Origin of the sequence: Microlunatus kandeliicorticis (assembly GCF_014137855.1) — a bacterium.
Lineage (GTDB): Bacteria > Actinomycetota > Actinomycetes > Propionibacteriales > Propionibacteriaceae > Microlunatus > Microlunatus kandeliicorticis.
Window position 1 is genome coordinate 1,032,374 of the sequence record NZ_JACGWT010000001.1, and the last position, 48,047, is coordinate 1,080,420.

The 48,047-nt window shown below is 74.1% G+C and carries 45 protein-coding genes (1 of these 45 cut by a window edge); 22 read left to right on the top strand and 23 right to left on the bottom strand.

What is annotated here, in order from left to right; genetic code table 11:
- Positions 1 to 304 carry the 3' portion of an NAD(P)H-quinone dehydrogenase gene (locus FHX74_RS04555; protein ID WP_182558834.1) on the top strand. 1,109 nt of this gene lie to the left of the window's left edge, so only the last 304 of its 1,413 coding nucleotides appear in the window; its start codon lies beyond the left edge, outside the window; the stop codon is at positions 302 to 304.
- A complete protein-coding gene (locus FHX74_RS04560) occupies positions 301 to 1,248 on the top strand; it encodes a Sir2 family NAD-dependent protein deacetylase (RefSeq protein ID WP_328823613.1) in 948 nt (315 codons plus the stop codon). The genes FHX74_RS04555 and FHX74_RS04560 overlap by 4 nt, the downstream gene beginning before the upstream one ends.
- A 258-nt stretch (positions 1,249 to 1,506) precedes the next feature.
- Here the strand turns inward: FHX74_RS04560 and FHX74_RS04565 are convergent, their stop codons facing one another.
- From FHX74_RS04565 to FHX74_RS04585, 5 genes are all read right to left on the bottom strand, one after another.
- A complete protein-coding gene (locus FHX74_RS04565; protein ID WP_182558835.1) occupies positions 1,507 to 2,352 on the bottom strand; it encodes a hypothetical protein in 846 nt (281 codons plus the stop codon).
- 173 nt (positions 2,353 to 2,525) lie between these two features.
- Positions 2,526 to 4,388 carry an ATP-binding protein gene (locus FHX74_RS04570; RefSeq protein ID WP_328823614.1) on the bottom strand — a complete coding sequence of 621 codons (1,863 nt, stop codon included), beginning with the start codon at positions 4,386 to 4,388 and terminating at the stop codon, positions 2,526 to 2,528.
- 80 nt (positions 4,389 to 4,468) lie between these two features.
- Entirely contained in the window at positions 4,469 to 5,368 is a 900-nt protein-coding gene (locus FHX74_RS04575) for a 5-oxoprolinase subunit C family protein (protein WP_182558836.1), read from the bottom strand.
- A complete protein-coding gene (locus tag FHX74_RS04580; protein WP_328823615.1) occupies positions 5,365 to 6,084 on the bottom strand; it encodes a 5-oxoprolinase subunit B family protein in 720 nt (239 codons plus the stop codon). The genes FHX74_RS04575 and FHX74_RS04580 overlap by 4 nt, the downstream gene beginning before the upstream one ends.
- Position 6,085: 1 nt before the next feature.
- Positions 6,086 to 6,817 (bottom strand): LamB/YcsF family protein, encoded by a 732-nt coding sequence (locus FHX74_RS04585; protein ID WP_182558837.1) that lies wholly within the window; start codon positions 6,815 to 6,817, stop codon positions 6,086 to 6,088.
- 100 nt (positions 6,818 to 6,917) lie between these two features.
- Here FHX74_RS04585 and FHX74_RS04590 point away from each other — a divergent pair, with 100 nt between their 5' ends.
- Positions 6,918 to 7,472, top strand: coding sequence for a DinB family protein (locus FHX74_RS04590; RefSeq protein ID WP_182558838.1), 555 nt, complete (start codon positions 6,918 to 6,920; stop codon positions 7,470 to 7,472).
- Positions 7,469 to 8,788 carry a TetR/AcrR family transcriptional regulator gene (locus tag FHX74_RS04595; RefSeq protein WP_182558839.1) on the top strand — a complete coding sequence of 440 codons (1,320 nt, stop codon included), beginning with the start codon at positions 7,469 to 7,471 and terminating at the stop codon, positions 8,786 to 8,788. Before FHX74_RS04590 ends, FHX74_RS04595 begins: the two co-directional genes overlap by 4 nt.
- Positions 8,789 to 8,954: 166 nt before the next feature.
- Here FHX74_RS04595 and FHX74_RS04600 read toward each other — a convergent pair whose 3' ends face one another.
- The gene (locus FHX74_RS04600) at positions 8,955 to 9,443 is read right to left on the bottom strand and encodes a MerR family transcriptional regulator (protein WP_182558840.1); all 489 of its coding nucleotides are present in this window, start codon (positions 9,441 to 9,443) and stop codon (positions 8,955 to 8,957) included.
- An 84-nt stretch (positions 9,444 to 9,527) separates the two neighbouring features.
- Between FHX74_RS04600 and FHX74_RS04605 the strand changes: the two genes are divergently transcribed.
- The 6 genes from FHX74_RS04605 to FHX74_RS20985 are packed head-to-tail and all read left to right on the top strand — an operon-like array spanning position 9,528 to position 15,155.
- Entirely contained in the window at positions 9,528 to 10,781 is a 1,254-nt protein-coding gene (locus FHX74_RS04605; RefSeq protein WP_182558841.1) for an acyl-CoA dehydrogenase family protein, read from the top strand.
- Positions 10,778 to 12,367 (top strand): acyl-CoA carboxylase subunit beta, encoded by a 1,590-nt coding sequence (locus FHX74_RS04610; RefSeq protein ID WP_182558842.1) that lies wholly within the window; start codon positions 10,778 to 10,780, stop codon positions 12,365 to 12,367. The genes FHX74_RS04605 and FHX74_RS04610 overlap by 4 nt, the downstream gene beginning before the upstream one ends.
- Positions 12,368 to 12,384: 17 nt before the next feature.
- Positions 12,385 to 12,780: a hypothetical protein gene (locus FHX74_RS04615; RefSeq protein WP_182558843.1), complete on the top strand. Its 396-nt coding sequence runs from the start codon at positions 12,385 to 12,387 to the stop codon at positions 12,778 to 12,780.
- Positions 12,781 to 12,815: 35 nt separating this feature from the next.
- Positions 12,816 to 13,580 (top strand): SDR family oxidoreductase, encoded by a 765-nt coding sequence (locus FHX74_RS04620; RefSeq protein ID WP_328823616.1) that lies wholly within the window; start codon positions 12,816 to 12,818, stop codon positions 13,578 to 13,580.
- Between the two features lie 37 nt (positions 13,581 to 13,617).
- Positions 13,618 to 14,226, top strand: coding sequence for a cyclodeaminase/cyclohydrolase family protein (locus tag FHX74_RS04625; protein WP_182558844.1), 609 nt, complete (start codon positions 13,618 to 13,620; stop codon positions 14,224 to 14,226).
- Positions 14,223 to 15,155, top strand: a complete 933-nt coding sequence (locus FHX74_RS20985) for a bifunctional methylenetetrahydrofolate dehydrogenase/methenyltetrahydrofolate cyclohydrolase (protein WP_182558845.1) — start codon at positions 14,223 to 14,225, stop codon at positions 15,153 to 15,155. Before FHX74_RS04625 ends, FHX74_RS20985 begins: the two co-directional genes overlap by 4 nt.
- Before the next feature lie 55 nt (positions 15,156 to 15,210).
- Here the strand turns inward: FHX74_RS20985 and FHX74_RS04635 are convergent, their stop codons facing one another.
- The 4 genes from FHX74_RS04635 to FHX74_RS04650 are packed head-to-tail and all read right to left on the bottom strand — an operon-like array spanning position 15,211 to position 19,236.
- Positions 15,211 to 16,017 carry a sugar phosphate isomerase/epimerase family protein gene (locus tag FHX74_RS04635; protein WP_182558846.1) on the bottom strand — a complete coding sequence of 269 codons (807 nt, stop codon included), beginning with the start codon at positions 16,015 to 16,017 and terminating at the stop codon, positions 15,211 to 15,213.
- 42 nt (positions 16,018 to 16,059) lie between these two features.
- Entirely contained in the window at positions 16,060 to 16,815 is a 756-nt protein-coding gene (locus tag FHX74_RS04640) for a decaprenylphospho-beta-D-erythro-pentofuranosid-2-ulose 2-reductase (RefSeq protein ID WP_182558847.1), read from the bottom strand.
- Positions 16,816 to 16,831: 16 nt separating this feature from the next.
- Positions 16,832 to 18,298 carry an FAD-binding oxidoreductase gene (locus tag FHX74_RS04645; RefSeq protein WP_328823617.1) on the bottom strand — a complete coding sequence of 489 codons (1,467 nt, stop codon included), beginning with the start codon at positions 18,296 to 18,298 and terminating at the stop codon, positions 16,832 to 16,834.
- Between the two features lie 2 nt (positions 18,299 to 18,300).
- Positions 18,301 to 19,236, bottom strand: coding sequence for a decaprenyl-phosphate phosphoribosyltransferase (locus tag FHX74_RS04650; RefSeq protein WP_182558848.1), 936 nt, complete (start codon positions 19,234 to 19,236; stop codon positions 18,301 to 18,303).
- Positions 19,237 to 19,481: 245 nt separating this feature from the next.
- On the opposite strand from FHX74_RS04650, the gene FHX74_RS04655 reads away from it, so the two are divergent.
- Positions 19,482 to 19,934: a hypothetical protein gene (locus FHX74_RS04655; RefSeq protein ID WP_182558849.1), complete on the top strand. Its 453-nt coding sequence runs from the start codon at positions 19,482 to 19,484 to the stop codon at positions 19,932 to 19,934.
- Positions 19,935 to 19,941: 7 nt separating this feature from the next.
- Positions 19,942 to 21,201, top strand: a complete 1,260-nt coding sequence (locus tag FHX74_RS04660; protein ID WP_182558850.1) for an Nramp family divalent metal transporter — start codon at positions 19,942 to 19,944, stop codon at positions 21,199 to 21,201.
- Between the two features lie 33 nt (positions 21,202 to 21,234).
- Here FHX74_RS04660 and FHX74_RS04665 read toward each other — a convergent pair whose 3' ends face one another.
- Genes FHX74_RS04665 through FHX74_RS04675 form a run of 3 tightly spaced genes read right to left on the bottom strand, consistent with a single transcriptional unit; the run spans position 21,235 to position 25,079 of the window.
- Entirely contained in the window at positions 21,235 to 21,864 is a 630-nt protein-coding gene (locus FHX74_RS04665) for a Maf family protein (protein WP_328823618.1), read from the bottom strand.
- Positions 21,861 to 23,591, bottom strand: coding sequence for a DUF885 domain-containing protein (locus FHX74_RS04670; protein ID WP_182558851.1), 1,731 nt, complete (start codon positions 23,589 to 23,591; stop codon positions 21,861 to 21,863). The genes FHX74_RS04665 and FHX74_RS04670 overlap by 4 nt, the downstream gene beginning before the upstream one ends.
- 54 nt (positions 23,592 to 23,645) lie before the next feature.
- Positions 23,646 to 25,079 carry a carboxyl transferase domain-containing protein gene (locus FHX74_RS04675; RefSeq protein WP_182558852.1) on the bottom strand — a complete coding sequence of 478 codons (1,434 nt, stop codon included), beginning with the start codon at positions 25,077 to 25,079 and terminating at the stop codon, positions 23,646 to 23,648.
- Between the two features lie 41 nt (positions 25,080 to 25,120).
- Between FHX74_RS04675 and FHX74_RS04680 the strand changes: the two genes are divergently transcribed.
- Positions 25,121 to 25,954: a biotin--[acetyl-CoA-carboxylase] ligase gene (locus tag FHX74_RS04680; protein ID WP_182558853.1), complete on the top strand. Its 834-nt coding sequence runs from the start codon at positions 25,121 to 25,123 to the stop codon at positions 25,952 to 25,954.
- Between the two features lie 58 nt (positions 25,955 to 26,012).
- Here FHX74_RS04680 and FHX74_RS04685 read toward each other — a convergent pair whose 3' ends face one another.
- The 4 genes from FHX74_RS04685 to FHX74_RS04700 all read right to left on the bottom strand — a co-directional run bounded on the left by FHX74_RS04685 (position 26,013) and on the right by FHX74_RS04700 (position 30,525).
- Positions 26,013 to 26,561 (bottom strand): copper resistance CopC family protein, encoded by a 549-nt coding sequence (locus FHX74_RS04685; protein WP_182558854.1) that lies wholly within the window; start codon positions 26,559 to 26,561, stop codon positions 26,013 to 26,015.
- Positions 26,558 to 27,484, bottom strand: a complete 927-nt coding sequence (locus tag FHX74_RS04690) for a YcnI family copper-binding membrane protein (protein WP_182558855.1) — start codon at positions 27,482 to 27,484, stop codon at positions 26,558 to 26,560. The genes FHX74_RS04685 and FHX74_RS04690 overlap by 4 nt, the downstream gene beginning before the upstream one ends.
- Positions 27,485 to 27,547: 63 nt before the next feature.
- Positions 27,548 to 28,336 carry a hypothetical protein gene (locus FHX74_RS04695; RefSeq protein WP_182558856.1) on the bottom strand — a complete coding sequence of 263 codons (789 nt, stop codon included), beginning with the start codon at positions 28,334 to 28,336 and terminating at the stop codon, positions 27,548 to 27,550.
- Entirely contained in the window at positions 28,333 to 30,525 is a 2,193-nt protein-coding gene (locus FHX74_RS04700) for a cytochrome c oxidase assembly protein (protein WP_182558857.1), read from the bottom strand. Before FHX74_RS04700 ends, FHX74_RS04695 begins: the two co-directional genes overlap by 4 nt.
- Positions 30,526 to 30,732: 207 nt before the next feature.
- Here FHX74_RS04700 and FHX74_RS04705 point away from each other — a divergent pair, with 207 nt between their 5' ends.
- Together FHX74_RS04705 and FHX74_RS20990 are read left to right on the top strand one after the other, a co-directional pair.
- Positions 30,733 to 31,401: a PH domain-containing protein gene (locus tag FHX74_RS04705; RefSeq protein ID WP_182558858.1), complete on the top strand. Its 669-nt coding sequence runs from the start codon at positions 30,733 to 30,735 to the stop codon at positions 31,399 to 31,401.
- Between the two features lie 29 nt (positions 31,402 to 31,430).
- The gene (locus tag FHX74_RS20990) at positions 31,431 to 32,573 is read left to right on the top strand and encodes a GtrA family protein (RefSeq protein ID WP_328823619.1); all 1,143 of its coding nucleotides are present in this window, start codon (positions 31,431 to 31,433) and stop codon (positions 32,571 to 32,573) included.
- Here the strand turns inward: FHX74_RS20990 and FHX74_RS04715 are convergent.
- The 6 genes from FHX74_RS04715 to FHX74_RS04740 all read right to left on the bottom strand — a co-directional run bounded on the left by FHX74_RS04715 (position 32,554) and on the right by FHX74_RS04740 (position 39,342).
- Positions 32,554 to 33,327 (bottom strand): gamma-glutamyl-gamma-aminobutyrate hydrolase family protein, encoded by a 774-nt coding sequence (locus FHX74_RS04715; protein ID WP_328823620.1) that lies wholly within the window; start codon positions 33,325 to 33,327, stop codon positions 32,554 to 32,556. The genes FHX74_RS20990 and FHX74_RS04715 overlap by 20 nt on opposite strands.
- 23 nt (positions 33,328 to 33,350) lie before the next feature.
- Positions 33,351 to 34,118, bottom strand: coding sequence for a 3-oxoacyl-ACP reductase (locus FHX74_RS04720; protein WP_182558859.1), 768 nt, complete (start codon positions 34,116 to 34,118; stop codon positions 33,351 to 33,353).
- Between the two features lie 101 nt (positions 34,119 to 34,219).
- Positions 34,220 to 35,578, bottom strand: coding sequence for an aldehyde dehydrogenase family protein (locus FHX74_RS04725; protein WP_182558860.1), 1,359 nt, complete (start codon positions 35,576 to 35,578; stop codon positions 34,220 to 34,222).
- Positions 35,579 to 35,580: 2 nt separating this feature from the next.
- Entirely contained in the window at positions 35,581 to 36,972 is a 1,392-nt protein-coding gene (locus FHX74_RS04730; protein WP_182558861.1) for a glutamine synthetase family protein, read from the bottom strand.
- 74 nt (positions 36,973 to 37,046) lie between these two features.
- Positions 37,047 to 37,787, bottom strand: coding sequence for a FadR/GntR family transcriptional regulator (locus tag FHX74_RS04735; RefSeq protein WP_182558862.1), 741 nt, complete (start codon positions 37,785 to 37,787; stop codon positions 37,047 to 37,049).
- Between the two features lie 10 nt (positions 37,788 to 37,797).
- Positions 37,798 to 39,342, bottom strand: coding sequence for an amino acid permease (locus tag FHX74_RS04740; RefSeq protein WP_328823621.1), 1,545 nt, complete (start codon positions 39,340 to 39,342; stop codon positions 37,798 to 37,800).
- A 200-nt stretch (positions 39,343 to 39,542) separates the two neighbouring features.
- Between FHX74_RS04740 and FHX74_RS04745 the strand changes: the two genes are divergently transcribed.
- The 7 genes from FHX74_RS04745 to FHX74_RS04775 all read left to right on the top strand — a co-directional run.
- Positions 39,543 to 40,469: an aldo/keto reductase gene (locus FHX74_RS04745; RefSeq protein WP_220483418.1), complete on the top strand. Its 927-nt coding sequence runs from the start codon at positions 39,543 to 39,545 to the stop codon at positions 40,467 to 40,469.
- Positions 40,470 to 40,547: 78 nt separating this feature from the next.
- Positions 40,548 to 41,705: a 5-(carboxyamino)imidazole ribonucleotide synthase gene (locus tag FHX74_RS04750; RefSeq protein ID WP_328823622.1), complete on the top strand. Its 1,158-nt coding sequence runs from the start codon at positions 40,548 to 40,550 to the stop codon at positions 41,703 to 41,705.
- The gene (gene purE / locus FHX74_RS04755) at positions 41,702 to 42,262 is read left to right on the top strand and encodes a 5-(carboxyamino)imidazole ribonucleotide mutase (protein ID WP_328823623.1); all 561 of its coding nucleotides are present in this window, start codon (positions 41,702 to 41,704) and stop codon (positions 42,260 to 42,262) included. The genes FHX74_RS04750 and purE overlap by 4 nt, the downstream gene beginning before the upstream one ends.
- A 32-nt stretch (positions 42,263 to 42,294) precedes the next feature.
- Complete coding sequence (locus FHX74_RS04760; RefSeq protein WP_328823624.1) at positions 42,295 to 43,065, top strand: EI24 domain-containing protein; 771 nt, start codon at positions 42,295 to 42,297, stop codon at positions 43,063 to 43,065.
- 88 nt (positions 43,066 to 43,153) lie between these two features.
- Positions 43,154 to 44,908, top strand: a complete 1,755-nt coding sequence (locus tag FHX74_RS04765) for an HAD family acid phosphatase (protein ID WP_182558863.1) — start codon at positions 43,154 to 43,156, stop codon at positions 44,906 to 44,908.
- A gap of 124 nt (positions 44,909 to 45,032) precedes the next feature.
- Complete coding sequence (locus FHX74_RS04770; protein ID WP_182558864.1) at positions 45,033 to 46,223, top strand: acyl-CoA dehydrogenase family protein; 1,191 nt, start codon at positions 45,033 to 45,035, stop codon at positions 46,221 to 46,223.
- Positions 46,224 to 46,364: 141 nt separating this feature from the next.
- On the top strand, positions 46,365 to 48,047 hold a 1,683-nt coding region (locus tag FHX74_RS04775; RefSeq protein WP_220483419.1), incomplete at its 3' end, for a beta-N-acetylhexosaminidase family protein.

Below are 48,047 nucleotides of genomic sequence, written 5' to 3' on the forward strand. Positions count from 1 at the left end.
CGGCGAGGTCCGCGCGATCAAGGTCAGCCTGCCGCTCCGCGGGAACGCCCGGGCCAAGATGCAGGGCATCCGGGACGGCTTCGTCAAGCTGTTCTGCCTGCCCGCCACCGGGATCATCGTCGGCGGGGTGGTGGTGGCCCCGCGAGCCAGCGAGCTGATCCACGCCGTGTCGGTCGCGGTCGCCGAGCGGATCACCGTCGACCAGCTGGCCGCCGACTTCACCGTCTACCCGTCGCTGTCCGGATCGGTGGCCGAGGCGGCGCGGCGGCTGCACGGCCACAGCGTGGCGCAGCTGGTCACGTGACCGTCCCGGCGAGCCGCCCGGTGGGGCTGCGGACGACCGGTCCGCGGGCGTGGTCGGCGCCGGGCTCGGCGGCGCGGTTCTCCGCCCGGGCCCTCGGGCCGGACTGGCGCGCGATCGACCCCGCCGACCTCGACCGGGTGCGGGCGATGCTGGACGGCCGCCGCTGGGTGTGTCTGACCGGCGCCGGGATGTCCACCGACAGCGGGATCCCCGACTACCGGGGCCCGGACTCGCCGCAAGCCTCGCCGATGCTCTACGCCGAGTTCTTCGGCTCGGTGGAGAACCGTCGCCGCTACTGGGCCCGCAGCTTCCTCGGCTGGAGCCGGATGGGGCTGGCCGAGCCGAACGCCGGGCACCGCGCGCTGGCCGCGCTGGGAGCCCTCGCCGACCCGTGGGCCGGGGTGACCGGCGTGATCACCCAGAACGTCGACGGGCTGCACGAGGCCGCCGGCAGCGACCCGGTGGTCGCGCTGCACGGCCGGATCGCCGACGTGATCTGTCTGGACTGCGGCACCGTCCGGTCGCGGGCCGAGGTGCAGGGCCGGTTGGCGGCGCTCAACCCTGGCTACGCCACCGAACGGCCGGTCGGCCACGCCGAGCTGCGACCCGACGGCGACGCGGTGGTGGGGGACTGGCAGGACTTCGTGCTGGCCGACTGCCCGGTCTGCGGCGGCCGGCTCAAGCCCGATGTGGTGTTCTTCGGCGAGACGGTGCCTCGGGCACGGGTGGACGCGGCCTACGCGCTGGTCGACGACGCCGACCTGCTGCTGGTCGCGGGCTCGTCGCTGACCGTGATGTCGGGGCTGCGGTTCGTCCGGCACCAGGTCCGGCACGGCCGCGAGGTGGTGATCGTCAACCGGGGCGCGACCCGCGGCGACGATCTCGCCACGCTCAAGATCGACGGCGGCACCACCGAGCTGTTCACCGCGCTGCTCGAGTCCTGAGGGCCGCCCTTCGACAGGCTCAGGGAGCGCGGTGGTGCTCGAGGCCCGAGACGTGCGCTGAGCCTGTCGAAGCGCAGGCCCAGGACGTGCGTTGAGCCTGTCGAAGCGCCCAGGCCCAGGACGTGCGTTGAGCCTGTCGAAGCGCCCAGGCCCAGGACGTGCGCTGAGCCTGTCGAAGCGCCCAGGCCCTTCGACAGGCTCAGGGAGCGGTGGTGGGGCGCGCTCACGCCCTTCGACAGGCTCAGGGGTCGGTCGGGATCAGTCGCCGCCGAAGAAGTCGCCGATGCCGTCGAACATGTCGCCGATGCCGCTGCCGATGTCCCCGAGGCCGTCGCCGATGCCCTCGCCGATCCCGCCGATGCCCTCGCCGATGCCCTCGCCGAGGCCGTCGAGGCCCTCACCGATGCCGCCGAAGATGTTGCCCATCCCGCCGAAGAGGAACGAGCCGATCAGCACGCCGGACAGCAGGTCGCTGCCGTTCCACCGGCTGTAGTAGCCCTGCGCCCACGGGGCGTAGGCCTGACCGCCCTGCCAGTAGGGCACCCGCTGGGCGCCGACCTGGACGGTGCGGATGTAGGGGTCGGCCCCGGCCAGCACCCGCTCGGCGTCGGCCGCGCAGGCCGGCACGTCCCGCGGGGTGCCCCCGGCAGGCGCCCACTCGACGTTCTGGGTCGAGGGGCCGTGGGCCGGGTTGAAGAAGCACGGCGGCCGCTTCTGCGGCAGCGGGTCACCGGCGATCCGCGCCTTGACGCAGGCGATCGCGTAGCGGCCGTCCTCGAGGATCTCGGTGACGTGACGGATCTCCTCGGGCTTGCGGACCGCGTCGAGCGACATCTTGGCGTCGTCGTAGGCGTCGAGGGCCCGCTGGTAGTCCTGCTGCATGGCCTCGTCGAGCGGGTGGCCGGCGACGTCGGTGTCCAGCCTCTGCAGCTCCTCGCCGAACTTGGTCACGTCCTCGTCGGCCGCCTTCTTCGAGGTGGTCAGCTGGCTCTCCAGCTCGGCCTGGGCGGCTGCCTCGCGCTGCCGGGTGGCGTGTCTGCCGTAGAGCAGCGCGCCGCCGCCACCGATGACGGCGACGACGAGCAGAAGGAGGATCAGATCCATGGTTCCAGTGTCTCCGGGAGGTCGCGGATGGTGCTGACGGACAGGCGATTCTTAAAGCTTCATTAGTTCGTTTCAGGCACGCGTCCGCCGGATCCCGCAGGATCCGCCGCTCGCGCGCGATGCCGAGGGAGAACGCGGATCGACGCCGTCCCGCACGCTCCGGGACGTCACCGTCAACCGTTCGCCACGTCGACGATCTCGCAGATCGTGGACCCGCTGGTCACCGCTCCGCCGACCTCGACGGAGAGCTCGCTCACCTTCCCGGCGCGGTGAGCGGTCAGCGGCTGTTCCATCTTCATCGCCTCGAGCACGACGATCAAGTCTCCGGTCTCGACCAGGTCACCCTCGGCGACCGCGACCCGGACGATCGTGCCCTGCATCGGCGAGGTCAGCGCGGTCGCCGGCGGCCCGCTCGACGCGGCTCCCGACCCGGTTCCCGTCCTCGTAGCCGGTCTCGTACCCGGTCTCGTGCGCGCGGCCGGTCGGCTCGTCCGGCCGGACGTCCCGGCCGCCGGGCCCGCCGTGGGTGCGGGACCGGGGCCCGGCGCGGTGGCGCGGGCCCCCCATCCGGTCGGCAGCCGGACCTCGAGCCGCCGGCCGTCGACCTCGACCGCCACCGTCTCGCGGCCAGCCGGGCCGCCGGGCGAGTCGGGAGCGCCCGGGGTGCCGTCCCAGGGCGGGATCGTCCCGGCGAACTCGGTCTCGATCCAGCGGGTGTGGACGCCGAACCGACCGTCCGCGGCGGTGAACGCCGGGTCGTCGACCACGGCGCGGTGGAACGGCAGCACGGTCGGCATCCCGTCGACCGCCAGCTCGGCCAGCGCGCGGCGGGCCCGGGCCAGCGCCTGCGCCCGGTCGGCGCCGGTGACCACCAGCTTGGCCAGCAGCGAGTCGAAGGCGCCGGGGACGGTGTCGCCGGCCCGGTAGCCCTCGTCGACCCGGACGCCGGGACCGGTCGGCGGGGTCCAGACGGTCAGGGTGCCGGGGGCGGGCAGGAAGTGGCGGCCCGGGTCCTCGGCGTTGAGCCGGAACTCGATCGCGTGGCCGCGAGGTGAAGGGTCGTCGTAGCCGAGCGGCTCGCCGTCGGCGATCCGGAACATCTCGGCGACCAGGTCGAGCCCGGTCACCTCCTCGCTGACCGGGTGCTCGACCTGGAGCCGGGTGTTGACCTCGAGGAACGACAGGGTGCCGTCCTGGCCGATCAGGAACTCGCAGGTGCCGGCACCGACGTAGCCCGCCTTCCGGAGGATCGCCTTCGACGCAGCCACCAGCCGGTCGTGCTGGTCGCGGTCGAGGAACGGTGCCGGTGCCTCCTCGACCAGCTTCTGGTGCCGCCGCTGCAGCGAGCAGTCGCGGGTGGAGACCACCACGACGTCGCCGTGCCGGTCGGCCAGGCACTGGGTCTCCACGTGCCGGGGCCGGTCGAGGTAGCGCTCGACGAAGCACTCGCCGCGGCCGAAGGCCGCCGTGGCCTCGCGGACCGCCGAGTCGAAAAGCTCGGGGATCTCCTCGAGGGTCCGGGCCACCTTGAGCCCGCGGCCGCCGCCGCCGTAGGCCGCCTTGATCGCCACCGGCAGCCCGTGTTCCTCGGCGAACGCGACCACCGCGGCCGCGTCGGCGACCGGCCCGGGGGTGCCCGGGACCAGCGGCGCCCCCACCTGCTCGGCGATCCGGCGGGCGGTGACCTTGTCGCCGAGCGCGTCGATGGCCTCCGGCGGCGGACCGATCCAGACCAGCCCGGCCGCGAGCACCGCACGGGCGAAGCTCGCGTTCTCGGAGAGGAAGCCGTAGCCGGGGTGGACCGAGTCGGCACCGGACCGGCGGGCGACGGCGAGGATCCTCTCGATGTCGAGGTAGCTGTCGGCCGGCGTGCTGCCGCCGAGGGCGAACGCTTCGTCGGCCAACCCGACGAAGAGGGCGTCGGCGTCGGGTTCGGCGTAGACCGCCACGCTGGCCAGCCCGCAGTCGGCGGCGGCCCGAATCACCCGGACCGCGATCTCGCCCCGGTTGGCCACCAGCACCTTGCTGATCGACACCGCTCACCCCTCGTCGTCGTGGAGTCGTCGTGGGACCTGCCCCCGGACCGGTGCGCGGGGCGCCGCCGGGCGACGGAAATCTACCGGGCGGTCGCCGGGGCCCCGGGCTCGACCGGGTGCGCACCACCCGCCGGCCCGGGCCGGAACCGCAGCCGGACCCGGTCGCCCGGCCGCAGCTGCGCGGCGGCGTCGGCGCTGGTCGGGGTGAGCACCGCGACCACCGGGTAGCCGCCGGTGACCGGGTGGTCGGCGCCGAACAGCACCGGCTGGCCCGACGGCGGCAGCTGGACCGCACCCCGGACCAGGCCCTCGGACGGCAGCTCCGCGTCGGTGCGACGGGGGACCGGCGGCCCGGTCAGCCGGACCCCGACCCGGTTCGACTCGGCGCTCACCTCCCAGGTGGTGCCGACCAGCGCCGACCACCCCGTGCCGTCCAGCCAGTCCCGGCGTGGTCCGGTGGTCAGCCACAGCTCGCCGACCGCCGCCGGCGGGGGCAGCCGCACCGCGGGCGGCAGCGGGCCGGTGGGGTCGCCGACCGGCAGCCGGTCGCCGGCGCGGAGCGGGGCCGGTCCGAGCCCGGAGAGCAGGTCGGTCGACCGGCTGCCGAGCACCGGTGGCGGGACCAGCCCGCCGCGGACCGCGACGTAGTGACGCAGCCCGCGCGGCGGCGCGGCGACGACCAGCGGGACGTCCGGGGGGAGCAGCACCCGGCGGTGCGTCCCGACCGGTCGGCCGTCGACCGTGACCGCGGTGGCCGGGCCGGTAACGGCGCACCAGAGCGGGTCGTCGGAACGCAGCTCGAGACCACCGAGGACGGTCTCGAGCAGGGCCGCGTCCGGTCGGTTGCCCACCAGCCGGTGGGCCAGCGCGGCCTGGCCGCGGTCGGCCGCGCCGGACGTCGGGACGCCGATCGCGGCCAGCCCGGGGCGGCCGAGGTCCTGGAGCAGCGCGAGCGGCCCGGGCCGGACGACGGTGATCACCGGGCGGCGCCGAGGTCGGTGAACCGGACCCGGGCGCCGGGCCGCAGCAGCGCCGGCGGGTCGGCGTCGGGGTCGAACAGCACCAGGTCGGTCCGGCCGATCAGCTGCCAGCCCCCCGGTCCGCTCCGCGGGTAGACCCCCGAGTACGACCCGGCCAGCCCGACCGCGCCGGCCGGGACCGCGGTCCGCGGGCTGTCCCGGCGGGGCACGGTCAGGTGCCCGCCGGAGGTCTGGGGCACCAGGTAGCCGAAGCCGGGGGCGAACCCGCCGAAGGCCACCGTCCAGACCGTCCCGGTGTGCCGGCGGACGACCTCGGCCGGATCGACCCCGAGCAGCGCGGCGACCGCGGCCAGGTCCTCGCCGTCGTAGCGGACCGGGATCTCGACCGGTGCTCCGACCGCTGTGGGCGCGGCGCCACGGCCCGGACCGCCCGCGTCGTCCGGGGTGGCGGGTGCGGTCAGCAGCCGGGCGGTCAGCGCCGCCACGGCCGGGTCGTCGATCCCGGTCCGCAGCCGCAGCAGCAGGGTCCGCGCGCCCGGGACCACCTCGGCCACGGGTCCGCCGCCGGCGGGCGCCGGTCCGGTGCGCTCGAGCGCGGCGAGCACGGCACGGGCGTCGGCCAGGTCGGCGCACTCGACCAGCACCGCCTCGTCGCCACAGGGCAGCAACCGGCGGCCGGGGACCCCGGCGGGCACAGCCCGGAACGGGTCGGTCACGTCAGCTGAACGGCTCGAGCGTGATCCCGGCCGCGGTCAGGGCCTCGCGGACCGCCCGGGCCATCTGCACCGCGCCGGGGCTGTCCCCGTGCGTGCAGAACGACCGCGCCCGCCCGTCGCGGGCGGCGGCGACCGCCCGCTCGGCGGCCTCGGCCGGGTCGTCGATCAACGCGTCCGGACGCCGGCGGTCGACCAGTCGCCCGTCGTCGGTGTAGTTCCGGTCGACGAAGTACTCGGTCACCGCCGGCAGTCCGCGGGCGGCGGCCCGGTCGAGCAGCACCGATCCCGGCAGGCCGAGCACCGGCAGCGCCGCGCCGGTCGCCTCCGACCAGGCGACGACGGCGTCGAGCACCGCCTCGGCCTGCCTTGGGTGGTCGACCACGGTGTTGTAGAGCGCGCCGTGCGGCTTGAGATAGCCCACCCGGCTGCCCGCCGTCCGGGCCAGACCGTCGAGGGCGCCGAGCTGATAGAGGACGTCCGCGGCGAGGTCGTCCGGGGCGACGTCGACGAACCGCCGGCCGAAGCCGGCCAGGTCGCGGTAGCCGACCTGCGCGCCGATCCGGACGCCGCGCTCGGCGGCCTGCCGGCAGGTCGTCCGCAGCGTCGTCGGGTCGCCTGCGTGGAAGCCGCAGGCCACGTTGGCCGAGGTGATCAGGTCGAGCATCGCCGCGTCGTCGCCCAGCCGCCAGCGCCCGAAGGACTCCCCGAGGTCGGCGTTGAGGTCGACGGTCACGGCACGAGTCTGGCAGCCGCTCGGCCGGGCTCCGCTACAGCGTCGGCAATCCGGCCGGGTCGCCGGGGGTCGGGGGCCCGTGAGGGGCTAGCCTGACGCGATGCCACGTCCGCCGCTCGAGCCGCCGCCGCCGGACCGCAAGGACTGGACCTGGACGCTCGACCGGCGCTGCCCCGAGTGCGGGCTCGCCGCCGGTGAGGTCCCGATCGAGGAGGTGGCCGACCGTGCGGAGGCGGCCGCCGCCGAGTGGGTGCAGATCCTGACCTCGAACCCGGCCGCCGCGGCCCGGCCCGCCCCGGCGGTCTGGTCGCCGCTCGAGTACGGCGCGCACGTCCGCGACGTCTACGCCGTCTTCGACGAGCGGCTCGGGTCGATGCTCGACCAGGACGACCCGGTCTTCGCCGACTGGGACCAGGACGCGACCGCGGTCAGCGACGACTACGCCGGCCAGGACCCGGACGTGGTGGCCGAGGAGCTGTTCGCCGCCGCCGGGTCGCTGGTCTCCCGGTTGCGCGGTCTGCGGCCGGAGCAGCTCGACCGGCCCGGCCGGCGTTCGGAGGGCTCGCGGTTCACCGTCACCACGCTCGCCCAGTACTTCCTGCACGACGTGCTGCACCACCTCTGGGACGTGACCGGCCAGCCGGCCCGGCCGTGAAGGGTCCCCAGGAGGACGGGGCGGGCGCCCACGGCGGCAGCCCGGACGGGGCGGCCGACCGGGACGGCGGGGAGGCCGGTCGGGCCGTCGGTGGGGAACGCGAGCGCCTGCTCGACCTCGTGGTCGCGCACGCCCGGAACAACGGCCTGGCCGAGCAGAGCCTGCGCCGGATCGCCGACGCGGTCGGCAGCAGCCACCGGATGCTGCTCTACCACTTCGGGTCGCGCGACGGACTGATCGCGGCGGTCGCGGAGCGCGGCGGTGATCATCTCAGCCGCTCCTCGCACGAGCTCACCGTCCAGGGCCTCGACGAGCTGGAGGACCGGGGCGACTTCCTCGACGTCTGGCGCGAGACCGAGGACCGATTGGCCAGCGACGGTCCGCTGATGCTCGAGCTGTGGGTCCGGGCGATGACCGGGGAGTCGGTGGACGAGCCGGACCACTCGGTCGGTGCCGACCTCGCTCCGCTGCGGTCGTTCTGGGTCCAACACGGATACCCCGAACCAGTGGCCGAGGACCTGGCCGCCGTCCAGGTGGCCATCGGGCGGGGTCTGGTGCTGGACCGGCTGTTGGGCGGGACGCACGAGGACCTCGGTCGGCTGGTGAGCTGGTACGCGCGGCTGCTGCACCCCGACCGGCCCGCGGTCCGCGCGCTGATCCGGCTGCACCCCGAGACCGACGACCGAGCGCGGCTCTCCGCGGGCCGGCGGCCGGTCGCGCCGACGTCGCGACCGGCGGTGAGCGTCCGGCAGCAGTTGCTCGACGCCTTGATCGCCAACGCTGGAGGCTCCGGCTTCGGCCGCCTGAGCCTGCGCCGGCTGGCAGCGGCAGCCGGGAGCAGTCACCGGATGCTGATCTACCACTTCGGGTCGCGGGAGGGCGTGCTGGCGGCTCTGGTCGAACGGATCGAGAGCCACCAGGCCGCCGACCTCGACGTGTTGGTGGACCGCCACCCGGGCGGGGATCCCAACGACGCCGCGTTCGGGGACCTGTGGAACCGGATCCTCCGCCGGCTGGACGGCAGCGGCCCGCTGGTCTTCGAGCTCGCGCTGCTCGCCGTCCACGGCGAACAGCCGGTGAAGCAGATCCGCGGCCTGGTCATCGACAGCTACGCCGGACCGCTGGCCCGGTTCTGGTCCACCCAGGGTCTCGACGAGCGAGCCGCGGGCCTGGCCGGCCGGCTGCACGTCGCGTTGGCCCGCGGGTTGATGATCGACTACCTGGTCCGGGGCGACGGCCCGCTCACCCACGCCGCCTTCGGGAAGTTCAACCGCCTGTTGCTGGCCACGGTCGACGAGCCGATGCCGCTCGACTGAGCCGAGCGGGAGCGTTGGGCGCCACCGCGGCGGCGTTCCATCGCACGACCGTCCTGACCGGCGCGCTCGGGGGAATGTGCGGCCGCTCGCGGGGCAACCGATCGCCGCCGCAGTGGGTTGTACCGAAAGGTACACAGCCGGGACTCGGGCGCGCAAAAGCCTGCTCTCAGCGTGTCGTGGGTTTCTTCTCAGTCGGCTGAGCGCGCCGCTCCGCGGGTCGTCGACCGGACCGCAGTCGGCGGAGATCCGCGCGGCAGCGGCGTTCGACCGCGTCGAGCTCGGCGAGCGTCTGCGCGATGTCGGCGCGCCGCTGCTCGAGCTCGGCGCGGCGTCGTCCGATCTGGTCGAGCAGGTAGTCGAGCTGACCGGCCTCGCCGGGCTCGGCGTCGTACATGTCCACGATGGTGGCGATCTCGCCGAGGCTGAAGCCGAGCCGCTTGCCGCGGAGGATCAGCTGCAGCCGGACCCGGTCACGGGGGTGGTAGACCCGGCGGGTGCCGACGCGCTCGGGGGTGAGCAGCCCGGAGTCCTCGTAGAACCGGATGGTCCGCAGCGTGGTGTCGTTCTCGGCGGCGAGCTCGCCGATGCTCCAGGTCCGGTCCTGTTCGCCCTGCGGCGCAGCCGTCGGACCGGTCGCCGTCCTGCTCCCCGTCACACGCGCCTCCTGGCCCCCGAGTTCCCTTTACGTAAGCGTAAGCTGGTTTCGCGCGACGACGCGCGAGGCTCACGGGAGGACGACGTGGCGGGCGACCCGGTACGCACAGCACAGACCCGACGGAGGACACCGGCCCGGGCGGTCCCCGGGTCGTTCCGGCTCGACGAGGACCACGAGGACCTGCGGGCGGTGGTCGCCGACTTCGCGGCGGCCGAGATCGCCCCGCACGCCGCCGCGTGGGACCGCGAGCACGTCTTCCCGGTCGACGTGGTCCGGCGGATGGGCGAGCTCGGGCTGTTCGGGCTGTCGGCCCCCGAGGAGTACGGCGGCGCCGGCGACCTCACCGGCCTCTGCGTCGCGGTCGAGGAGATCGGCCGGGTCGACCAGTCGCTCGGCATCACCCTCGAGGCCGCGGTCGGGCTGGGGATCACCCCGATCGCCCGCTACGGCACCGAGGAGCAGAAGCAGCGCTGGCTGCCCGACCTGGTGGCCGGGCGGGCCCTGGCGGCCTTCGCGCTGACCGAGGCCGACGGCGGCTCCGACGCCGGCGCGCTGCGGACCACCGCCACTCTCGTCGACGGGCACTGGACGCTGGCCGGCAGCAAGCAGTTCATCACCAACTCGGGCACCGCGCTCACGTCGGTGATCAGCGTCGCGGCCCGCACCGGACGGCACCCCGACGGCCGGCCGGAGGTCTCGACCCTGCTGGTGCCGGCCGGGACGCCCGGCCTGGTCGTCGGCCCCGCCTACGACAAGCTCGGCTGGCACGCGTCGGACACCCACCCGCTGGTGCTCGAGGGCGCCCGGGTGCCGCAGGACCACCTGCTCGGCACCCGCGGGCGCGGGATGGCCCAGTTCCTCTCCACCCTCGACGACGGCCGGGTGGCGGTGGCGGCGCTCGCGCTCGGCTGCATCCGGGCCTGCCGCGACCTGGCTCTCGACCACGCCGGCACCCGGACCGCCTTCGGCGGCCCGATCGGCGCCAAGCAGGGAGTGGCCTTCCCGATCGCCGATCTCGACGTGATGGCCCGCACCGCCCACCTGATGGTCTATGCCGCGGCCGCGCTCCGCGACGACGCCACCGCCGGGCGGATCGCCGAGGACGCCCGGTTCCGGGCCGAGTACAGCCGGGCCGCGGCGGCCGCCAAGCTGCACGCCACCGAGGCCGCCGTCACCGCCACCCGGGTCGCCGCCCAGGTGTTCGGCGGCTACGGCTTCGTCGAGGAGTACCCGATCGCCCGCTTCTACCGGGACGCCAAGATCCTTGAGATCGGTGAGGGCACCTCGGAGATCCAACGGCTGGTGATCGCTCGCGGCCTCGGGCTGCCGGTCGCATGACCGGCGGCCCGAACGACAGCGGCGAGGGCGGTCCGACCGGGGTGCCGCGGCCGACCGACGCCGAGCGGTGGGCCGCCGCGCGCGCCGCGACCGACGCCCCGAGCCCGCGGGCCGCGGTTCGGCTGGCCGAGCAGGGCAAGCTCTGGGTCCGCGACCGGATCGCCCTGCTGGTCGACCCGGGCAGCTTCGTCGAGGACGGCCGGCTGGCCAACGCCGTGGCCACCCTCGACGGGGCCGGGCTGCCCGCCGACGGGGTGGTCACCGGACGCGGGCTGGTGGACGGGCGGCCGGCGCTGGTGGTGGCCAACGACCCGGGCGTCAAGGCCGGCTCCTGGGGTGCCCGCACCGTGGAGAAGATCATCCGGGTCACCGAGACCGCGCTCCGCGAGGAGCTGCCGGTCTTCTGGCTGATCGACTCGGCCGGAGCCCGGATCACCGACCAGATCGAGCTGTTCCCCGGCCGACGGGGCGCCGGGCGGATCTTCGCCAACCAGGTCGCGCTCTCGGGCAAGGTGCCGCAGATCTGCTGCCTGTTCGGGCCGAGCGCGGCGGGCGGCGCCTACATCCCGGCGTTCTGCGACCTGGTGATCATGGTCGAGGCGAACGCGTCGATGTACCTGGGGTCGCCGCGGATGGCCGAGATGGTGGTGGGAGAGAAGGTCGGGTTGACCGAGATGGGCGGCGCCCGGATGCACGCCGAGGTGTCCGGCTGCGGCGACCAGCTGGCCGTCGACGACGAGGACGCCATCACCCAGGCCCGGCAGTTCTTCGGCTACCTCCCGACCAGCTGGCGGCAGCCGCCGCCGGTGTTCGACCCGACCCCTCCGGCCGTCGACTTCACCGACGACCTGGTGCCGGCCGACGAGGGCGTCGGTTACGACGTCCACACCGTGATCGACGCGGTGCTCGACGCCGACAGCTTCGTCGAGGTCAAGCCGCTCTTCGCCCCCGAGCTGGTGGTCGGGCTCGGGCTGCTCGACGGCCACCCGGTCGGCGTGCTGGCCAACCAGCCGGCGGTCAAGGGCGGGGTGCTGTTCGTCGACTCCGCCGACAAGGCCGCCCGGTTCATCTGGTTCTGCGACGCGTTCGGCCTGCCGCTGCTCTACCTGGCCGACGTCCCCGGGTTCATGATCGGCAGCGCGGTGGAGCGGCAGGGGATCATCCGGCACGGCGCGAAGATGATCACCGCGGTGGCCGAGGCGACGGTCCCGACGGTCTCGGTGATCGTCCGCAAGGCCTACGGCGCAGGGTTGTACGCGATGTGCGGCCCGGGCTTCGGCCCCGACGCCTGTCTGGCCCTGCCCACCGCGCGGATCGCGGTGATGGGTCCGGAGGCCGCGGTGAACGCGGTCTGGGCGAACAAGATCGCCGCGATCGACGACCCGGACGAGCGGTCGCAGTTCGTCAGCGACCGGCGCCGCGCGTACGAGACCGACCTCGACCTGCTCCGGCTGGCCTCCGACCTGGTGATCGACGCTGTGGTCGAGCCCGCCGACCTGCGGGGCGAGCTGATCGTCCGGTACGCGGCGGCGGGGGGCAAGGACCGCAGCCGGCCGGCCAAGCGGCACGGCGTCCCCCCGGTCTGAGCCGGCCGGATAACCGGTTGTCCGCACGCCGGCCGGACGCGACGATGATGATCATGATCCCGTCGGACTGGCTGCCGCACCGGCGCGAGAGCGACGACGAGCTCGTCGGCTATCTCGCGCCCGTCGGCGACGACTTCCTGCCGCTCACCGTCTTCGGCTACCCGCTCGGGGTCGCCGCGGACTACCTCGACGCCGCGGCGCTGCTCGAGGCGGAGGGGATGGCCTGCCTGGCCGAGTACTGGTGGTTCGAGCCGGCGGCGGTCGGCCGCGGCGGCGACGGCTACCGGGTGCGGATCCACGAGGCGACCCCGGACCGGCTGACCGTGGTGGTCGACGACTTCGGCGTCGGGGCGGACCTCGGCACCCGGGTCGACCTGCCGGTCCCGGTGACCGCCGGACTGACCCGGCTCTGAGCCGGCCGGGCGACCGCTGCGGCAGAATCGGGCCGGTGCAGACCTCGGCGATGTTCGACCTGACCGGACGGGTGGCCGCGGTCACCGGGAGCAGCCGCGGGATCGGCCGGGCGATCGCCCGCGGGCTGGCCGAGGCCGGCGCCGACGTCGCGCTGCTGCAGCGCAGCACCGAGGACACCGGGTTCCGCGACGAGCTGCGGGCGCTCGGCCGGCGGTGCGAGCTGGTCCGCTGCGACGTGGCGGACAACGACCAGGTGCGCGGGGTCGTTCCGGAGGTGGTCGACCGGTTCGGCACCCTCGACGTGCTGGTGCCCTCGGCCGGGGTGCAGCACCGCGAGCCGTCGGTCGACTTCGTGGAGGACGCCTGGGACCACGTGCTTCAGGTCAACCTCAAGAGCGTCTGGCTGCTGGCCCAGGCCGCCGGCCGGGTGATGGTCCCGCGCGGCTCGGGCAAGATCGTCCTGATCGCCTCGGTGACCACCTTCCAGGGCGGCTTCACCGTGCCCGCCTACGCCGCGGCCAAGGGCGCGGTCGGTCAGCTGACCAAGGCGCTGGCCAACGAGTGGGCCGCCGCCGGGGTCAACGTCAACGCGCTGGTGCCCGGCTACGTCGCCACCGACATGAACGCCGCGCTGCTGGCCGACGAGACCCGGAACCGGCAGATCTCCGAGCGGATCCCGGCCGGCCGGTGGGCCACCCCGGAGGACTTCGTCGGTCCCGCGGTGTTCCTGGCCTCGGACGCCTCGGCCTACGTCCACGGTCACCTGCTGGCCGTCGACGGCGGCTGGCTGGGACGCTGAGCGGCCGGGCGCCGGGTTCCGGTTAGGCTCCGGCCGCGTGGGCACGAGTCTCTGGTCGTCGACCGCGACCGATCTGCTGACCCGGACGGCGTCGGCCGATCCGACCCCCGGGGGCGGTTCGGTCGCCGCGCTGTCCGGAGCGTTCGGGATCGCGCTGCTGCAGATGGCGGTGGCCGTCACCGACGACCCCGACCTCGAGCAGCACGCCGCCCGGCTCGCCGCGCTGCGGGCCGAGGTGGAGCCGGCCGCCGACGAGGACGTCGCCGTCTTCGACGCGCTGATGGCGGCCTACCGGCTCCCGCGTGACGACGAGGGCGCCCGCGCCACCCGGACCGCAGCGGTGACCGGCGCCACCGTCGCCGCCACCGACGCGCCCCTGCGGCTCGCCGAGACGCTCGCCGCCGCCCGGGCGCTGTCGTTCGTGCTCGAACCGCTCGTCAAGCGCGGCATCCGCAGCGACGTGCTCGCCGGTCGCGACCTGATCGAGGGGGCGGTGCGCGCCGCCGTCCGGACCGCCGACATCAACCTGACCGCCCTCGAGCGGACCGGCGCCGACCAGGCGCCCGCGTTCCGGGACCGGCGTGACGCGGTGCTCGCCGGGCTGGACCCGGCCCCGGTGCCGGCCGGCGAGGGGAGCGGGGTGTGACCGCCCGGGTGCTCGACCCGGCCACGGTGGCCGAGGCCTACCGCGAGGAGGTCCGCGCCGACGTGGGTGCGCTGGCCGGGGCCGGACGCCGGCTGCGGGTGGTCGGGCTGCTCGGCCGGACCGACGGGCCGGCCGCCACCTACGCCCGGTACGCCCGCCGCGGCTGCCGCGCGGTGGGCATCGACTTCGACCTGCGGCACGTCGGCCCGGCCGAGGTCGAGGGCGCCATCGCCGCGGCGAACGTCGAGCCCGACACCGACGGGGTGTTCCTCTACTACCCGCTCGACAACCCGGCCGGGGACCGCTGGCTCCGCGAGCTCGTCGACCCGCGCAAGGACGTCGAGGGACTGCACTCGTTCTGGAGCCGGCTGCTCTACGAGAACCAGCGCTACCTCGACCCCGACCGGACCCAGCGGGCGATCCTGCCCTGCACGCCGCTGGCGATCCTCAAGCTGCTCCAGCACGCCGGGATGGCCGGGCGCCCGGCGGAGCAGAGCACCGACGCGGTGGCGCCGCTCGAGGGACTGACCGCCTGCGTGATCAACCGGAGCGACCTGGTCGGCCGGCCGCTGGCGGCGATGCTGGCCAACGACGGCGCCCTGGTGCACTCGCTGGACGTCACCGGCAGCGTGGTCTTCGAGCCCGCGATCGGCCGGCACACCCACGACGTCCGCGAGTCCGGCGTCGGGCGGGCCGAGGCGCTGGCCGCCGCCGACGTGGTGATCTCCGCGGTGCCGGCCGCCGACTTCACCCGGATCCGCGGCGAGGAGATCAAGCCCGGGGCGATCTGCGTCAACGTGGCCGAGCGCGCCAACTTCGACGACAGCGCGCTCGACGTGGCCGGGGTGTTCGTCCCGCGGGTCGGCCCGCTCACCGTCACCATGGCGACCCGCAACCTGGTCCGGCTGGCCGGGCTCGGGCTGCGCTGACCCGGACCCGAGGGGAAAGCCGGGAGCAGAGCGGGGACCGGGGTGGCGCTCGGGCTCAGAGCCCCTGGGCGGCCCACCAGGTGGTCCCGGCGGCCAGCGCCTCGGCCAGCGGCGGCGCCTCGGGGTGCCACTTGAGCTCGTACTCCAGGCTGTACCAGCCGGGGTAGCCGTCGGCCTCGAGCGCCCGGACGATCGCGGCCACCGGTACGTCGCCGTCGCCGAGGAACAGCGGGACCTGCCCGGGCCGCTCGTCCTTGATCTGGACGTGGGCGAGGTGCGGGCGCAGCCGGTCGAGGGTGTCGGTCCAGGCCTCGCCGCCCTTGGGCGGGTGGGCCAGGTCCCAGATCGCCCGCACCCGCGGGTGGTCGACCGCGGCGAGCACCCGGGCCACGTCGGCGCCGGTGCGGTGCGAATCGTGGGTCTCCAGCCACAGCTCCACGCCGTCGGGCAGCCGGTCGGCGGCGGCGCGGAGCCGCCGGACCATCGCCTGCTCGCGCTCGGCGTGCTCGGCCGTGCCGGGGTCGGCGGCGGCGCCCGGGAACACCCGGACCGCCGGCGCGCCGAGGGCGACCGCGAGCTCGGCCTCGGCCACCGCGGCGGCCACCACCGCGTCGTCGTCGAGGTCCGGGCTGCCGCTGCGGACGTAGGAGTTGGTGGCCAGCACGGTCACCCCGGCCAGTGCCTCGCGGGCGGCGGCGACCGCCTCCGCGTCCATCCCGACGTGCACCGGTTCGTCGTCCGCGCTGCGCAGCTCGACCCCGCGCCAGCCGCTGCGGACCGCGAGCGCGGCCACCTCGGTGAGCGGGGCCCCGGGGATGCCGAGGGTGGTGAAGGCGAGCCGGTCGACGGTGGGGCTGGTCACCGTCGCCAACCTACCGAGGGTGGTCGGGGCTCGGGATCCCGGTCAGATCGGCAGCTTGCGGAACAGCGGCCGCGGCACGTGCCGCAGCCCCGACATCACGCCGCGCATGGCGGTCGGGACCCAGATCAGCTCGCGGCGCGCGCGGACCGCGGCGACGGTCGCCTCGGCGACCTGTTCGGCGGTGACCGACAGCGGGGCGGCGTCCATCCCGTCGGTCATCTTGGTCCGGACGAAGCCGGGCCGGACCACGGTCACCGAGACCCCGGTGTCGCGGAGCGCCTCGCCGAGCCCGAGGAAGAAGCCGTCGAAGCCGGCCTTGGTCGAGCCGTAGACGAAGTTCGAGCGGCGCACCCGCTCGCCGGCCACGCTGGACAGGGCGACGATCCGGCCGTGGCCCTGGGCCTTGAGCCGGTCGGCCAGCAGCACGCCGAGGTGCACCGGGGCGGCGTAGTTGACCTCGGCCAGCTCGAGCGCGTGCTCGGCGTCGGTCCAGGCCCGCTCGGCGTCGCCGAGCAAGCCGAACGCGACCACCGCGACGTCGACGTCCCCGCCGGCGAACGCCTGCTCGATCGTCGCCGCGTGGCTGGCGTGGTCGCGGGCGTCGAGGTCGACCTCGGTGACCGTGCAGCCGTGCCCGCTCAACCGCTGGGCAGCCGCGGTCCGGCGCTCGCCGGGCCGGGCGGCCAGCACCACCCGCAGCGGGCGGTGCGCCGCGTAGCGCTCGGCGATGGCCAGGGCGATGTCCGAGGTGCCGCCGAGCAGCAGCAGCGACTGGGGCGCGCCGAGCGCGTCGATCACGGGGTTCTCCTTCGGGTCAGACGAGGTCGAGCCGACGGGCCAGGTCGGAGGTGAAGACGGCGTTCGGGTCGAGCCGGCGGCGGACGGCCATGAAGTCGTCGAGCCGCGGGTACATCTGCCGGAACGTCGCGGCGCTCAGCCGGGAGTCCTTGGCCAGGTAGATCCGGCCGCCGACCGACAGCACCTGCTCGTCGAGCCGGTCGCAGAGCCGGTCCAGGCCCGGTTCGATCGGCAGGTCGACGGCCAGCGTCCAGCCCGGCGTCGGGAACGAGAGCGGGCCGGGGTTCGCGGCGCCGAACCGCTTGAGCACGTTGAGGCAGGACACGTGTCCGGAGGTGGCGATCAGCTCGACGCACCGGGCGAAGGTGTCCTCGGCGCCGAACGGCACCACGAACTGGTACTGCAGGAAGCCGTTCGGGCCGTAGAGCCGGTTCCACTCGCTGACGATGTCGAGCGGGTGGAAGAACTGGGTGATGTTCTGGATCTCGCCGACCCGGTGCTTGGGCGCCTTGCGGTACCAGAACTCGCTGAACGCCTTGCCGGTCGCCTTGTTGACCAGCCGGTTGGGGAAGATCGCCGGGATGGTCCCGAACGAGGGGGCCTTGAACTCGAGCGCCCGGGGCCGCAGCTTGGCCGGCAGATCGGCCAGCTTCGCGGCCCGGCCGCGGGTGAGCACGGCCCGGCCGAGGTGCTTGCCGGTGCTGACCGCGTCGAACCAGGCCACCGAGTAGGTGTAGTTCTCGTCGCCGGTGGCCATCGCGGTCATCAGCTCGTCGAGGTCGGCGGTGCGGTCGGTGTCGACGCTGAAGTAGGCGGTCTCGGCCCGCTTGAGCTCGAGCACGGCGCTGAGCACGACGCCGGTCAGCCCCATCCCGCCGACGGTGGCCCAGAAGGCGGCGTTGTCGTCGGGGTCGGCGCTGTCGGGGCTGAGGTCGAGCACCCGGCCGTCGGCGACCAGCAGCCGCAGCGAGCGGACGTGGTTGCCGAAGCTGCCCTCGGTGTGGTGGTTCTTGCCGTGGACGTCGGCCGCGATCGCCCCGCCGATGGTGACCTGCCGGGTCCCGGGCAGCACCGGCACCCACAGACCGAACGGCAGCAGCGCCTTCATCAGCTTGTCGAGGCTGACGCCGGCCTGGACGTCGACGGTCGGCGGGTCGGCCTCGGCGTCGACGTGCAGGATCCGGTTCAGCGTGGTCAGGTCGAGGGCCGTGCCGCCGGCGTTCTGCGCGGCGTCGCCGTAGCTGCGGCCGAGCCCGCGCGGGGTGACCCCGCGGGCGGCGTACCCGCCGGACTCGGCCTGGCGCAGCGCGGACACCGCACCGGCGACCGAGTCGATGCTGGCGACGTGCGCGCGGCTGGCGTTGGCCCGGCCCCAGCCGTGCAGCGGGGTGAGCTGGTCGGGGACCAGCGGCAGCTCCGGGGCGGGCGGGGTGGGCCGGATCGACGGCACCTGCGTGCCGACGGTCTCGGGGAAGTCGCTCACGGTCAGGCTCCTGTCTGCTGGCGACCGGTGAAGACGGCGACGGCGATCAGCACCAGCCAGATCAGCCCGAAGATCTGCAGCACCCGGTCGCGGAGCACCACGTCCTCGGGTTCGCCGGCGTTGCCGGCGTCGACGTCCATCGCGTAGCGGAGCAGACCGAGCGTGAACGGTGCGATGGAGATCGCGGTCCAGCCGATCCCGAACGCGCCCCGGCTGAGGTTCTCGAACGCCCAGAGGCTGTAGCTGATCAGCACCATCGCGGCGGCCAGCATCCAGGCGAACCGCAGGTAGGACTCGGAGTAGCGGGCCAGCGACCGGCGGGTGCCGGCCTCGGCGCCGAGGCTGAGCATCTCGGAGTAGCGCTTGCCCGCCACCATGAACAGTGAGCCGAACGACGCGACGAGCAGGAACCACTGGCTGAGCGCGAGGTCGTTGGCCACGCCGCCGGCCACCGCGCGGAGCAGGAAGCCGCTCGAGACCATGGCCAGGTCGATCACCGGCTGGTGCTTGAGGAAGGTCGAGTAGATGATCTGCAGGCCGAGGTAGACGGCCAGGGTGATGCCGAGCTCGACCGAGGTGGCGAACCCGATGGCGAACCCGGCGACCCCGACGATGCCGGCCAGCACCCAGGCCGCACTGATCCGCAGCTCACCGGCCGGGATCGGCCGCAGCCGCTTCTTCGGGTGGAGCCGGTCCTCCTCGATGTCGCGGATGTCGTTGATCAGGTAGACGCACCCGCTGATCAGGCAGAACGCCACGAAGGCGAGCGCGGAGTCGAGCAGCACGGCGGGCCGGAAGAGCACCCCGGCGGCCAGCGGGACGGTCAGCACCAGCACGTTCTTGATCCACTGGCGCGGACGCAGGGCGCGGACGGCCGCGGGCACCCGGGACCGCCGGACGGCGGTGCCGGACTCGGGCTCGGCGGATTGCACAACCATGACCCGACGAGGTTATCGGGGTGGACGGGTCCGCCGCGATTCGACGCGACCGCGCTGGCTCCGTCCTCAGTGTGGTCCTGCCGTGTGGTCGTGCAGTGTGGTGATGCGGTGTGGTCCTGCCGTGTGGTCGTGCCGTGTGGTGGCCCGGCCCGCTCGGGTCGGCGTCTGGCTGAGCGGCGGCCGGACCCGGCCGTCCCAGCCCGTACCGTGGGCGCGTGCGGTGGGAGCGCGAGCGGGGACGCGGGATGGCGACGGCCGTCGCCGTCGCCGTCGCCGGCACGGCTCTCGCGCTCTCCGGCTGCGCGGGCACGCCGATCGGTGCCCGCACCACGCCGACCCCGCAGCCCTCCGGGCCGAGCACGGCCGCGGTCTCGCCCAGCGCGATCCCCGACTGCGGGGTGACGCTGGCCTCGCTCGGGTTCACGAACGGGCCGCGGCTGGCCTTCACCGTCCCGCGGGACAGCTACGTCACCGCGGCCTCCGACCAGGCCGGCCTGGTCACCGTGGTGTTCGCGGCACCCACAGCCGACGACGTCTACGAATACCTGCTCGTGGCACTGCCGAAGACCGGGTTCACCGTCACCGCGCGGCACGCGGACCCGACCACGCCCGCGCTCGCGTTCACCGGGCAGGGCTGGACCGGCGAGTTCACCGGCAACGGCACCACCTCCGCGATCACCCTGCGCCCGGTCGGCTGAGGCCGCGATGACCGTCACCCGCGAGCCGTCCACCGCGACCCGGCCCGGACGCGCCGCACTCGACCGGCTCCGGCTGCTCGGCCCGGCGTTCGTGGCGGCCATCGCCTACGTCGACCCGGGCAACGTGGCCACCAACACCGCCGCCGGCGCCGGGTTCGGCTATCTACTGCTCTGGGTGCTGGTCGGCGCCACCGTGATGGCCGGGTTGGTCCAGTACCTGTCGGCCAAGGTCGGGCTGCTCACCGGGCGGTCGCTGCCCGAGCTGGTCGGGCAGCGGAACCGCCGCGGCGCCCGGGTGGCCTACTGGCTGCAGGCCGAGGCGGTGGCGATGGCCACCGACCTGGCCGAGGTGGTCGGCGGCAGCGTCGCGCTCCAGCTCCTGTTCGGGCTGCCGCCGGTCGCCGGGGCGGTGGTCGTCGTGGTGGTCTCGACCACCCTGCTGCTGGCCCAGGACCGGCTCGGGCAGCGGACGTTCGAACGGGTGATCACCGGTCTGCTCGGCATCGTCACCCTCGGGTTCCTGGCCGGGCTGGTGTTCTCCCCGCCCGATCCGGTCGGGGTCGCGTCCGGTCTGCTGCCGCGGCTGGAGGGCACCGACAGCGTGCTGCTGGCGGTCGGCATCCTCGGCGCCACGGTGATGCCGCACGCGATCTACCTGCACTCGGCGCTGGTCCGCGACCGGCACGGCAGCCTCGACGCGGCGGGGGTGCGCCGGCTGCTGCCCGCCGTCCGGCTCGACGTGGTGCTGGCCATGCTGGTGGCCGGCGGGGTCAACGTCGGGATGCTGCTGCTGGCCGCCGACGCGCTGTCCGGACGTCCGGAGGCGGTGGCCGCGGCGGACGGGCTGCAGGCCGCCCACGCGGCGATCGGCGCGGTGCTCGGGCCGGTCATCGCCACCTGCTTCGCCCTCGCCCTGCTGGCCTCCGGGCTGGCCTCCACCTCGGTCGGCGGCTACGCCGGTGCGGTGATCATGAGCGGGCTGCTGCACCGGCGGCTGCCGGTGCTGGTCCGCCGGCTGGTCACCGCGGTGCCGGCGCTGGTGCTGCTGGCGGTCGGGCTCGACCCGACCCGGATGCTGATCATCAGCCAGGTGGTGCTGTCCTTCGGGCTGCCGTTCGCGCTGGTCCCGCTGATCAGGATCGCGGGCGACCGGAGGCTGCTGGCGGCGGCGCCGACCCGCCGGGTCACCCTCGGGCTCGGCTGGTTGGTGGTCGGGCTGGTCTCGCTGCTCAACGTCGCGCTGATCGTCCTCACCGTCGTCGGCTGAGCGCGCCCCGGACGGCGGTCGTCGGCCGCCGGGTCAGGAGGCGGGGCGGGCCCAGAGGTCGGGCCAGTCCAGCCCGAGCTCGCCGACCAGGGCCCGCAGCAGCGGCAGGCTGATCCCGACGACGTTGTGCGGGTCGCCCTCGATCCCGGTGACGAAGGCGCCACCCAGCCCGTCCAGGGTGAAGGCGCCGGCCACCACCAGCGGTTCGCCGGTGGCCACGTAGGCCTCGATCTCGGCGTCGGTGAGGTCGGCGAAGTGGACGGTGGTCGCGGCGGCCCGTCCGACCCGGCGCACGTCGCCGCCCTCGACCAGCAGCAGCCGGTGGCCGGTGTGGAGCACCCCGGACCGACCGCGCATCCGCCGCCACCGCTCGGTGGCCACCGCGGCGGTGTGCGGCTTGCCGAAGACCTCGCCGTCGAGCTCGAGCACCGAGTCGCAGCCGATCACCAGGGCCGGGCCGGCACCGACCCGCGGCAGCACGGCGTCGGCCTTGAGCTCGGCCAGCTGCTGGGCCAGCTCGGCGGGGACGGTGGTGGTCACCACGGTCTCGTCGACCCCGGAGACGATCACCTCCGGGTCCAGCCCGGCGGACCGCAGCGTGGCCAGCCGGGCCGGCGAGGCGGAGCCGAGGACGACCCGGAGCCGGGACCCGGCCGGGATCACAACCGGGCCAGCGCGCGGCGCAGCGGGTCGAGCCCCATCGGGCCGAGGTTGAGCGCGTCGGCGTGGAACTGCCGCAGGTCGAACGCGTCGCCCTGGCGGGCCTGCGTCTCGGCGCGCGCCTCGAGCCAGATCCGCTCGCCGATCTTGTAGCTCGGCGCCTGGCCCGGCCAGCCGAGGTAGCGGTCGACCTCGAACCGCAGCGTCGGCTCGTCGGTGGAGGTGTGGGCCATGATGAACTCGAGCCCGGCCTGCGGGGTCCACCGCTCACCCGGGCGGAAACCGAGGTGGTTGTCGGCGGGGATGGGCAGCTGCAAATGCATGCCGATGTCGATGATCACCCGGATGGCCCGGAACGCCTGCGCGTCGAGCATCCCCATCTTGTTGCCGGGGTCGTCGAGATAGCCGAGGTCGTCCATCAGCCGCTCGGCGTAGAGCGCCCACCCCTCGCCGTGCCCGGAGACCCAGCAGAGCTGCCGCTGCCAGCGGTTGAACAGGTCCGCCCGATAGGCGTTCTGGGCGACCTGGAGGTGGTGACCGGGGACGCCCTCGTGGTAGACGGTGGTCACCTCCTTCCAGGTGGAGAAGGTGTCGATGCCCTCCGGCACCGCCCACCACATCCGGCCCGGGCGGGAGAAGTCCTCGGTGGGGCCGGTGTAGTAGATCGCCCCGTCGTGGGTGGGGGCCAGGCAGCACTCGATCTTGCGGATCGGCTCCGGGATGTCGAAGTGGGTGCCCGACAGATCGGCCAGCGCACGGTCGGCGAGCCCCTGCATCCAGTCGCGGAAGGCCTCGGCGCTGGCGATCCGGCGCTGCGGGTCGGCGTCGAGCGCGGCCCAGGCGGCGTGGATGTCGTCGCTGCCGGTGAGCTCGCGGGCGATCCGCCGCTGCTGGTCCTGCAGCCGCCGCAGCTCCTCCCAGCCCCACTGGTAGGTCTCGAGCAGGTCCACCGCGGCGCCGAGGAAGTAGCGGCTGTTGAGGGCGTAGCGCTCCTCGCCGACCGCGTCGAGACTCGGCGCCTTGGGGGCGAGATCGTCGGTCAGCCAGCGGCCGAAGTCGGCGAACGCGGTCCGCGCGGTGTCGGCGGCCTCCCGCAGCTCGGCCCCGACCTCGTCGGCGTACTCCGCGGGCAGGCCGTCCACGAGCCCGGCGAAGAAGTCGTCGCTGCCGGACTGCCCGGTCCAGGACCGGATCTGCTCGACGGTGCCGTTGATCTGCCGGACGGCCGAGACGTTGCCGTCCTGCGCCTCGGCGGCGAGCGTCTCGCGGACCTGGCCGAGCGGGGTGCCGATCTCGCGCAGCCGGGTGGCGACGTGGTGCCACGCCTCGGCGCTGTCGGTCGGCATCAGGTCGAAGATCGAGCGGATCTCCTGCGCGGCACCGGCGATCACGCTGACCCGGCTGGTGCTGATCCGCGCGTCGTAGAGCTCACCGGCCAGCCCAAGCCGTTCGAGCATCGCCTCCTTGGCGGTGTTCTCGCGCTCGTCGGTGGGTGCGGCGGCGACCAGGGCGGCGACCGTCCGGCGGTCGAGATCGGCCAGCGCCGCGTGCCCCTCGGGGCTGTAGTCGCTCCAGCGGTCGTCGTGACCGGGGACGCCGAGCAGAGTGGCCAGCTCGGGCTGCAGGGCGATCAGGTCGTCGACGTAGCGGTCGGCGATGGCGTCGATCGGACGCGCGGCGGCGTCGGTGTGCTGCTCGGACCCGGACGTCCCGGACTGCGGTTCGGACACGGCTCCGACCCTAGCCGAACGCCCCGGTCCGGCCCCCGACGGTGGAGGCCCGGTTCAGCCCTCGTCGGTGGTCGACGGCCGGGCCCCGGTGACGGCGCGTCGCCAGTGCCGGCTCCAGCCGTCCGGCCCCGCCGTGTGGCCAGGGTCGTGGCCGGGCGGGTGATCGCGGGTGTCGCCGGCGGAGTCGTCGACGGGCTCTCCGGATCGGGTCGCGGCGAGCACGGTGATCAGCGCGGCCAGCTCGGCGTCGTCCGGGTGGCCGCGGACCGCGACCGGCCCGGCCGCGGCCACCTGAGTCGCGGCCGCCTGAGCCGCGGGGGCAGGGGTCGCGGGCGGAGGGGTCGCGGGGGCAGGAGCCGGGGGACCGCCCGGTGGGGCGAGGACGCCGGTCCGGTCGGATCCCGGGCCGGGGCCGGCCGCGAGCGCGTCGATGATCATCGCCCGGGTCTCCGCGGTCGTCGGGTCGTCGGACCGGTCGAGCACACGGGCGCCGAGCCCGACCCCGCCGAGCAGCGCGGCCGCCGGACCCTCCGCGGTCGCGGTGATCACCGTGACGCGGGGGACGGTGGCGGTCGCGTGCGCCGTGGCCAGCTCGGCGGCGGCGCGGACGATCCCACCCCACTCCTCGCGGGCCTCCGGGACCAGCCCGACGGAGTCGACCGAGCTGATCACCGGCAGCCCCAGCCGGTCGCACAGCCGAAGGAAGCGGGTGGTCGTGCCGAGGGCGTCGAGGTCGAGGGCGCCGCCACGGTGTGCCGGGTCCGAGGCGATCGCGCCGACGGCGCGACCGTCGATCCGGCCGAACCCGGTGATCACCGCGGCTGCGTGGTCGGGCCGCAGCTCGACCAGGGTGGCGTCGTCGAGCAGCGCGGCGAGCGTCGCCCGACCGTCGGTCCCGGCCGGTGGGAGCGGCTCGTCGGGATCGGGATCGGGGGGCGGAGGGGCGTCGGCGTTGGTGGTGACCGCGATCAGCTCGCGGACGAGCGCGACAGCGGCGTCCTGGTCGGGGACCCGGTGGGCCAGACCGGTCAGGGTGGCGTGGGTGCGGGCCCCGGCCAGCGCGTCCGCGTCGAGGGCGTCCCCGGTGGCGAGCGCCACCGTGGCCGGCGGGCTGGCCCACAGCCGGGACCCGTCGACCATGATCACCAGGTCGGCGGCCGCGGCGGCGAAGGCGGCGGGGCCGCCGACGCTGCCGGTGACCACCACGATCCGCAGGACCGCGCCCGCGCGGGCCCACGCGCCGAGCAGCAGGGTCGGGCCCGGCCCGGGGTCCTCGCCCGGATCCAGATCCCCGAACCAGCCGACCACCGGCGTCCGCTCCGCGCCGGCCCTGTCGACCAGCGCGGCGGCCCGCTCCTGGTCCCGAGCCGACGACGACCCCTCGAGCGCGACGAGCGCCACCGGGCGTCCGTCGACCGTGCCGAAGCCGGACGGTCCCGCCCCGGCGTCGAGCAACCCGGCGGGTCCGCCGGCTGGGGTCGCGGCCATGGGCGGCAGCCTAGGCCGCAGGCCCGGGTAGGGTCGCCGCGGTGGAGGCACCCGCATCAGGTCCGGCCCCGCTCGACGGCCGACGGCTGGCCGCGCTGGTCACCGGCGGTCGCTGGCAGCGGGTCGGCGTGGTCGAGCAGACCGGGTCGACCAACGCCGACCTGGCCGCCGCCGCCCGTGCCGGTGCCCCCGACGGGATCGTGCTGGCCACCGGCTACCAGTCCGGCGGTCGCGGTCGGCTCAACCGCCGCTGGACCGCGCCGCCCGGGACCAGCCTCGCGCTCTCGATGCTGCTCCGGCCGGGGCCGGGCACGCTCGCGCGGTGGTCGTGGCTGCCGCTGTTGACCGGGCTGGCGGTCGCCGAGAGCCTGCGTCGCGCGGCCGAGGTGCCGGCGTTGCTCAAGTGGCCCAACGACGTCCTGGTCGGGGACCGCAAGCTCTGCGGCATCCTCGCCGAACGGATCGACACCCCGACCGGGCCGGCCTGCGTGATCGGCGTCGGGATCAACACCGACCTGACCGAGGAACAGCTGCCGGTCCCGTGGGCGACCTCGCTCGCGCTGCTCGGCGCCCGCACCCGGGACCAGACCGTGGTCGCGGCGACGGTGCTCCGCGCGTTCGAGCTGCTCTACGCCGAGTGGCTCGACGCCCCGGCGGCCCGCCGGGACGGCTCGGCCGCGGCAGTCGACGCCGCCTTCGCCGCCGCCTACCTGAACCGGTGCTCGACCGTCGGACGGGAAGTGCGGGTGGTGCTCGGCCCGGACGAGTCGGTCACCGGCCGGGCCGAGGCGATCGACGCCGACGGCCGGCTGGTGGTGCGGACGCCGACCGGCACCCGCGCGTTCTCGGCCGGCGACGTCGTCCACCTGCGCTGACGCCGCGGCCCGACCGGATCGCTCGGGTCGCGGCGTCCGAGGTCAGCAGCGCCCGGGCTCAGCCGCGACGGCGTCGCCGCCGGAGCAGCACCGCGGTCGGTAGACCGATCAGCACCAGCACCGCGACGACCACCAGCACGGTCCGCAGCGGTGAGCCGTCGCTCGGACCAGTGGTCGGACCGGCCGCCGTCGGGCGCCCGGTGCCGCCGCCCGCCGCCGAGGCGGTGAACCCGAACTGCCCCGAGACCGGGTGCCCGTCGGCCGAGGTGACCCGCCAGTCGACGGTGTAGGCCCCGGCCGGCGCGTCGGCGGCCACCGCCTGCCGCACGGTGTTGTCGACCAACCGCGGCGCGCCCGAGGACACGTCGCCGCCCGGCCCGCGGACCACCACCTGGGTCCCCATGGCCAGCGCAGGCTCGTCGAAGGTGAGCACCACCTCGGCGGGCACCGCGCCGACGCTGGCCCGGTCGGCGGGCGCGGTGGACTGGAGGACGTCGTGCGCCGACGCGCTCGGCAGACGGAGCCCGGCGGTCAGCAGCAGGATGGCGGCCAGCAACGCGACCACCAGCGCGCCGGTGCGGGCCGGGCGACCCGGTCGGCCGCTCACCCGCGGGCTCGCGTGCGGGCCAACGCGATCCCGCCGAGCACCGCCCCGACCAGCCCGAGCCCGGCCCCGGTGGCGCCGAGCGTGAGACCGGCGCCGGACGTCCCTGCCGCGGCGGTCGTGGGCTGCGTCCCGGTCGACGCCCCGGTTGACCCGTGCCCCGAGGAGCCCTCGCTCGATCCAGGTGAGGCCGCACCGGTGGCCGGCCCCGAGGTCGACCCCGCGCCGTGGTCGTCGCCCCCGGCCGTGGCGGCCCCGACCGCCACGGTCGGCGCCGGGTACTCGGGCTCCTCGCCCGAGGCGGGGGTCGGCTGGTTCCAGCGGACGACCCTGCCGTCGGAGTAGGTCTGGGTGGCCGGGAAGGAGAGCGTGGTCCCGGCCGCGGGCAGCGGCGAGACCATGATCGCGAACTGCTGGTACTCACCCGGCCCGACCTGTTGGCCCTCGCTCGCCGTCCAGGTGACGGTGCGCACGGCCTTGGTCAGCGTGGTGCCGCCGACGTCGACCGGTGAGGGCAGGGTCGCCTCGTTGACGCTGACGTCCCAGCCGGCCACCGGTCTGGCGCTCACGTAGAGGAACGGGTGGTCCTGCGGCAGGGTCACCGAGACCTCGGTGGTGCCGGCGTTCTCGGACTCGGTGGGCACGGTGAAGGTCAGCTGGCTCGAGCCGCCGGCGGTGGGGTGGTCGGCCTCGACGTGGACGTGGGCCGAGGCGGGCAGCGCGCCGGCCAGCCAGAGCGCGGCGGCGGCCAGATCGCCGAGGGCGACCCGGACCCCGACGCGACGAAGCGCGCGCCGACGGACCGGGCGACGGGCCGGGCGACGGACCTGGCGAGCGCGCGGCGTGCGGCCGGGCGGGCCGGCGGTCGGCCCGGCGTGGGGAGTGGCTGGGGAAGCGGTCGGGTGGGCGGACGTGGACGTGGACATGCGCAGAACTCCTGGGTTCGACGAGCGACGGGACGCAGGCGGAGCCGCCGGCGCCCGTACGGGTCAGCCGGTGGCCAGGAGGACGTGCGGAGGAGCCCGTCCGCCGACGCGGACGAGGGCCGCCGTGCCGGCGGCGCGGAGGCGGAGCGGGACGGCCGGCCGCACCGGTCGCGGGCGTCGGCGACCGAGGCGTCCGGCGGCCGCGACGATCCGGTCGACGACGACGTCGGCGACCCGTTCGGCCACCCGCCAGAGCAGGCGCTCGCCGCGGGCCAGCAGCCAGGCGGTGACCAGCGTGGCGACGAGGTGGGCGAGCAGCATCGGCGCCATCGCGGCCAGCATCGAACCGGTCGCGCCGGCGCCCGTCCCACTGGCCGTCCAGACACCCGCCGAGCCGATCCCGGACGCGTGCAGCTGCGGGGCGAGGCAGGCCCCCGTGGCGGTCAGCGCACCGGGCATCCCAGGCATCCCGGGCATCCCGGCCGTGCTCGCCCCGCCGGCGGCGCCGTGACCGACGGCGGGCACGCACTCGGAGCCGGCGGCGAGGGAGAACACGAGGTGCAGACCGGCCTGCTGGACCAGCAGCACGACCACCAGCAGGGGGAGCCGGAGTCGCCGGGCGGTCAGCACGACCGCGGCGGTGCCGACGAACGCGGTCAGCGCGGCCAGCAACCACCACGGCGGCAGCACACCGCCGCCGAGCCGGTGCGCGGCACAGGCCAGAGCCATCGAGGAGCCGCCGAGGGCGGCCACCCGGAGCGCGCGGCGGCGGCCGTGGAGTGGCGCGCCGAGGTCGTCGGACCCCGGACCGTGACCCGAGGGGGCCGGTCGCTCGGCGCGCCTCGGCGTCACCGACGACCCCGGTCGGAGCCGGCCGGTCCGGCGACCCGGCCCTCGGCCCCGTCCTGAGCGCCGCCGTGTCCGGCGGCAGTCTCGGTACGGACGTCGGTCCCGGCCTCGGCTGCCTCCCGGGCTGCATCCTGGGCCGGGGCCTCTGCAGTCGTCTCGGTCGCCCGCGCGCCGTCCGGGTTGGACCGCAGGCGCCCGGACCGGCTGGCCAGCTCGGCCAGCTGCGCGTTGTAGCGGGCGAGGTCGGCGTCGCCGTCGCGGTCGGCCTTGCGGTCGTACTGGCGGGTCCGGCGGCCGTCGCTGCGTACCCAGGAGACCAAGAGGGCCAGCCCGAGCAGCAGCGACGGGATGTCGCCGAGCCCCCAGGCCAGCGCACCACCGGTCTGCTGGTCGGCCAGCAGGGCGGCCTGGTCGGTCCTGCCGAGCGCCGCCCACCAGTCCGGGGCGAGCAGCTCGGCGGAGCCCATCAGCGACAACCCGAAGAAGGCGTGCACGGCGAGGGTGCCGAGCAGCAGCAGCATCCGCAGCGGGTACGACGGTCGCGACGGCCCCGGGTCGGGACCGGCCAGCGACCAGATGAACAGGTAGCCGGTGCCGAGGAAGTGCAGGGTCATCAGCGTGTGGCCGGTGTGGGTGAACAGGGCCAGCTGGAACAGGTCGGTGTAGTAGAAGACCACCAGCCCGCCGACGAACAGCGCGGCGGCGACCAGCGGGTGGCCCAGCACCCGCAGCGGCCGGGAGTGGATGAGCCGGAGCAGGGTCTCGCGCGGGCCGAGGCTCCCGTCGGTCCGTGCCCGGAGCGCCCGGAGGGCCAGCGTGACCGGCGCTCCGAAGACCAGCGGCATCGGGACCAGCACCATCAGCGCCATGTGCTGGAGCATGTGCGCGCTGAAGGTGAGCATCCCGTAGACCGCGATGCCGCCGCTGGTCACGTAGGCCAGCAGCAGGCACCCGCCGAGCCAGCTGATCGTCCGGCCGATCGGCCAGGTCACGCCGCGGCGACGCAGCCGGACGACGGCGGCCAGGTAGAACCCGGCGCCGGCCACCGCCGCCAGCAGCCAGAGCGTCTCCGGGTACCAGACGGTCAGGTAGCGCAGCGGCGTCGCGGGCGGCGGCGCGGGATAGCTGAGCAGCGCGACGTACCGGTCGGTCGACTCGGTCGCCCCGACCGGCGGTGCGGAGCGGGAGAGCGCGACGGCCAGGCCGAGGGTCGCGCCCATCAGCAGCACCTCCACCGCGGCCAGCCGTCGGAACGCGCCCGGCGCGGTGCCGATCGCCGGCAGCGTCCGGCGTCGGTGCAGCCAGCCGGCCACCCCGAGCAGCACCAGCGCGAGCGCCTTGCCCAGCACCAGCAGCCCGTAGCCTCCGGCCAACGCGGTGACCGACCAGCCGAGCCGCAGGCCGGCGTTGATCACCCCGGACAGGGCGACCAGCGCGAAGCACCCGCCGGCCAGCGTCGAGTACCGCGCGGCGACGGCCGGGAGGTCACGACCGAGCCGGCGTGAGGTGAGCACCAGCGCGCCGAGCCCGCCGACCCACACGACCACGCCGACCAGGTGGAGGGCCAGGCTGTCGACGGCGTTCATGTGGTCGCGCGCACCGCCCGCGTGGCCGGCCAGCGACAGCGGCAGCAGCGCGAGCACCGCGAAGACGGCCGCCCAGGCGACCGCGACCACCCGGGTGGCCAGCACCGCGAGGTTGATCACCACGAGCACGGCCAGCACGCTGACGCCGAGCGCGCGGCCGAGGTCGACCTGGGTCAGGAACGACAGCAGCGTGGTGGTGAAGCCCGGGCCGCCCGGCGGGATCCCCGAGACGTCGGAGGTGGTGAGCACCAGCACGCCGAGCGCGGCGAACAGCCAGACCGCCGCGCTGGTCACCGCGAGCTTGAGCACCGCCTGCCGGGTCCCGACCAGCCGGTCCGGCTCGCTCCGGCGGGCCGGCGGCAGCAGGAAGGCGCAGACCAGCAACAGCCCCACGGTGAGCGAGGCGGCGCCGTCGTGCACCGCGCGGAGTGCCGGCAGACCGACGCGGACGACCACGCCGGGGTCGAGCAACCCGCGGGCGGGAGCGCCGAGCTGACCGGTGAGGCCGAGCACCAGCAGCGTGACGAGCACCGACAGCGCCCCGGCGAGCAGCACCGGCCGGTAACCGGCGCGGGTGTCCGCGCCGGCCTCGGTGGTGGTGCTCATCGTCCCGTCCTCACTCGACCCTCGTTCGCTCTGCGCTGCGGCCGCCCTCGCCCGGCTCCCGCCCGGCCCCGGGCGGTCCCGCGTCCGGATCTCCGATCGTACGGGCCGGCGCCGACACCGCCGGTCGCCCGATCCGAGCGAGCTGACCGAGCCGGGGGCCGGTGTTCGGTCCCCGCCCTCCGTGCACCGTCGTGCCAGCATGGATCCATGACGCGGTCGCGTCGGCACCTCGACGCCGACGAGCAGGTGGTGGTGCACACCCGCACCCACGCCAAGGCCCTGATCGGGCCGGCGGTGCTGCTGGTGCTGCTCGGTGCGGCGGTCGGGGCCGGTTCGGCGGCGCTGCCGCCCCTGCTCCCGGCCAGCAGCCGGCCGGCGATGCAGGGGGTGCTGGTGCTGCTCGGGGTCGTGCTGGCGGTCTGGTGGGTGGTCCGGCCGTTCCTGCGGTGGGCGACCACCACGTACACGATCACCGACCGCCGGCTCAACACCCGCAGCGGCATCCTCAGCCGGACGGGCAAGGACATCCCGCTGGTCCGGGTCACCGACGTCAGCTCCGAACGCAGTCTGTCCGACCGGGTCTTCGGCTGCGGGACGCTGGTCGTGCAGACGGCTGCCGAGAACGGCACGATCACCCTCGACGACGTCCCCGACGTGGTCTGGGTGCAGGACGAGCTCACCGCGCTGCTGTTCGCCCCGCACGGCGGGTGGTCGGCACCGGGGGAGCCCGTCGACGTCGGCGGGTACGGCCGCGCAGCCGCCGACCCCGACGACGACCCCGACGACCCCGACGACCCCGACGACCCCGACGACCCCGACGAGGACGGCGGGCGTCGGGTGCCCGGGCGGAGCTCACGCCGGGCGCGTCGCCGGTGAACCTCGTCGTGCTCTGGGGACCGGCCGCGGTGGGGAAACTGACCGTGGCGCGGGCGGTCTCGGCGGTCGTCGGCTACCCGGTGTTCCACAATCACCTGGTCGTCGACCTGCTCACCACCGTGTTCCCGTTCGGCACCGAGCCCTTCGTCCGGCTGCGGGACCGGATGTGGCTCGACGTGTTCGCCGCCGCGGCTGCCGCCGGGCGCTCGCTCGTCTTCACCTTCGCCCCCGAGGAGACCGTCCCGATCGGTTTCGGCGACCGCGTCGAACGGGCGGTCGGGGCCGCCGGGACCGTCAGGTGGGTGGAGCTGCGGGTCGCCCGCGCCGAGCAGGTGCGCCGGCTCGCGTCACCCGGTCGCCGGGAGTTCCACAAGCTGACCGATCCTGCGCTGCTCGGCCCGGCGGGGGCCGACGACCGCGACCCGCTGCCGCCGAGCTGGTGGTCGACACCGGGGCGCTGGCCGCGGCCGAGGCGGCGGCGACCGTCGTCCGTGCGCTCGGTCTGCGGCCCGAGCCGGCTCTGCCGCGCTACCCGTCCCCTGCGGAGCAGATCCGTCGGGACGAGCAGGACCGCTGACCACCGGGGCGACGCCCACGAAGCGGCCGACCCGGCTGTGACCTCGCCCAGAGCCGGGCTCGGCGGCGGGCGGGCGGCCGGGCCGACGACTAGTCTCGGGGCCGTGCCGGACCGGACCGACCCCGCCCCGAACGCCGCTGCCGCGGTGCCGGCGCCGGTCGCGCTGCCGCTCGAGCCGCCGGCCGAGGAGCCCGCGCCGCTCGGGCTGCGCAGCCAGCTGACCCGGTTCGTGATCACCGGCGGTCTGTCGGCGGTGGTCGACTTCGGCGTGCTCTCGCTGCTGATGGCGTTCGGGCTCGGCCACACGCCGGCCAAGGCGATCTCGTTCGTCTGCGGCACCACCACCGCCTACCTGATCAACCGCCGCTGGACCTTCAGGGCCGAGCCGTCCCGACGCCGGTTCGCCGCGGTGGTGGTCCTCTACGCGGTCACCTTCGCGCTCCAGGTCGGGCTGTTCGCCCTGCTCTACCCGTTCCTGCTCGGCCGCGGCCTGAGCGAGGCGGCGGTCCGGGTGGTCGCCTTCGTGATCGCCCAGGGCGTGGCCACCACGGTCAACTTCATCGTCCAGCGCGCGGTCATCTTCCGGCTCCGCTGACCCCGCCGGCCTGCCCCGGTTCGCGGGCGGCCTCGACTAGCCCGGCGAACAGCCCCAGGTCGGCCAGCTTCTCCGGGTGCCACTGCACGCCGAGCCGGAACGGCCGGCTCGGGTCCTCGATCGCCTCGATCACGCCGTCCTGGCTCCGCGCGCTGACCACGAAGCCGGGGTGGTCGGCCACCGCCTGGTGGTGGTGGCAGTGCGACGGGAGCTCCGCGCCGACCAGCCGGCGGAGCAACGACCCGGGCTCGGTCCGCACCGGGAGCTCGCCGAACGCGTCACCGCCGGGGGAGTGCTGCTCGTGGCCGACGGTGTCCGGCAGGTGCTGGGTGAGGCTGCCGCCGGCCCAGACCGCGAGCGCCTGCATCCCGCGGCAGATGCCGAGGATCGGCACGCCGCGCGCCGCAGCGGCGTCGAGCAGCCGCAGCTCCCAGCTGTCGCGTTCGTCGTGCACCCCGCCGGTCCGTGGGTGCGGCGTCGCGCCGTACCGCTGCGGACTGATGTCCCCGCCGCCGCTGATGATCACCGCGTCGAGTCGGTCGACCACCGTCCGCGCCGCGTCGGCGCCGTCACCGCCCCCGTCGCCGGCGACCAGCCCGGCCGGCGGGAGCAGCACCGGGATGCCGCCGGCCAGCTCGACCGAGCGGGTGTAGTCGGCGGGCAGCAGATCCGCCTCCTCCGACCAGACGCCCCAGTGCGCCTGCTCGCGGTAGAGGCTGATCCCGATCACCGGACGTCCCACGACCGTCTCCACTCCCTGTCCCTCGCCGTCGGCGCTCAGAGCGGGGTGACGTAGGCGGCCGAGATCCCGCCGTCCACCAGGAAGGTGTTGGCCGTGACGAAGCTCGACTCGTCCGAGGCCAGGAACAGCACCGCGTTGGCGATCTCCTCGGGCTCGGCGAACCGGCCCATCGGCACGTGCACCAGCCGGCGGGCGGCCCGCTCGGGATCGCTGGCGAACAGCTCGCGGAGCAGCGGGGTGTTGACCGGGCCCGGGCAGAGCGCGTTGACCCGCACTCCGGACCGGGCGAACTGGACGCCGAGCTCGCGGCTCATCGACAGCACCCCGCCCTTGCTGGCCGAGTAGGAGATCTGCGAGGTGGCCGCGCCCATGATCGCCACGAACGAGGCGGTGTTGATGATCGACCCGCGGCCCTGCTCGAGCATCGGGGTCAGGGCGGCCTTGCAGCACAGGAAGACGCTGGTCAGGTTGACCTCCTGCACGCGGTGCCAGGCGTCCAGCCCGGTGGTGGTGATCGAGTCGTCGTCGGGCGGGGAGATCCCGGCGTTGTTGAAGGCCACGTCCACGCTCCCGAAGTCGGTCCGGGCCTGACCGAACAGCGCCTCGACCTGCTCGGGGTCGGTGACGTCGGTGGCCACGAAGGCGCCACCGACCTCCTCGGCGATCCCCGGACCGCGCTCGGTGTCGAGGTCACCGATCACCACCCGCGCCCCCTCGGCGCCCAGCCGGCGCACCGAGGCCAAACCGATCCCCGAGCAGCCTCCGGTGACCACCGCCACCTTGCCCTCGACCCGTCCTGCCATCGTTCCCTGTGCTCCTTCTCGTTCGTCGTCGCTCGTTCGTCGTCGCTCGTTCGTGATCGTGATCATGGTGCTGCTCGGGTTCCGGCCCCGGCGGGGTCGCCTCAGCCGTGGGCGATGAACACGTTCTTCTCCTCGGTGAACGCGTCCGGCGCGTCCGGTCCCAGCTCGCGTCCCAGCCCCGACTGCTTGTAGCCGCCGAACGGCGTCCAGTAGCGGACCGAGGAGTGGCTGTTGACGCTGAGGTTGCCGGCCTGGACGGCCCGGGCCACCCGCAGCGCCCGGTCGAGGTCACGGGTGAAGATCGAGCCGGACAGCCCGTAGTCGGAGTCGTTGGCCAGCTGGACGGCCTCGGCCTCGTCGGCGAACGGCAGCACCGAGACCACCGGGCCGAACACCTCCTCCCGCCACACCGGCTGGTCGACGTCGGTGGCGGTGACCACCGTCGGCGGCAGGAAGAAGCCGTCGCCCTCGGGTGCCCGGCCCGCGAAGGCGACCTCGACACCGTCGAGGTAGCCGCGGACCCGGTCGCGCTGCGCGGCCGAGATCAACGGCCCCATGGCCACCTCGGGGTCGGTCGGGTCACCCACCCGGATCGCGGTCACCGCGGGCCCCAGCTTGGCCAGGAACTCCTCGTAGACCCCGGCCTGGACGAGGATCCGCGAGCGGGCGCAGCAGTCCTGGCCGGAGTTGTCGAAGACCGCGCCCGGGGCGGAGGCCGCCGCGGCGTCGATGTCGGCGTCGGCGAAGATCACGTTGGCGCTCTTGCCGCCGAGCTCGAGGGTGCAGCGCTTCACCTGGGTGGCACACCGGGCCATGATCGTCTTGCCGACCCGGGTCGAGCCGGTGAAGCTGATCTTGCGGACGTCCGGGTGGTCGACCAGGGCCTGGCCGACCGCTCCGTCGCCGGGCAGCACGGTGAGGACGCCCTCGGGCAGCCCGGCCTCGAGGGCCAGCTCACCGAGCCGGAGCGCGGTGCAAGGGGTCAGCTCCGACGGCTTGAGCACCACCGCGTTGCCGGCGGCCAGTGCGGGCCCGAACCCCCAGCCGGCGATCGGCATCGGGAAGTTCCACGGGACGATGATCCCGACCACGCCGAGCGGCTCACGGAAGGTGACGTCGACCCCGCCGGGCACCGGGATCTGCCGCCCGAACAGCCGCTCGGGCGCCCCGGCGTAGTAGTTCAGGACGTCGCGGACGTTGTCGGCCTCCCACAGCGCGTTGCCGCGCGGGTGGCCGGCGTTGGTGATCTCCAGCTCGGCCAGCTCGGTGCGGTGTCGTTCCACGGTGGTGGCGAAGGCGCGGAGCAGCCGGGCCCGCTCGCCGGGCGCCAGTGCGCGCCACTGCGCGAAGCCGGCCGCGGCCACGCCGACCGCCGCGTCGACGTCGGCGGGGCCGGCCATCGCGACCTCGGTGAAGGCGTGGCCGGTGGACGGGTTGATCACCGGGACGGTGCTGGTCATGATCACAACCTCTCGAAGCCGCGGCGCAGCTCCCAGTCGGTGACCGCGGCGTCGAAGGCGGCCAGCTCGACGTCGGCGGCGTTGGTGTAGTGGTCGACGACGTCGTCGCCGAACAGCTCGCGGGCCAGCGCCGAGCCGGCGAAGGCGGCCCGGGCGTCGCGCAGGGTGTGCGGGACCTGCGGCTTGCCGGCGGTGTAGGCGTTCCCGGTGGTCTCGGGTTCGAGCTCGAGTCGGTGCTCGATCCCGTACAGCCCGCCGGCCAGCATCGCGGCCAGGGCCAGGTAGGGGTTGACGTCGCCCCCGGGCAGCCGGTTCTCCAGCCGGGCCGACTTCCCGTGCCCGACCAGCCGGACCGAGCAGGTGCGGTTGTCCAGCCCCCAGGCCACCGACGTCGGGGCGAACGATCCGGAGCTGAACCGCTTGTAGGAGTTGACGTTCGGCGCGTAGAGCAGGGTGAGGTCGGTCATGGTGTGCAGGATGCCGGCGACGAAGCTGTCGTAGACCGGGGTGCGCTGCCCGGACCGGTCGTCCCAGAAGACGACGGCGCCGTCGGCGGCGTCGCGCAGCGACAGGTGGATGTGGCAGCTGTTGCCCTCGCGCTGGTCGTACTTGGCCATGAAGGTGATCGCCCGGCCCTGCTGGGCGGCGATCTCCTTGGCCGCGTTCTTGTAGACCGCGTGGTTGTCGGCCGTGGTCAGCGCGTCGGCGTAGAGGAAGCCGATCTCCTGCTGGCCCAGGTTGCACTCGCCCTTGGCCGACTCGACGTCCATCCCGGCGCCGTACATCGCGTTGCGGATGGCGCGGAGCAGCGGCTCGGCCCGGGTGGTGCCCAGCACCGAGTAGTCGACGTTGTACTGGTTGACCGGGGTGAGGCCGCGGTAGCCCGCGGTCCAGGCGTCCTCGTAGCGGTCCTCGAAGGCGATGAACTCGAGCTCGGTGCCGGCCAGGGCGACGAAGCCGAGCTCGCGCGCCCGGGCGAGCTGGGTCTTCAGGATGGTCCGCGGCGACTGCACCACCGGGGTGTGGTCGAGCCAGACCAGGTCGCACTGGACCATCGCGGTGCCCGGCAGGTGGGGGAGCAGCCGCAGGGTGTCCAGGTCGAGGGCGAACTCGAGGTCGCCGTACCCCTTCTCCCAGGACGAGATCGCGTACCCGTCGACGGTGTTCATCTCGACGTCGACGGCGAGCAGGTAGTTGCAGCCCTCGGTGCCGTCGGCGAGCACGTGGTCGACGAAGTAGGCGGCGTGCATCCGCTTGCCCTGCAGCCGGCCCTGCATGTCGGTGAAGCAGACCACGACGGTGTCGATCTCCCCGGCCTCGATCATCGAGCGGAGCCGGGCCTCGCTGAGGTGCCGGGCGTTGCGGAGGTCGCCGCGCGGTTGGTCGGTGCTCATCGTCGCTCCTCGTTCGGTCTCGTCGCGGGGGTCCACGGTCGGGGTCGGTCGGTGCGGGTGGTCAGTGCAGGTGGTCAGTGCAGCAGCCCGCGGAGCAGCGCCGCGGTGTCGTCGCAGTGGTGTTCCATGGTGCGCCGGGCGCGGGCGCCGTCGCCGCGGAGCACCGCCGCGACGATCTCGCGGTGCTGGCGGCCGGAGTGCTCGATGTTGGTCGGCAGCACGGGGATCGCGCTGAGCAGCAGGTGCAGATCGGCCTGCACCCGGGTGACGGCGTCGAGCAGCTGCGGCGAGCCGGTCAGCGAGGCGATGGCCAGGTGCAGCCGGGAGTCGGCCTGCCGGTGCTCGGCCGGGTCAGTCGCCGCCGACACCTCGGCCAGCAGCTCCTGCAGCCGTCGCCGCTCGTCGGCGGACGTCTCGCGTCGCGCGGTGGTCTCGGCGGCGAGCTGGGCGGCTCCGGGCTCGACCACCCGGCGGAAGGTGAGCGAGTCGAGCAGCTCGTCGCGGCGGCCGTCGAGGATCCCCGGCCCGGCCGCGCCCGGCGTGGTGGGGCGGTGGTCGACGACGGTGCCGCCGCCGCGGCCGCGGACGGTCTGGACCATCCCGGCCGTGCGCAGCGCGGCGATCGCCTCGCGCAGGGTGGCGCGGGAGACGCCGAGGGTGGCGGCGAGCTCGCGCTCGGGCGGGAGCGTGCTGCCGTCGGCGAAGACGCCGAGCCGGATCGCGGTGGCCAGCCGTTCGACGGTGTCCTCGAACGCGTGCCGGCCGCGGCCGGTCCCGAGCAGCCCGGGGGCCAGGGCGAGGTCGGTGCCCGTCATCGGGTGCGGGTCACTGGCCGAGCACGCTGTCCGGGTCGCGGGTGGTGTGCTCGTCCCGGGCGCCCTGCATGAAGTTGCGCTTGCCGGCCACCAACCAGCTCACCGTGGCGAAGACCAGCACCACCAGCACCGCGACCGGCGCGTAGTTGAAGGTGGAGACGGTGACCGGCGAGGCGGGCGGCAGCACGAACAGCACGCAGATGATCACCACCCAGACCACCGCGACCCAGCCGACGAACCCGCTCCAGCGACCGAGGTTCCACGGGCCGACGGTGAAGTCGGGGTTGATCCGGCGCAGGAACACCGGCACGACGTAGGCGATGTAGAGCCCGATCACCGCGATCGAGGTGACGGCCAGGTAGGCGGTGGTGCTGAACAGCGAGGGGACGGCGAGGATCACCGAGAGGGTGACGCAGAGCCAGATCGAGTTGGTCGGCGTCCCGGTCCGCGGGTTGACCTTGGCCCAGAGCCGGTGGCCGGGCAGCGCCCGGTCGCGCGAGAACGCGTAGCTCATCCTCGAGTTCGCGGTCACCGAGGCCATCCCGCAGAAGAACTGCGCCACGCAGACGATGAAGAGCAGGAACTTGGCGACGGTCGGGCTGTTCAGCGCGTCGAGGAAGATCTGCGCCGGCGGCAGCCCGGTGTCGCTGTTGGCCAGCGCGGTCAGCGCGGCCGGGCTCTTGTCCGGGATCGCCGCGGTGATCGAGTAGAGCAGCACGAACCCGCCGATCACCGACACCAACACGCTGGTGACGATGCCGCGCGGGGCGGCGACCGAGGCGTTCTTGGTCTCCTCGGCCACGTGGGCGGAGGCGTCGTAGCCGGTGTAGGTGTACTGCGCCATCAGCAGGCCGAGCGCGAAGACGTAGATCCCCGAGCTCCAGCCGGTGTCGTTGTGGAAGCCGGTCAGCGTCCAGCCGACCGACTGGTGCTTCTCCGGCAGCAGCCACAGCGCGCCGACGATGATCACCGTGCCGACCAGGTGCCACCACGCCGACACGTTCGACAACAGACTGACCAGGTTGACCCCGAAGGTGTTGAGCAGCGCGTGCACGACGATGATCACCACGAAGAGCAGGAAGGTGCTCACCGCGGTCGGCTCGACGCCGAAGGTCAGCGAGGCGAAGGCCATCATCGTGGTGGCGCAGCCGAAGTCGATGGCCGCGGTGACCGCCACCTCGCCGAGGAAGTTGAACCAGCCGACGAACCAGGCCCACTGCCGCTTGTTGCGCCGGGCCAGCCGTCCCGCCCAGAAGTAGAGCCCACCGGCGGTGGGGAACTTCGAGCACACCTCGGCCATCGCCGCCGAGACCGCCAGCACCATGATCCCGACGATCAACCAGCCGAGCACCAGCGTCGACGGACCGCCCGAGACCAGCGCGATCTTGTACGAGGTGATGCAGCCGGCCAGGATCGAGATGATCGAGAACGAGACCGCGAAGTTCGAGAACCCCGACATCCCGCGCTTGAGCTCCTGGGTGTAGCCGAGCTCGGCCAGGGCCCTGGCGTCGGCGTCCATCTGCTGCTCGATGATCCGGTCCTCGCTGCTGCTCACGCCGCCCCCCGCGTCTCGGTCCGCCCGGTGTGGCCCGCAGTCTGTCGAGACCGCCCGCGGTGTGTCAATGGTCTGACTCCAAACCTTTCGGGCTCAGCGGACGCTCGCGAGCCGGGGGAGGGCGCCTACGCGCGCTGAGCCAGTCGAAGCGCTAACCACCCCGCGCGGACCGCGGACCGGAGGTGGGAGAGGGTGGGACGGTGAAGACGCAGAAGCTGGGAACGACCGACCGCACCGTCTCCGCCGTCGTGGTGGGGATGATGCGGACCGCCGAGATGGAGGACCGGGCGATCGACGAGCTGGTCGGCACCGCCCGCGAGGTCGGGATCGACGTGTTCGACCACGCCGACATCTACGGCGGCGAGCCGCACCGCGCCGAGCAGCGCTGGGGCGAGGCCGTCCACCTGTCGCCCGCGGACCGCGAGGCGATCGTGATCCAGTCCAAGGTCGGGATCCGGTCCGGGTTCTTCGACTTCTCGGCCGAGCACATCCTCGACTCGGTCGACCGGTCGCTGGCCGCGCTGCGTACCGACTACCTCGACGTGCTGCTGCTGCACCGGCCCGACGCCCTCGTCGAGCCCGAGGAGGTCGCCCGGGCGTTCGACACCCTGCAGCAGGCCGGCAAGGTCCGCGAGTTCGGCGTGTCCAACCACACCCCGGGTCAGATCGAGCTGCTCCGCACCGCCGTCCGCCAGCCGCTGGTGGCCAACCAGGTGCAGGTGAGCATCACCCACGCGCCGATCATCGCCAGCGGCGTGGCCGCGAACATGCAGGGCCTCGACCAGTCGGTCTCGCGCGACAACGGGTTGCTCGACCACGCCCGGCTCAACAACATCACCCTGCAGGCCTGGTCGCCGTTCCAGAAGGGCTTCTTCGACGGCGTCTTCCTCGGCGACCCCGAGCTCCCCGAGCTCAACCAGGCCCTCGACGAGATCGCCGAGGCGCACGGGGTCACCCCGACCGGGATCGCGGTCGCCTGGATCACCCGGCACCCGGCCGACATCCAGGTCGTGCTCGGCACCACCAACCCGGGCCGGGTCCGCGAGTCGGCGGCCGGCTCCGACGTCCGGCTCAGCCGCCCCGAGTGGTACCGGCTGTTCACCGCCGCGGGCTACACCCTGCCCTGAGCGGCCCAGGTGCCCTGAGCCTGTCGAAGGGCCGGTTCCCCGGACCCCGCGCCGACCGCCCCGGTTAGGCTTCCGCCCGTGAGTGCTGAGCCCGTGCGCCCCTTCGTCGTCGGCATCATCGGGGGTGGCCAGCTGGCCCGGATGATGCACGCGGCCTCGATCGGGCTGGGCATCCGGATCCGGCTGCTGGCCGAGGGTCCGGACGTCTCGGCCGCGCAGGTCGTGCACGACGTGACCGTCGGTGACTACACCGACCCGGCCACCGTCCTGGCCTTCGCGGCCGACTGCGACGTGATCACCTTCGACCACGAGCACGTCCCGACGGCGATCCTGCACCAGGTCGAGGACGCCGGGGTCGCCGTCCGACCGGGCCCCGACGCCCTGGTGCACGCCCAGGACAAGGTGGTGATGCGCGAGCGACTGAGCGCGTTCGGGGCGCCGTGCCCGGTGCACCGGGTGGTGAGCGATCCCGACGACCTGCGGGCGTTCGGCGACGAGCACGGCTGGCCGGTGATCGCCAAGACCTCGCGCGGCGGCTACGACGGCAAGGGCGTCTTCAAGGTCGACGGCCCCGACGAGGCCGGCACGCCGTTCGAGGGTCTCAAGCCGGGCGTGCGGATCCTCGCGGAGGAGTTCGTCCCGTTCACCCGCGAGCTGTCCGCGCTGATCGCCCGGTCGCCGTCGGGCCAGGCGGTGGCCTATCCGGTGAGCGAGACCGTCCAGCGCGACGGGATCTGCGTCGAGACCACCACGCCCGCGCCCGGTCTGACCGAGGAGCAGGCGATCGGGTGCCAGCAGCTGGCTCTGCGGATCGCCCACGAGCTCGGCACGGTCGGACTGCTGGCCGTCGAGCTGATGCAGCGCGAGGACGGGTCGGTGGTGGTCAACGAGCTGGCCATGCGTCCGCACAACACCGGTCACTGGAGCATCGACGGCTCGCACACCTCGCAGTTCGACAACCACCTGCGGGCGGTGGTGGACCTGCCGCTCGGCGACCCGTCGACCCGGGCGCCGTGGACGGTGATGGCCAACGTCCTCGGCGGGACCGTCGAGGACCTGCCCTCCGCCCTGCTGCACTGTTTCGCCCGCGACACCCGGCTCCGGGTCCAGCTCTACGGCAAGGAGGTCAAGCCGGGCCGCAAGGTCGGGCACGTGACCACCTTCGGTGCCGACCTGGCCGACGTCACCAAGCGCGCCCGGCACGCCGCCGGCTACCTGATGGGGGAGGACGTGTGAGCACTCCCTCGACGAGCCCGGGCACTTCGACAGCCTCGGCGAGTGTGCGGGTGGGGATCGTGATGGGGTCCGACTCCGACTGGCCGGTGATGGCCGCCGCCGGCGACGCGCTGGCCGAGTTCGGGATCGGCTACGAGGCCGACGTCGTCTCGGCGCACCGGATGCCCGAGGCGATGATCGACTACGGGCGGACCGCGCACACCCGCGGCCTCGAGGTGATCATCGCCGGCGCCGGTGGCGCGGCGCACCTGCCGGGGATGCTGGCCGCGGTGACGCCGCTGCCGGTGATCGGCGTCCCGGTGCCGCTGAAGTACCTCGACGGGATGGATTCGCTGCTGTCGATCGTCCAGATGCCCGCCGGGGTGCCGGTGGCCACCGTCTCGATCGGCAACGCCCGCAACGCCGGGCTGCTCGCCGCCCGCATCCTGGCCGCCGGCGACCCGGAGCTGACCGCGGCCGTGATCGACTTCCAGGACCGGCTCCGGGCCCAGGCCGAGGCCAAGGGACAGAAGGTCCGCGACGCCCAGCACGGGGAGCGCGCCGAGCCCGCGTCCTGACCGCGGCGCCGTCGATCGGTCACACTGGGACGGTGATCAAGGAGTTCTTCCTGGGCGTCGCGACGCTCGGTCGCGGGTTCGGGCTGATGGGGCGGCGGCCGCGGATCTTCCTGCTCGGCGCCGTGCCGCCGTTGATCACCTCGGTGCTCTTCGTCGCCGTACTGGTCGCCTTGATCACCAACCTGACCGCGATCACCGCCGCGCTGACCGGCTTCGCCTCCGGCTGGGGGAGCGGGGCGCGGGGCACCGTCGAGGTGCTGGCCGGGATCGCGCTGGTCGGCGGCTCGGTGCTGATCATGGTGCTCACCTTCAGCACGCTGACCCTGGCGCTCGGCGGCCCGCTCTACGACAAGATCTCCGAGCTGGTCGACCGCGAGCTCGGCGATCTGCCCGAGGTGCCCGAGGAACCGGTGCTGCGCGGCGTCGGTCGGGCCGTCCGGCAGGCGGTGGCGCTGATCGCGGTCTCGCTGCTGGGGTCGGCGGTGTTCTTCGGGCTGGGCTTCCTGCCGGTGGTCGGCCAGACCGTCGTCCCGGTGCTGTCGGCCGTCTTCGGCGGCTGGCTGCTGACCATCGAGCTGCTCGGCTCACCCTTCGAGCGTCGCGGCCGCTACCCGATCCGTGACCGCCGGACGGCGATGGGGCGCCGTCGGGCCCGCACCCTCGGCTTCGCGGTGCCGAGCTTCCTGCTGGCCGCCGTGCCCTTCGTGGCCGTGGTCGCCTTCCCGGCGGCGACCGCGGGCGCCAACCTGCTGGCGCGAGAGATCCTCGCGGAACGAACGACCGGCGGAGGAAATTCCCGCTGATTGCCAAGCCGACGGCACGTTGTTACGTTGCTGCGGCACTGGTTGCTCCGGCGAGATCGTCGCCGCCTCGGGGAAGGCCCTCACGCACATGCCCAGCACGTCCCGATCCCACACCCCTGTCCGCACCCTCCGCCGTCGCGTCGCCGCGGTCGGCCTCGCCGCCACCCTGGTCGGCACCGGGCTCGGTCTCGGCACCGCCGGTCCGGCCGCGGCCCGCACCACCGATCCGGCCGCGGCCCGCACCACCGATCCGGCCGCGGCCCGCACCACGACCACCGCGGCCGGTGCGAGCAGCTCGCCGTTGAACGGTCGGCTGACCCCGCGCACCCACTTCACGATGCAGCCGGACGGGTCCAGCGGTCGCCGCGCCGACGGTGCCGGCATCCCCAACATCGACTCGGTCAAGAAGACGATCGCCACCTACTACGGCGACCCCGGCACCGGGATCGCGGACAAGACCAGCTCGCCGTACATCACCCAGATGACCCGGATCACCGACCGGCAGCAGAAGCTGCTCAAGACCTGGTACCGGCAGGCGAAGCGGGAGGGTCGCAAGCCGGCCATCGTGCTCGACACCGACGACACCACGCTGTGGACCTACGACATGGAGGTCGCGGCGATGCACTTCGTCTTCGACCCGACGCTGCAGAACCAGTGGGTGCAGGACGAGCGGTTCCCGGCGGTGCCCGGGATGGTCCGGCTGGTCGCGGCCGCCCGGGCGATGGGGTACACCGTCTTCGGCATCACCGGCCGCAACGACGACCAGAAGGCCGCCTCGATCGCCAACCTCGACAAGGTCGGGATCACCGCCTTCGACCGGCACCCGGGCCGCTACTACACCAAGTGGACCGGCACCGGCAGCTCGAAGCAGCCGTCCTACCTGACCTGCGTCTCGACCTGCACCACCGTCGAGTACAAGGCCGGCACCCGCAAGCACATCCAGGAGCTCGGCTACACGATCGTGGCCAACTACGGCGACCAGTGGTCGGACCTGCAGGGCGGCTACGCCCGGCACAGCGTCAAGCTGCCGAACCCGACCTACTACCTGCCGTCGCCGAACCTGCCCGGGCTCGACCAGCCGAAGCTGAGCCCGCGGACGCACTTCACCATGAAGCCGGACGGCTCGAGCGGGAAGAAGCCCGACGGCGAGGGCATCCCCAACATCGACTCGGTCAAGAAGACGATCTACACCTACGACAACGACCCGGGCACCGGAATCGCCGACAAGACCGCCTCGCCCTACATCACCGAGATGGCGCGGATCGAGCGGAAGGTCGAGCCCGTGATCACCCGGTCCTGCCGGGCCGCCGTCGCCCGCGGGGACAAGCCCGCGGTGGTGCTCGACACCGACGACACCACGCTGTGGACCTACGACATGGAGGTCGCGGCGATGAAGTTCGTCTTCGACCCGAAGCTGCAGGACGTGTACGTGCAGGACCAGCGGTTCCCGGCCACCCCGTCGATGGTGGTGCTGGCCACCGCGGCCAAGAAGGCAGGCTGCACGCTGATCGGGTTGACCGGCCGCAACGACGACCAGAAGGCGGCCTCGCTGGCCAACCTGGCCAAGGTCGGCTACCCGATGGGCGGGCGTGGCTTCACCGCGGCGAACTACTACACCAAGTGGACCGGGGTGGGCAGCTCGCAGCAGCCGTCCTACATCAGCTGCGCGACCGCGAAGTGCACGACCGTCGAGTACAAGTCGCAGACCCGGCGGCACATCGAGTCCGCGGCCGGCGGCGGCTACGACATCGTGGCCAACCTCGGTGACCAGTTCTCCGACCTGCAGGGCGGCTACGCCGACAGGACGGTCAAGCTGCCGAACCCCACCTACTACCTGCCCTGATCAGCAGTTCGTCCTCAACGGGGGCGATCCGCACCGATGACGGTGCGGATCGCCCCCGTTGTGGCGTTCGGCGCCTCCCCGGCGGAAGTTACCGGCGAGTAGCCACCGGGGTTACGCTGCCGCCATGAGCACCGTGGCCAGCGCTTTCGCCGAGATCTACCGCCCGACCGAGGAGCACGAGGCGTTCCGCGCCGCGGCCCGCGAGGTCTGCGAGGCGAAGGTCGCGCCGTGGGCGGCGGAGACCGACGAGCTGGCCGCCTTCCCCAAGGCGTCGCTCGAGGCACTGGTGGCGGCCGACCTGCACGCGCCGCACGTCCCGGAGGCCTACGGCGGCGTCGGCGCGGACGCGCTGGCCACCGTGATCGTCATCGAGGAGGTGGCCCGGGTCTGCGCGTCGAGCTCGCTGATCCCGGCGGTCAACAAGCTCGCCTCGCTGTGCTGGATCACCGAGGCCGACGAGAGCCTGCGGCAGCGCTATCTGCCGCCGCTGGCCGCCGGCGACGCGCTGGCCTCCTACTGCCTGTCCGAGCCCGACGCCGGCTCCGACGCCGCCGCGATGCGGACCCGCGCGGTCCGCGACGGCGACGACTGGGTGCTCGACGGGGTCAAGCGGTGGATCAGCAACGCCGGGGTCAGCGACTACTACACGGTGTTCGCGGTCACCGACCCGGACAAGCAGGCCACCCGCAAGGGCAGCGGGATCAGCGCGTTCGTGGTGGAGAAGGGCGACGACGGCGTCAGCTTCGGCGCGCCGGAGAAGAAGCTCGGGATCAAGGGCTCACCGACCTGCGAGGTCTACCTCGACCACGTCTGGATCCCCGGCGACCGGCTGATCGGCGAGGTCGACAAGGGCTTCCCGATCGCCATGCGCACCCTCGACCACACCCGGGTGACCATCGCCGCCCAGGCGGTCGGCATCGCCCAGGGTGCCCTCGACTACGCGCTCGGCTACGTCAAGCAGCGCCAGCAGTTCGGCAAGGCCATCGCCGAGTTCCAGGGCATCCAGTTCATGCTCGCCGAGATGGGGATGAAGCTCGAGGCGGCCCGCCAGCTGACCTACACCGCGGCGGCGCGCTCCGAGCGCAACGACGCCGACCTGACCTGGTTCGGCTCGGCGGCCAAGTGCTTCGCCTCCGACGTGGCCATGCAGGTCACCACCGACGCGGTCCAGCTGCTCGGCGGCTACGGCTACACCAAGGACTACCCGCTCGAGCGGATGATGCGCGACGCCAAGATCACCCAGATCTACGAGGGCACCAACCAGGTGCAGCGGATCGTGATGGCCCGCCAGCTGCTCGCCGGGCTGCCGCACTGAGGACGCGTCCGACCGGAGCGGTGGGACGGTCGGACCTGCCGCAGTCTGAGCGGGGTGGTCCAGACCACCCTTGACAGCAAGCAACCTGTCGACCAGATTCTCGGTGAGTTCTCCACCCCTCGAGCTCCCGGGAGGTCCACCGTGGGACGTCCGTTCCGCCGCTCCGCCCGTCCGGCCGCGCTGCTCGGCAGCCTCGGACTGGCGCTCACCCTCACGACGCCGCTGCTGGCCACCCCCGCACCCGCCGCCGCGGCACCGGCCACGCCGGCTCCGTCGTCCACGTCCGCGAGCCGCGGTGCCGTCGCCGCGTTGGCCGGCCACCAGGACCTCGCGGTCAGCCGGACCGGTGCGGACCCGGTGGTGGTGCCGACCCCGCAGAGCATCGGGTACGCCGGCCGCGCGCTCCGCGTCCCGAGCCGCGCGGTGGTGATCGCCGACGCCAGGACCGACGCGCCGGCCCGCCGGCTGCTGCTCAGCCTGCTCCGCCAGCACGGCGCCCGCTCGGTCGAGCTCGTCAGGCCCGGCGCCGTCGTCACCCCCCGGCCGGGCCAGCTGGTGGTGCTGCTCGGGGCCGGCAGCCGCAGCGACATCCGCACCGCGCTCGGCGCCACCGCGGTGCCGGACCACAGCGAGGGCTACGCGCTCCGGGTGCTCAACAGCGCCACCAGCACCGGCGTGGTGATCGGCGGCCACGACGGTGCCGGCCAGTACTACGGCGTGCAGACCCTCCGGCAGCTCTTCCAGACCCTCAACGGCCGGTCGGTGATCGCCCCGGCCACCGTCCGCGACTGGCCGCGGATGGCCCTCCGCGGCGCGATCGAGGGCTTCTACGGCCCGCCGTGGAGCACCGCCGACCGGCTGCGGCAGCTCGCCTTCGAGGGTGACGTCAAGGCCAACAGCTACATCTACAGCCCCAAGGACGACCCCTACCTCCGTGCGGACTGGCGCAAGCCCTACCCGGCCTCCGACCTGGCCACGATCAAGAAGCTGGTCACCGCCGCCGACGCCCACCACGTCTCCTTCACCTACGCGCTCAGCCCCGGCGTCTCGATCTGCTTCTCGTCGGCGGCCGACCGGACCGCGCTGCTGACCAAGCTCGACTCGGTGTACGCGATCGGCGTCCGCCCGTTCTCGCTGCCCTTCGACGACATCAGCTACACGAAGTGGAACTGCGCCGGCGACCAGACCGCCTACGGCGACCCGGGCCCGGGTGCCGCCGGGACGGCGCAGGTCTCGCTGCTCAACGAGGTGGCTCAGCACCTGCAGGCCCGAGGCGACGACGTCCCGGTCCAGACCGTGCCCACCGAGTACAGCGACCTCAAGGACAGCCCCTACAAGACCGAGTTCCGCGAGCACCTCGACCCGAGCGTGGTGATCCAGTGGACCGGGACCGACGTGGTCCCGCCGTCGATCACCAACGCCGACGCGGCGACCATCGAGAAGGTCTGGGGCCGCAAGACCTTCCTCTGGGACAACTACCCGGTCAACGACTACGGCCAGGCGGCCGGTCGGCTGCTGCTCGCGCCGTACACCCACCGCCAGGCGGGGCTGGCCGACCACCTGCAGGGCATCGTGGCCAACCCGATGAACGAGCAGACCGCGAGCGTGCTCGCCGAGTTCGGCAGCGCCTCCTTCGCCTGGAACGACCGGTCCTACGACGCGCAGCGCACCTGGCACCAGGCGATGGCCTATCTGACCGGTGGCAACGCGAACGCGGCGCGCGCGATGGCGGTCTTCGCCGACCTCGAGCACCTCGCCCCGACCTTCGGCACCACCCCGTGGCAGCCGCAGGCGCCGGTGCTGGCGGCCCGGGTGAAGGCGTTC

Bases quoted from the DNA above. Each gene is read 5' to 3' on its own strand.
- FHX74_RS04565 (WP_182558835.1), bottom strand. From the start codon at position 2,352: ATGGATCTGATCCTCCTTCTGCTCGTCGTCGCCGTCATCGGTGGCGGC.
- FHX74_RS04590 (WP_182558838.1), top strand. From the start codon at position 6,918: ATGCCACGTCCGCCGCTCGAGCCGCCGCCGCCGGACCGCAAGGACTGG.
- FHX74_RS04610 (WP_182558842.1), top strand. From the start codon at position 10,778: ATGACCGGCGGCCCGAACGACAGCGGCGAGGGCGGTCCGACCGGGGTG.
- FHX74_RS04650 (WP_182558848.1), bottom strand. From the start codon at position 19,236: ATGGTTGTGCAATCCGCCGAGCCCGAGTCCGGCACCGCCGTCCGGCGG.
- FHX74_RS04655 (WP_182558849.1), top strand. From the start codon at position 19,482: ATGGCGACGGCCGTCGCCGTCGCCGTCGCCGGCACGGCTCTCGCGCTC.
- FHX74_RS04660 (WP_182558850.1), top strand. From the start codon at position 19,942: ATGACCGTCACCCGCGAGCCGTCCACCGCGACCCGGCCCGGACGCGCC.
- FHX74_RS04675 (WP_182558852.1), bottom strand. From the start codon at position 25,079: ATGGCCGCGACCCCAGCCGGCGGACCCGCCGGGTTGCTCGACGCCGGG.
- FHX74_RS04690 (WP_182558855.1), bottom strand. From the start codon at position 27,484: ATGTCCACGTCCACGTCCGCCCACCCGACCGCTTCCCCAGCCACTCCC.
- FHX74_RS04700 (WP_182558857.1), bottom strand. From the start codon at position 30,525: ATGAGCACCACCACCGAGGCCGGCGCGGACACCCGCGCCGGTTACCGG.
- FHX74_RS04705 (WP_182558858.1), top strand. From the start codon at position 30,733: ATGACGCGGTCGCGTCGGCACCTCGACGCCGACGAGCAGGTGGTGGTG.
- FHX74_RS04720 (WP_182558859.1), bottom strand. From the start codon at position 34,118: ATGGCAGGACGGGTCGAGGGCAAGGTGGCGGTGGTCACCGGAGGCTGC.
- FHX74_RS04725 (WP_182558860.1), bottom strand. From the start codon at position 35,578: ATGACCAGCACCGTCCCGGTGATCAACCCGTCCACCGGCCACGCCTTC.
- FHX74_RS04730 (WP_182558861.1), bottom strand. From the start codon at position 36,972: ATGAGCACCGACCAACCGCGCGGCGACCTCCGCAACGCCCGGCACCTC.
- FHX74_RS04735 (WP_182558862.1), bottom strand. From the start codon at position 37,787: ATGACGGGCACCGACCTCGCCCTGGCCCCCGGGCTGCTCGGGACCGGC.
- FHX74_RS04765 (WP_182558863.1), top strand. From the start codon at position 43,154: ATGCCCAGCACGTCCCGATCCCACACCCCTGTCCGCACCCTCCGCCGT.
- FHX74_RS04770 (WP_182558864.1), top strand. From the start codon at position 45,033: ATGAGCACCGTGGCCAGCGCTTTCGCCGAGATCTACCGCCCGACCGAG.